This window comes from Lysobacter sp. KACC 24251 (genome assembly GCF_057747755.1).
In genome coordinates this window covers 1,354,759-1,410,441 of record NZ_CM173222.1, presented here as the reverse complement: position 1 = coordinate 1,410,441, position 55,683 = coordinate 1,354,759, and the positions used below count along the sequence as shown (strand labels likewise).

At 66.7% G+C, this 55,683-nt stretch carries 52 protein-coding genes, 5 tRNA genes and 1 pseudogene (2 of these 58 cut by a window edge); 20 read left to right on the top strand and 38 right to left on the bottom strand.

Going from position 1 to position 55,683, the window contains the following annotated elements; translation table 11 throughout:
- The 3 genes in view from AC3ARF_RS06720 to pdeM are tightly spaced (each overlapping or abutting the next) and all read left to right on the top strand, a layout consistent with a single transcriptional unit that may run on beyond the window.
- Positions 1-1,217 carry the 3' portion of an ATP-dependent DNA ligase gene (locus AC3ARF_RS06720; protein WP_498931449.1) on the top strand. The gene continues 388 nt to the left of window position 1, outside the view, so the window shows 1,217 of its 1,605 coding nt (coding positions 389-1,605); its start codon lies beyond the left edge, outside the window; the stop codon is at positions 1,215-1,217.
- Entirely contained in the window at positions 1,214-3,694 is a 2,481-nt protein-coding gene (locus AC3ARF_RS06715; RefSeq protein ID WP_498931447.1) for a ligase-associated DNA damage response DEXH box helicase, read from the top strand. The genes AC3ARF_RS06720 and AC3ARF_RS06715 overlap by 4 nt, the downstream gene beginning before the upstream one ends.
- Positions 3,687-4,328: a ligase-associated DNA damage response endonuclease PdeM gene (pdeM, locus tag AC3ARF_RS06710; RefSeq protein ID WP_498931445.1), complete on the top strand. Its 642-nt coding sequence runs from the start codon at positions 3,687-3,689 to the stop codon at positions 4,326-4,328. Before AC3ARF_RS06715 ends, pdeM begins: the two co-directional genes overlap by 8 nt.
- Here the strand turns inward: pdeM and AC3ARF_RS06705 are convergent.
- From AC3ARF_RS06705 to AC3ARF_RS06695, 3 genes are all read right to left on the bottom strand, one after another.
- Positions 4,317-5,150 (bottom strand): tyrosine-protein phosphatase, encoded by an 834-nt coding sequence (locus AC3ARF_RS06705; protein WP_498931443.1) that lies wholly within the window; start codon positions 5,148-5,150, stop codon positions 4,317-4,319. The genes pdeM and AC3ARF_RS06705 overlap by 12 nt on opposite strands.
- A 50-nt stretch (positions 5,151-5,200) precedes the next feature.
- A complete protein-coding gene (arsC, locus tag AC3ARF_RS06700; protein WP_498931441.1) occupies positions 5,201-5,557 on the bottom strand; it encodes an arsenate reductase (glutaredoxin) in 357 nt (118 codons plus the stop codon).
- 204 nt (positions 5,558-5,761) lie between these two features.
- On the bottom strand, positions 5,762-6,766 hold the full coding sequence (locus AC3ARF_RS06695) for an LLM class flavin-dependent oxidoreductase (protein ID WP_498931439.1): 1,005 nt from the start codon (positions 6,764-6,766) through the stop codon (positions 5,762-5,764).
- 182 nt (positions 6,767-6,948) lie between these two features.
- Here AC3ARF_RS06695 and AC3ARF_RS06690 point away from each other — a divergent pair, with 182 nt between their 5' ends.
- The 3 genes from AC3ARF_RS06690 (at position 6,949) to folE (ending at position 9,392) form a co-directional block, all read left to right on the top strand.
- Entirely contained in the window at positions 6,949-7,650 is a 702-nt protein-coding gene (locus AC3ARF_RS06690; protein WP_498931437.1) for a type 1 glutamine amidotransferase domain-containing protein, read from the top strand.
- 157 nt (positions 7,651-7,807) lie between these two features.
- Entirely contained in the window at positions 7,808-8,572 is a 765-nt protein-coding gene (locus tag AC3ARF_RS06685) for a TspO-related membrane protein (RefSeq protein ID WP_498931435.1), read from the top strand.
- 163 nt (positions 8,573-8,735) lie between these two features.
- Positions 8,736-9,392, top strand: a complete 657-nt coding sequence (folE, locus tag AC3ARF_RS06680) for a GTP cyclohydrolase I (RefSeq protein WP_498931432.1) — start codon at positions 8,736-8,738, stop codon at positions 9,390-9,392.
- A gap of 54 nt (positions 9,393-9,446) precedes the next feature.
- On the opposite strand, the gene AC3ARF_RS06675 is transcribed toward folE, so the two are convergent.
- Together AC3ARF_RS06675 and AC3ARF_RS06670 are read right to left on the bottom strand one after the other, a co-directional pair.
- Complete coding sequence (locus tag AC3ARF_RS06675) at positions 9,447-10,115, bottom strand: ChrR family anti-sigma-E factor (RefSeq protein ID WP_498931431.1); 669 nt, start codon at positions 10,113-10,115, stop codon at positions 9,447-9,449.
- Positions 10,112-10,738, bottom strand: coding sequence for a sigma-70 family RNA polymerase sigma factor (locus AC3ARF_RS06670; RefSeq protein WP_498931429.1), 627 nt, complete (start codon positions 10,736-10,738; stop codon positions 10,112-10,114). The genes AC3ARF_RS06675 and AC3ARF_RS06670 overlap by 4 nt, the downstream gene beginning before the upstream one ends.
- A 133-nt stretch (positions 10,739-10,871) precedes the next feature.
- Here AC3ARF_RS06670 and AC3ARF_RS06665 point away from each other — a divergent pair, with 133 nt between their 5' ends.
- The 3 genes from AC3ARF_RS06665 to AC3ARF_RS06655 are packed head-to-tail and all read left to right on the top strand — an operon-like array spanning position 10,872 to position 13,258.
- Positions 10,872-11,465 carry a DUF2878 domain-containing protein gene (locus AC3ARF_RS06665; RefSeq protein WP_498931428.1) on the top strand — a complete coding sequence of 198 codons (594 nt, stop codon included), beginning with the start codon at positions 10,872-10,874 and terminating at the stop codon, positions 11,463-11,465.
- A gap of 39 nt (positions 11,466-11,504) precedes the next feature.
- Complete coding sequence (locus AC3ARF_RS06660) at positions 11,505-12,074, top strand: DUF1190 domain-containing protein (RefSeq protein ID WP_498931426.1); 570 nt, start codon at positions 11,505-11,507, stop codon at positions 12,072-12,074.
- Entirely contained in the window at positions 12,074-13,258 is a 1,185-nt protein-coding gene (locus AC3ARF_RS06655) for a glutathionylspermidine synthase family protein (protein ID WP_498931424.1), read from the top strand. The genes AC3ARF_RS06660 and AC3ARF_RS06655 overlap by 1 nt, the downstream gene beginning before the upstream one ends.
- A gap of 321 nt (positions 13,259-13,579) precedes the next feature.
- Here AC3ARF_RS06655 and AC3ARF_RS06650 read toward each other — a convergent pair whose 3' ends face one another.
- Positions 13,580-16,336 (bottom strand): PAS domain S-box protein, encoded by a 2,757-nt coding sequence (locus AC3ARF_RS06650; protein ID WP_498931422.1) that lies wholly within the window; start codon positions 16,334-16,336, stop codon positions 13,580-13,582.
- A gap of 375 nt (positions 16,337-16,711) precedes the next feature.
- Between AC3ARF_RS06650 and AC3ARF_RS06645 the strand changes: the two genes are divergently transcribed.
- Positions 16,712-17,257: a biliverdin-producing heme oxygenase gene (locus tag AC3ARF_RS06645; protein ID WP_498931420.1), complete on the top strand. Its 546-nt coding sequence runs from the start codon at positions 16,712-16,714 to the stop codon at positions 17,255-17,257.
- On the top strand, positions 17,254-18,804 hold the full coding sequence (locus AC3ARF_RS06640; RefSeq protein ID WP_498931418.1) for a GAF domain-containing protein: 1,551 nt from the start codon (positions 17,254-17,256) through the stop codon (positions 18,802-18,804). Before AC3ARF_RS06645 ends, AC3ARF_RS06640 begins: the two co-directional genes overlap by 4 nt.
- A gap of 418 nt (positions 18,805-19,222) precedes the next feature.
- On the opposite strand, the gene AC3ARF_RS06635 is transcribed toward AC3ARF_RS06640, so the two are convergent.
- From AC3ARF_RS06635 to AC3ARF_RS06515, 25 genes and pseudogenes are all read right to left on the bottom strand, one after another.
- Positions 19,223-19,297, bottom strand: a tRNA-Val gene (locus AC3ARF_RS06635).
- Between the two features lie 64 nt (positions 19,298-19,361).
- A complete protein-coding gene (locus AC3ARF_RS06630) occupies positions 19,362-20,987 on the bottom strand; it encodes an FMN-binding glutamate synthase family protein (protein WP_498931416.1) in 1,626 nt (541 codons plus the stop codon).
- A gap of 60 nt (positions 20,988-21,047) precedes the next feature.
- A complete protein-coding gene (locus AC3ARF_RS06625) occupies positions 21,048-22,283 on the bottom strand; it encodes a lytic murein transglycosylase (protein ID WP_498931788.1) in 1,236 nt (411 codons plus the stop codon).
- A gap of 236 nt (positions 22,284-22,519) precedes the next feature.
- Positions 22,520-22,603 (bottom strand) — tRNA-Leu (locus AC3ARF_RS06620).
- Between the two features lie 57 nt (positions 22,604-22,660).
- Positions 22,661-22,736 (bottom strand) — tRNA-Gly (locus AC3ARF_RS06615).
- An 87-nt stretch (positions 22,737-22,823) separates the two neighbouring features.
- Positions 22,824-22,897, bottom strand: a tRNA-Cys gene (locus AC3ARF_RS06610).
- Positions 22,898-23,030: 133 nt separating this feature from the next.
- A tRNA-Gly gene (locus AC3ARF_RS06605) sits at positions 23,031-23,106 on the bottom strand.
- A 36-nt stretch (positions 23,107-23,142) separates the two neighbouring features.
- A complete protein-coding gene (pgsA, locus tag AC3ARF_RS06600) occupies positions 23,143-23,724 on the bottom strand; it encodes a CDP-diacylglycerol--glycerol-3-phosphate 3-phosphatidyltransferase (RefSeq protein ID WP_498931414.1) in 582 nt (193 codons plus the stop codon).
- Positions 23,724-25,694, bottom strand: a complete 1,971-nt coding sequence (gene uvrC / locus AC3ARF_RS06595; RefSeq protein WP_498931412.1) for an excinuclease ABC subunit UvrC — start codon at positions 25,692-25,694, stop codon at positions 23,724-23,726. The genes pgsA and uvrC overlap by 1 nt, the downstream gene beginning before the upstream one ends.
- Entirely contained in the window at positions 25,691-26,170 is a 480-nt protein-coding gene (locus tag AC3ARF_RS06590; protein ID WP_498931786.1) for a low molecular weight protein-tyrosine-phosphatase, read from the bottom strand. The genes uvrC and AC3ARF_RS06590 overlap by 4 nt, the downstream gene beginning before the upstream one ends.
- Positions 26,171-26,184: 14 nt before the next feature.
- Positions 26,185-26,952, bottom strand: coding sequence for a 3-deoxy-manno-octulosonate cytidylyltransferase (gene kdsB, locus AC3ARF_RS06585; RefSeq protein WP_498931410.1), 768 nt, complete (start codon positions 26,950-26,952; stop codon positions 26,185-26,187).
- The gene (lpxK, locus tag AC3ARF_RS06580; protein WP_498931407.1) at positions 26,949-27,998 is read right to left on the bottom strand and encodes a tetraacyldisaccharide 4'-kinase; all 1,050 of its coding nucleotides are present in this window, start codon (positions 27,996-27,998) and stop codon (positions 26,949-26,951) included. Before lpxK ends, kdsB begins: the two co-directional genes overlap by 4 nt.
- Positions 27,995-29,743 (bottom strand): lipid A export permease/ATP-binding protein MsbA, encoded by a 1,749-nt coding sequence (gene msbA / locus AC3ARF_RS06575; protein ID WP_498931405.1) that lies wholly within the window; start codon positions 29,741-29,743, stop codon positions 27,995-27,997. The genes lpxK and msbA overlap by 4 nt, the downstream gene beginning before the upstream one ends.
- Positions 29,740-30,177 (bottom strand): ExbD/TolR family protein, encoded by a 438-nt coding sequence (locus AC3ARF_RS06570; protein WP_498931402.1) that lies wholly within the window; start codon positions 30,175-30,177, stop codon positions 29,740-29,742. The genes msbA and AC3ARF_RS06570 overlap by 4 nt, the downstream gene beginning before the upstream one ends.
- A 3-nt stretch (positions 30,178-30,180) precedes the next feature.
- A complete protein-coding gene (locus AC3ARF_RS06565; RefSeq protein ID WP_498931401.1) occupies positions 30,181-30,843 on the bottom strand; it encodes a MotA/TolQ/ExbB proton channel family protein in 663 nt (220 codons plus the stop codon).
- A pseudogene (locus AC3ARF_RS06560) lies at positions 30,737-33,224 on the bottom strand (DNA internalization-related competence protein ComEC/Rec2); the annotation flags it as partial. The pseudogene AC3ARF_RS06560 and the gene AC3ARF_RS06565, both read right to left, overlap by 107 nt.
- A gap of 5 nt (positions 33,225-33,229) precedes the next feature.
- The gene (lolD, locus tag AC3ARF_RS06555) at positions 33,230-33,967 is read right to left on the bottom strand and encodes a lipoprotein-releasing ABC transporter ATP-binding protein LolD (protein ID WP_498931399.1); all 738 of its coding nucleotides are present in this window, start codon (positions 33,965-33,967) and stop codon (positions 33,230-33,232) included.
- Complete coding sequence (locus AC3ARF_RS06550; RefSeq protein WP_498931397.1) at positions 33,960-35,204, bottom strand: lipoprotein-releasing ABC transporter permease subunit; 1,245 nt, start codon at positions 35,202-35,204, stop codon at positions 33,960-33,962. Before AC3ARF_RS06550 ends, lolD begins: the two co-directional genes overlap by 8 nt.
- 432 nt (positions 35,205-35,636) lie before the next feature.
- The gene (locus AC3ARF_RS06545) at positions 35,637-35,885 is read right to left on the bottom strand and encodes an FAD assembly factor SdhE (RefSeq protein WP_498931783.1); all 249 of its coding nucleotides are present in this window, start codon (positions 35,883-35,885) and stop codon (positions 35,637-35,639) included.
- Positions 35,886-35,911: 26 nt separating this feature from the next.
- Entirely contained in the window at positions 35,912-36,334 is a 423-nt protein-coding gene (locus AC3ARF_RS06540; RefSeq protein WP_498931395.1) for an MAPEG family protein, read from the bottom strand.
- Between the two features lie 100 nt (positions 36,335-36,434).
- On the bottom strand, positions 36,435-37,217 hold the full coding sequence (locus AC3ARF_RS06535; protein ID WP_498931393.1) for a succinate dehydrogenase iron-sulfur subunit: 783 nt from the start codon (positions 37,215-37,217) through the stop codon (positions 36,435-36,437).
- Between the two features lie 16 nt (positions 37,218-37,233).
- Positions 37,234-39,027, bottom strand: coding sequence for a succinate dehydrogenase flavoprotein subunit (sdhA, locus tag AC3ARF_RS06530; protein WP_498931391.1), 1,794 nt, complete (start codon positions 39,025-39,027; stop codon positions 37,234-37,236).
- A 34-nt stretch (positions 39,028-39,061) separates the two neighbouring features.
- The gene (sdhD, locus tag AC3ARF_RS06525; protein ID WP_498931389.1) at positions 39,062-39,460 is read right to left on the bottom strand and encodes a succinate dehydrogenase, hydrophobic membrane anchor protein; all 399 of its coding nucleotides are present in this window, start codon (positions 39,458-39,460) and stop codon (positions 39,062-39,064) included.
- On the bottom strand, positions 39,457-39,864 hold the full coding sequence (sdhC, locus tag AC3ARF_RS06520) for a succinate dehydrogenase, cytochrome b556 subunit (RefSeq protein ID WP_498931387.1): 408 nt from the start codon (positions 39,862-39,864) through the stop codon (positions 39,457-39,459). Before sdhC ends, sdhD begins: the two co-directional genes overlap by 4 nt.
- A gap of 84 nt (positions 39,865-39,948) precedes the next feature.
- Complete coding sequence (locus AC3ARF_RS06515) at positions 39,949-40,125, bottom strand: DUF1674 domain-containing protein (protein WP_498931385.1); 177 nt, start codon at positions 40,123-40,125, stop codon at positions 39,949-39,951.
- 29 nt (positions 40,126-40,154) lie between these two features.
- Here AC3ARF_RS06515 and ygfZ point away from each other — a divergent pair, with 29 nt between their 5' ends.
- Positions 40,155-41,024 carry a CAF17-like 4Fe-4S cluster assembly/insertion protein YgfZ gene (gene ygfZ, locus AC3ARF_RS06510; RefSeq protein ID WP_498931383.1) on the top strand — a complete coding sequence of 290 codons (870 nt, stop codon included), beginning with the start codon at positions 40,155-40,157 and terminating at the stop codon, positions 41,022-41,024.
- A 107-nt stretch (positions 41,025-41,131) separates the two neighbouring features.
- Here the strand turns inward: ygfZ and AC3ARF_RS06505 are convergent, their stop codons facing one another.
- The 3 genes from AC3ARF_RS06505 to AC3ARF_RS06495 form a co-directional block, all read right to left on the bottom strand.
- On the bottom strand, positions 41,132-43,414 hold the full coding sequence (locus AC3ARF_RS06505) for a thiamine pyrophosphate-dependent enzyme (protein ID WP_498931381.1): 2,283 nt from the start codon (positions 43,412-43,414) through the stop codon (positions 41,132-41,134).
- A 103-nt stretch (positions 43,415-43,517) separates the two neighbouring features.
- Positions 43,518-44,681 (bottom strand): acyl-CoA dehydrogenase family protein, encoded by a 1,164-nt coding sequence (locus tag AC3ARF_RS06500; RefSeq protein ID WP_498931379.1) that lies wholly within the window; start codon positions 44,679-44,681, stop codon positions 43,518-43,520.
- Positions 44,682-44,825: 144 nt separating this feature from the next.
- A complete protein-coding gene (locus AC3ARF_RS06495) occupies positions 44,826-45,644 on the bottom strand; it encodes a glycine zipper 2TM domain-containing protein (protein ID WP_498931377.1) in 819 nt (272 codons plus the stop codon).
- 162 nt (positions 45,645-45,806) lie between these two features.
- Between AC3ARF_RS06495 and AC3ARF_RS06490 the strand changes: the two genes are divergently transcribed.
- Together AC3ARF_RS06490 and AC3ARF_RS06485 are read left to right on the top strand one after the other, a co-directional pair.
- Entirely contained in the window at positions 45,807-46,028 is a 222-nt protein-coding gene (locus AC3ARF_RS06490; RefSeq protein ID WP_498931375.1) for a DUF6116 family protein, read from the top strand.
- A gap of 1 nt (position 46,029) precedes the next feature.
- The gene (locus tag AC3ARF_RS06485) at positions 46,030-46,806 is read left to right on the top strand and encodes a TatD family hydrolase (RefSeq protein WP_498931781.1); all 777 of its coding nucleotides are present in this window, start codon (positions 46,030-46,032) and stop codon (positions 46,804-46,806) included.
- A 17-nt stretch (positions 46,807-46,823) separates the two neighbouring features.
- Here AC3ARF_RS06485 and AC3ARF_RS06480 read toward each other — a convergent pair whose 3' ends face one another.
- Complete coding sequence (locus AC3ARF_RS06480) at positions 46,824-47,639, bottom strand: tRNA threonylcarbamoyladenosine dehydratase (RefSeq protein ID WP_498931373.1); 816 nt, start codon at positions 47,637-47,639, stop codon at positions 46,824-46,826.
- An 85-nt stretch (positions 47,640-47,724) separates the two neighbouring features.
- Here AC3ARF_RS06480 and AC3ARF_RS06475 point away from each other — a divergent pair, with 85 nt between their 5' ends.
- The 3 genes from AC3ARF_RS06475 to AC3ARF_RS06465 all read left to right on the top strand — a co-directional run bounded on the left by AC3ARF_RS06475 (position 47,725) and on the right by AC3ARF_RS06465 (position 50,107).
- Positions 47,725-48,177: a hypothetical protein gene (locus tag AC3ARF_RS06475; RefSeq protein WP_498931371.1), complete on the top strand. Its 453-nt coding sequence runs from the start codon at positions 47,725-47,727 to the stop codon at positions 48,175-48,177.
- 135 nt (positions 48,178-48,312) lie between these two features.
- Positions 48,313-48,777 carry a glycine zipper 2TM domain-containing protein gene (locus AC3ARF_RS06470; protein WP_498931369.1) on the top strand — a complete coding sequence of 155 codons (465 nt, stop codon included), beginning with the start codon at positions 48,313-48,315 and terminating at the stop codon, positions 48,775-48,777.
- Between the two features lie 217 nt (positions 48,778-48,994).
- Positions 48,995-50,107, top strand: coding sequence for a M35 family metalloendopeptidase (locus AC3ARF_RS06465; protein WP_498931367.1), 1,113 nt, complete (start codon positions 48,995-48,997; stop codon positions 50,105-50,107).
- A 151-nt stretch (positions 50,108-50,258) separates the two neighbouring features.
- On the opposite strand, the gene AC3ARF_RS06460 is transcribed toward AC3ARF_RS06465, so the two are convergent.
- Positions 50,259-50,468: a cold-shock protein gene (locus AC3ARF_RS06460; RefSeq protein ID WP_498931364.1), complete on the bottom strand. Its 210-nt coding sequence runs from the start codon at positions 50,466-50,468 to the stop codon at positions 50,259-50,261.
- Between the two features lie 241 nt (positions 50,469-50,709).
- On the opposite strand from AC3ARF_RS06460, the gene AC3ARF_RS06455 reads away from it, so the two are divergent.
- Together AC3ARF_RS06455 and AC3ARF_RS06450 are read left to right on the top strand one after the other, a co-directional pair.
- Complete coding sequence (locus AC3ARF_RS06455; RefSeq protein WP_498931362.1) at positions 50,710-51,195, top strand: DUF456 domain-containing protein; 486 nt, start codon at positions 50,710-50,712, stop codon at positions 51,193-51,195.
- 87 nt (positions 51,196-51,282) lie between these two features.
- Entirely contained in the window at positions 51,283-52,428 is a 1,146-nt protein-coding gene (locus AC3ARF_RS06450; protein ID WP_498931779.1) for a phospholipase A, read from the top strand.
- A 67-nt stretch (positions 52,429-52,495) separates the two neighbouring features.
- Here the strand turns inward: AC3ARF_RS06450 and AC3ARF_RS06445 are convergent, their stop codons facing one another.
- Together AC3ARF_RS06445 and AC3ARF_RS06440 are read right to left on the bottom strand one after the other, a co-directional pair.
- The gene (locus tag AC3ARF_RS06445; RefSeq protein WP_498931360.1) at positions 52,496-54,058 is read right to left on the bottom strand and encodes a fumarate hydratase; all 1,563 of its coding nucleotides are present in this window, start codon (positions 54,056-54,058) and stop codon (positions 52,496-52,498) included.
- A 189-nt stretch (positions 54,059-54,247) separates the two neighbouring features.
- Complete coding sequence (locus AC3ARF_RS06440) at positions 54,248-54,490, bottom strand: hypothetical protein (protein WP_498931358.1); 243 nt, start codon at positions 54,488-54,490, stop codon at positions 54,248-54,250.
- A gap of 331 nt (positions 54,491-54,821) precedes the next feature.
- On the opposite strand from AC3ARF_RS06440, the gene AC3ARF_RS06435 reads away from it, so the two are divergent.
- Positions 54,822-55,683, top strand: partial view of a PQQ-dependent sugar dehydrogenase gene (locus AC3ARF_RS06435; RefSeq protein ID WP_498931356.1) — the 5' portion only. Its footprint extends 182 nt past the window's final position; the window shows 862 of its 1,044 coding nt (coding positions 1-862); the start codon lies at positions 54,822-54,824; its stop codon lies off the right edge, out of view.

The following is a 55,683-nucleotide window of genomic DNA, read 5'->3' as shown; positions in this document are numbered from 1 at the left end:
TGAGCGCGTGGCGCACCCTGCCCTTCGCGCAGCGGCTGGTCTTCAACAAGCTGCTGACGGGCGCATTGCGGGTGGGCGTGTCACAAGGCCTGGTGCAGAAGGCGCTGGCGCAGTGGTCGGGCGTCGATATCGCGATGATTGCCCAGCGCATGATCGGGACGTGGTCGCCTACGGCCGAATTCCTCGCACGCCTGGTGTCGCCCGACGCGCAACCGGGCGACGCCGCGTCGCCCTACCCGTTCTTCCTGGCCTCGCCGCTGGAGGGCGAGCCGGAGGCACTGGGGGCGATCGACGACTGGCTGCTGGAGTGGAAATGGGATGGCATCCGCGTGCAGTTGATCCGGCGCGGCAGCGACGTCGCGCTGTGGTCGCGTGGAGAGGAGCGCATGGACGGACGCTTCCCTGAAATCGAGCAGGCCCTGGCGGAGTTGCCGTCCGACGCGGTCATCGACGGCGAACTGCTGGCCTGGCACGCCGGGTCGCCCGCGCCACAGCCGTTTACTGCGCTGCAGACGCGCATCCAGCGGCGCAAGCCTTCGCCCAAGATCCTGCGCGAGACGCCCGTGCGCGTGCAGGCCTACGACCTCTTGGAACTGGCCGGCGAGGACCTGCGCGAGCGCCCGCTGGCCGAGCGCCGCTCGCACCTGGCTGCGCTGCTCGACGCCCATGCCTCGCCGCTGCTGGCGTTGTCGCCGCACGTGGAGGCGCCGGGTTGGGCGCACGCCGCCGAACTGCGCGCCCAAGCCCGCGACCGGGGCGTTGAGGGTTTGATGCTCAAACGGCTGGCCTCACCCTACCGCCACGGGCGCAAGCGAGGAGACTGGTGGAAGTGGAAGATCGATCCGCTGACCATCGATGCGGTGCTGATCTATGCCCAGGCCGGCCACGGCCGCCGGAGCACGCTGCACACCGACTACACCTTCGCGTTGTGGGACGGGGAGGCGCTGGTCCCGGTGGCCAAGGCCTATTCGGGGCTGTCGGATGCGGAGATCCTTCGGCTCGACCGCTGGATCCGCGCCCACACCACCGAGCGCTTCGGGCCGGTGCGCGCGGTCACGCCCCACCACGTGTTCGAACTGGGTTTCGAAGGCGTCAACCGCTCCAGCCGCCACAAGTCGGGGGTGGCCGTGCGCTTCCCGCGGATCCTGCGCTGGCGCGAGGACAAGCCGCCCACGGAGGCCGACCGTCTGGACGCGCTCAAGGCGCTGGCGCAATGACGCCGCCACGCGCTTCCTGGGACGCGCCCCTGCAGGCGTGGTTTGCCGCGCAGGGCTGGAGGCCCGCACCGTTCCAGCCCCGGGCATGGCAGCACTACCTGGCTGGCGAGTCGGGACTGCTGGTCACGCCCACGGGCAGTGGCAAGACCTTGGCGGCTTTCGGCGGCCCCCTGCTGGAAGCCCTCCGGCTGGGCGAAGCCGGGCCCGCCCCGGCCGCACGCCGCAAGCGCGGACAGGCGCTCGTGGCCCGCACCCGCATCCTGTGGATCACGCCGTTGCGCGCGTTGGCCAGCGACACCGTGCGCGCGCTGCAGTCCATGGTCGATTCGTTGGGACTGGCGTGGACGATCGCCGTGCGTACGGGCGACGCCAGTGCCCGCGACAAGCGGCTGGTCCGGGAGGCCCAGGCCGAGGTGGTGGTGATCACGCCCGAATCGCTGGCCCTGCTGTTGACCTACCCGGAGACCGCCGAACGCTTCGCCGGCCTGCGGGCCATCATCGTGGACGAGTGGCATGAGCTGCTCGGCAACAAGCGTGGCGTGCTGCTGCAACTGGGGTTGGCAAGGCTGCGCGCGTTGGCGCCCGCGGTCCGCATGTGGGGTCTGTCCGCCACCTTGGGTAACCTGGAGCAGGCCCGCGACGTGCTGCTGCCGCATGTGCCGGATGCGCCCATCCTCGCGGCCGCCAAGCCCCGCCGCACCGTGATCCAGACCCTGTTGCCAGAGCCGGGGGAGCGCTTCCCGTGGGCCGGCCACCTGGGCCTTTCGCAACTCGAGCGCGTCTCCCAGGCACTGATGCAGGCCGGCACCAGCCTGCTGTTCGCCAACACCCGGGCGCAGGCGGAGTTGTGGCACAAGGCGCTGGCGGCGGTATGGCCGGAAGACCCGGCCACGCTGGCGCTGCACCACGGCTCCCTGGATCCCTCGTTGCGCCGTCAGGTCGAGCAGGGTCTACGCGAAGGACAGGTGCGATGCGTGGTGGCCACGTCCAGCCTGGACCTGGGCGTGGACTTCCCGGCCGTCGACCAGGTCATCCAGGTCGGCAGCCCCAAGGGCTTGGCCCGGCTGCTGCAACGCGCGGGCCGGGCGCGCCATCGACCCGGCGAGTCCGGGCAGATCCTGTGCGTGCCCACGCACGCACTCGAACTGGCCGAATACGCCGCGGCGCGCATCGCCCTTGCCGAGGGCCGCATCGAGGCACGGCCGCCGCCCCGGCTGTCACTGGATGTACTTGCCCAGCACTGCGTGACGCTGGCGCTGGGTGGCGGGTTCGATCCCGGCGCGCTGCTGGCCGAAGTCCGCGGCACGCACGCCTTCGCCGGTTTGGACGCGCTTACCTGGCAGGCCGTGCTGGATTTCATCGTCCAAGGGGGCCAGGCCCTTCAGCACTACCCCGACTATCGGCGCGTGGTGCGCGACGAAGACGGTCACTACCGCGTGCACGACCGGCGTGTCGCATTCCGCCACCGACTGTCCATCGGCACGATCACCAGCGATGGGACCATGCAGGTGAAGCTGATGCGCGGTGGCTACCTGGGCTCGGTGGAGGAAGGCTTCCTGGCGCGGCTGCGTCCGCGCGACCGCTTCCAGTTTGCCGGTCGCACCCTGGAGCTGGTGCAACTCAAGGACATGACCGCCTATGTCCGGCTGGCCACGAAGCCCGATGGGATCGTGCCGCGCTGGCAAGGTGGGCGCATGCCGCTGTCGAGCGAACTGGGCGCACAGGTGGAAGCCGTGCTCGCCAATCCGGGGTCGGGACCGGAGATGCGCGCCTTGGCCCCGCTGCTGCACCTGCAGGACCGGTTGTCCGCCCGCCCTTCTCCCACGACGCTGCTCAGCGAATTCGTGCACACCCGCGAAGGCTGGCACCTGTTCGTCTATCCCTTCGGCGGGCGCGCCGTGCACGAGGGCCTGGGGGCCCTGATGGCACTGCGGTGGACGCGCATGGCGCCCAACACGGTGACCTTCGCGGTCAATGACTATGGCGTGATGCTCACCGCCCAGGCCGCGACCGACATGGATGAGATCACCCTTGAGCAACTGCTGGCCGGGGACGGCCTGCTGGAGGACCTGGAGGCGGGCCTCAACATGACCGAACTGGCGCGCCGGCAGTTCCGGGAGATCGCCCGCGTCGCCGGTCTGCTGCCGCCCTCGCTGCCCGGCAAGGCCATCCGCAGCCTGCGACAATTGCAGGCTTCCAGTGGACTTCTGTTCGACGTGTTGAGCCAGCACGACCCGCACCACCTGCTGCTGCACCAGGCCCGCCGCGAGGTGCTGGAGGCGCAATTGGACGTGCGCGCGCTGCGCGAACTACTGGCGCGCTGCCGGCAGCGACGCATCGACCTGCGCCGTCCCACCAGCCTTACCCCGTTGGGCTTTCCGCTATGGGCCGAGTCGGTTCGCGGCGCATTGAGCAGCGAGGACTGGAAGACGCGGGTGCAGCGCATGGCCCAACGCCTGGAGCGCCGCCATGGTTGAGCGTTTCCCGGTCCGGATCGCGGGGGAGCCGATGGAGCTGCTGGGCGACCGGGCGCTGTATTGGCCCGCCCGCCAGCGGTTGCTGGTGGCCGACCTGCACCTGGGCAAGGGCAACATCTTCCGGGCGGCCGGCATCCCGGTGCCCACCGGCGGCACCGCCCACGACCTGCAGCGCCTGCAGCATCTGCTGGCCGAGACCGGCGCCCACGCGCTGTGGGTGCTGGGCGATTTCCTGCATGGCCGGCGGCACATCAGCGTGGACCAGGCGTGGGCAACGTTCCGCGAGGCCCATTCCGCGGTGGACATGGCGGTGGTGGTCGGCAACCACGATCGGTCGCTCGACGCGGAAGCCGGCGGCGTGGAAGTGCTGCGCGACGGCATTTGCGATGGGCCTTTCGAGTTCCGCCATGACCCCGCCGAGTCTTCGCGCGGGCACGTGGTGTGCGGCCACGTGCATCCGGTCATCCGCCTGGAAGGCATGGGCCGCTGGCCGCTGTTCTGGCTGGGTGAGCGGCAGACGGTGCTGCCCGCGTTTTCCGCATTCACCGGCGGCCACGCCCTGACGCGCAGCCAGGCCGCGGGAAGCGTGGCCTGCAACGGCCAGTTGATGGTGCGGCTGCCCTTACGAGAGTGAGCCGCGAATACGCCGGAGCATGCCCATCAGGCCGGCCGTGGCTTGGGTGTCGCCCGTCCGGTTGGCGAGTTCCGGCCGTGAGATCCGCAGCGAAGGAGGAAGCGCCTCCGGGGCGAGGTTGTCGACGATGCCACGCGGACGGGTCAGCACCAGGTGGGTGGCTTCTTCCTCCCCGACCAGGGTGGCGGCGGCGACACGCGCCTCGGCCAGCAAGGGCGGGCGACGCTCCGGGTGGTGGGCATCGGTGGCTAGCAGCATCGCGTGCCCCTCGCCCACGAACCGCTCTCCCCAGTATTTGACGCGCCGGCCGAAGCGACCGGTCAGCGCACCGGCCGTGATCTGCATCCACGCCCCGCGTTCGCTCAAGCGGGTGAACAAGGGGTAGTGCGTGTCCACCCAGGTCAGCCGCTCCGGATGGGTGATGACGGGGATATAGCCCGCCGTCATCAACTCGAACACCGCCTCCTCGAAGCGTGGCGGCGCCACGTGGTGTGGGGGCTCCAGCAGCAGGTAGCGTGAGCCCGCCAGCGTCGGGATGCGGTCGCCACGGATATCGGCGACCAGCCCCGGGTCCAGATGGACGTCCGCGCCCTCCACCAGCCGCAAGGGGATGCCATGGCGATCAAGCTCGGCCTGGAACGCGGCGACGGCCTGGCGGATGGCGGCCGCGGTGTTTTCGTATACGCCGGGATAAATGTGCGGTGTGCACGCGACGGTGGTGATGCCGTCCGCCGCGGCCATGCGGGCCATCTCCAGCGCCATCGGCAGATCCGTGGCGCCGTCGTCGATACCCGGCAGGATGTGGCAGTGCAGATCGAACATGGGAAGGCCGCGTTGGGGAGCGTCAGTCTACCTTCCGGGCGCGGGTTCCCTCACAGCAGCGTGAGCACCTGCTCGGGCGGGCGACCGAGCGCCGCCCGCCCCCCGTGGACGAAGATGGGGCGTTCAATCAGGCGGGGATGCTGGACCATCGCCTCGATCAGCGTGTCCTCGTCGAGGGCGGGATTCGACAGTCCCAGCTTGTCGTACTCCTCCTCCCCAGTGCGCAGCAGTTGCCGAGCGGACATGCCCAGCATCCGCAACAGCTCGCGAAATTCCTCGGCGCTGGGCGGCGTGTCCAGGTAGGCGACGATCTGCGGTTCGATGCCCCTCTCGCGCAGGAGCTCAAGTGCGCCACGCGACTTGGAGCAGCGGGGGTTGTGGTACAGACGGGAGACGTCGGAAGGCATGGGGGGACCTGGAGAACCGGGATGAACATCTTAAGTGCATCTGCAGCCCGCCATCCCCCCCGTCGGGAGACGGGGCTCGTGCGCCAGCCTTGATTCGACTGCACTCGCGGGCCATCACGACGTCACGCGTAATACGAAACGCTTTTTGTTGCGAGTTTCCTGCCAGTCGCAACGCGGCGGGCTGCGAACACCCTCGTATTCCGCTCAGCCGGATCCGGATCCCGCCCACGCTTCCATCACCCGCTGGAAAGACCGGACGCGCTGTGCGTGGTCGAAGATGTTGGCGGTGATGATCAACTCGTCCGGCCGGTGTTGCTCGACAAACGCCGCCATCGCCGAGCGCACGGTTTCCGGCGCGCCCACTGCCCGACAGGCCAATGTGCGGTCGAGCATGCGCAACTCTTCGGCCCTGCAATACGCCTCGATCGCCGCGCCGCTTTCCAGCGGCGGGGGCACCAGGCCGGGCCGGCCGCGACGGAGATTGACGAAGGCCTGCTGTTGGGTCGTGAAGAGCCGCCACGCCTCTTCGTCCGTTTCCGCAGCCACGGCATTGAGCGCCAGCATGACGTGGGGCCGGGCGAGACGACGCGAGGGCTTGAACTCGGCGCGGTACAGCGCCAACGCCTGCTCCAGCGCGTCGGGCGCGAAATGCGAGGCAAAGGCGTACGGCAGGCCCAGCGCCGCGGCCAACCGCGCCCCGAACAGGCTCGACCCCAGGATCCACGTTTCCACGTCCAGCCCGGCTCCGGGCACGGCCTGCACGGCTTGGCCGGGCCGCACGGGATCGAAGTAGCCCAGCAGCTCAACCACATCGGCCGGGAACTCTTCGGCACTGGCGTAGTAGCGCCGCAAGGCCTGGGCGGCCGCTTGGTCGGTGCCCGGCGCGCGCCCCAGGCCCAGGTCGATGCGACCGGGATACAAGCTCTCCAGCGTGCCGAAGGCTTCTGCCACCTGCAGCGGCGCGAAATTGGGCAGCATGATGCCGCCGGCGCCCACGCGGATGCGGGCGGTGTGCCCGGCGACATGCCCGATGAGCACGGCGGTCGCGGCGCTGGCGATGCCCGGCATGTTGTGGTGTTCGGCCAGCCAGTAGCGGCTATACCCGGAGCGTTCCGCGATCTGGGCCAGGTCGACGGCATTGGCGAAGGTCTGTGCCGGACGGCTGCCCAGCGTCACCGGAGCGAGATCAAGGACGGAAAGCGGGACCATGGAGGAGCACCAGAACGGACACGGTCTTCAACATGGGGCGAGCGGCCCCTGACCGCAACCGGACGCATGGAACACTCCGTGTCCGGTCTGGCGACCCGCTGACTCCGGCGAAGGCACCGGTCTCACATCCTTTTTCCAGATCACGGCCCAACATCCGTTCTCCCCCCTTGGAGTGCACGGCGATGGCCCCCCGGATCCTGATGATTGTCACGTCCAACGCGAAAATGGGCGACAGCGGAAAGACCACGGGGCTGTGGGCTGAGGAACTCGCCGTGCCCTATTACGCCCTCTCCGACGCCGGCGCCCAGGTCACCCTCGCTTCGCCCGCCGGAGGCCCCGCCCCCATTGACCCGCGCAGCCTCAAGCCCTCGGGGGAGAACGAACCGGTAGTGGAACGGCTGCTGGCCGACACGGCGTTGCAGGCCCTGTTGGCCGACACGCCCAAGGCTTCGGATTTCGACGGCGCCGAGTTTGACGCGGTGTTCTTCCCGGGTGGGCACGGCACGATGTGGGACCTCCCGGACGATCCCGGCGTCACCCGCGCCGTGGAGCACGCCTACGCGTCGGGCAAACTCGTGGCCTCCGTCTGCCATGGTGCCGCCGGGCTGGTCAGCGCCAGGCGCCCCGACGGGGAGTCCATCGTCAAGGATCGCAAGGTCAATGCCTTCACCAACGAAGAGGAAGTGGCGGTCGGGCTGGAGACGGTGGTGCCGTTCCTGCTCGAATCCCGGCTGCGCGAACTGGGCGGGGAGTTCGTGGGCATGGACAACTGGCAGCCCTTCGCGGTCCAGGACGGCCAGTTGATCACCGGCCAGAACCCGCAGTCCTCTCAGCGTGTGGCGGACATGGTGCTGGCGGCGCTCAAGGCATCAGCCGGCGACTGAAACAGCCGACAACTGAACCTTCCCAGGATTGCATCCAACCCTGGCAGATCCGCGTATCGCACCGGACAGGTAACAAGCGCCGCTCTCATGACCAGCCGGCCGCTGGACCGCGGCCCGCACGATCGCGCCAGCCGACGACCCGAGGAGAAACACCCGCATGAAGTATCTCGTCGCCATTCTTGCGCTCGCCATGCCCCTGATCGGGTGGCTGTCGAACTCCGGCCTCATCGGCCCGAGCAATGGCGAGATCTCGGACCGTTACCCCACCCTGATCGTCGCAGCCGGTTACGCCTTTGCGATCTGGGGACCGATCTTCCTGCTGGACGTGGTGTTCGGTCTGCGCCAAGCGATGGTGGAGGGCGACGCTCGCCTGCGCGTGATCCGCGTCATGTCCGCCGCGGGCTTCGCGCTGACCTCGGCATGGATGCTGGTGTTTCCGGCCCAGTGGTTCGGGTTGGCGCTGGCGATCATCTGGGCGAGCCTGGCGAGCATGCTGGGCGCCGCCTGGCTGGCATCTCACACGGACGGTCACGCGCGTGGTCCGTGGTGGCAATGGGTCCCCTTGTCGCTGCATGCCGGCTGGGTGTCGTTGGCGGCCTTCCTCAACACCGCCCAGGTCATCGTCGCCCACGGTCTGCTGTCGACCTCGCAAATGCTGCCGTGGACGCTGGTGCTATTCGCGGGTGCGGCGCTGTTGGTACTGACGGTGGTCGTCCGCCTCAAGGGCAACCCGTGGTACGCGGCCGCGGCGGTGTGGGGACTGGTGGGTGTGTACGCGAAGCAATCCGAATCCGCGCTCGCGGGGGCCAGTGTGGCGGCGTATGTCGCCCTGGCCCAGGCGGGGCTCGTGGCGGCGGTTGCGCTAGCCGCCTGGATGCGGGCGCGCCGCTCGTCGGTGCCTGTCTGGCTCAGCGCGGGGTAATGCCTCCCGCGAGCCCTGCATCCACTGGCTGGCCTGTGCCGTAGCTGAAGGGTGGGCGCGTCAGACGCCCACCCCCGTTCCTGCACAGGCCATGCCCATGCTCCAGCCCTTGCGCGACCCCGATTCCCTGCCCCATTTCCCCCATACGCCGACCTCGCGTCGAGTGACCGAACGCCTTCAGGCGGCGGGGGTGCGCTTCCACGCCAACGACAACATCGTCCACTACCTGCAACCGGGGGAACTGGAACAGATCGAGCAGGAGGTCGCCATGCACGCGCAGGACCTGCTCCGCGCCCTGGTCATCGACGTGGATCATGACCACAACACGCGCGAAACGGGCAAGCGGCTGGCCAAGATGTTCGTGCGCGAATTATTCGCCGGCCGCTACCACGCGGCACCGGACGTGACTGAATTTCCAAACGCCGAGCGGTTGAACGAGCTGATGATCGTCGGTCCGCTGCGGGTGCGCAGCGCGTGCTCGCACCACCTGTGCCCCATCATGGGGCGGATCTGGATCGGCGTGCTGCCCGACGCGGACTCCCACCTGATCGGGTTGTCGAAGTACGCACGCATGGTGGACTGGATCATGAGCCGCCCGCAGATCCAGGAGGAAGCGGTCAGCCAGATCGCAAACCTTCTGCAGGCGCACATCAAACCCGACGGGCTGGCGGTGGTGATGGAGGCCGACCACTACTGCATGCACTGGCGCGGGGTGAAGGACGACGAGTCCAAGATGGTCAACAGCGTGATGCGTGGGCGCTTCCTGGCCGATGCAGCGCTGCGCAAGGAATTCCTGTCCCTGCTGCACAGGCCACGGTAAAGGGTCTGATCCTCAAGCTTGCCCCGCCGGCGCCAGGCCGGCGGACACCCGCTGTCAGAGTCCTACCATCGGCTGCAGCTTGCGCGCGAACCAGCCGCGGAACTGCAGCGGCCCGTTGAGTGCGGCCACGCAGATGCACGGCACGCCCGGGGAGGTCACCGGCCGGTGCTCGACCTCGTTGTCCAGGTCGGCGATGTCGCCCGGCGCGAAGTGCCCCAACTCGTCATCGTAGGCCCCCTTCAGGATCTGCGTGAGTTCCGCGCTCTGGTGGCTGTGCACGGGCATGCTCTTGCCCGGCGCGATCTTCAACAGGATCAGGTTATCGCCCCCGGTGTGGGGCGCGCGGATCATGTGTACGCCCGGCGCCACCCAGCGCCAGCGCAGCGTTGACCATGAGTCACCGAAGTACCGCCGCAAGGGTCGGGGCAGACGATCGGGGGCATGACGCGGCTCAAGAGGTGCGACGCTGGCTTGGGGGGGCAGGTTGTCGGCCAACCGCTCAAGCATCTGCCGGCGCAACTGCTCTACCCGAGCGGCGTCGGCATCCAGTGGCTGCTGCTGCATCAACAGCGTGCCACCTACCCCCTCGGCCTGCGCGAGCAACCCCCTGCAGTGCGCGCAGCCGTCCAGGTGGGTGTCCACGACCGCCGCCATCTCCTCCGACAGCGCACCAGCGGCGCGGCTGACCAGGGTTGCCTCGTCAAGGTGGTGGCGCGGGTTCATGCGGTCTCCTGCAGGCCGGCCTGCAAACGCTGGAAGGCGCGACGGATATGCGACTTGACCGTGCCCAGCGGCATGCCCAACTCGGTGGAAATTTGCAGATGAGATTTGGCTTCGAAGTAGGACATGCGCAGTAGGCGAGCCTGGATGGCGGGCAAGCGTTCGATTCGTTCGTTCAGGTCGACGTGGGCGACGTAACTCTCGGCAGTGGAGAAGTCCGCGCGATGGGGCTCCTCCTGGATGTCGAGGGGCGTCTCCACCGTGGTCCAGTGGGTCTCGCGTCGCAGCCGGTCGATGTGCAGGTTGCGCGCGATTCGGAACAGCCATGTCGCAATGCTGCTACGGCTTGCGTCGTAGGAGTCTGCCCGCTGCCACAGGCGCAGCATCGCCTCCTGGGCCAGGTCCTCGGCCACCGCTTCGCCTACGCCCAAGCCGCGCAGGTACAAGCGCACGCGCGGGGCGAAGTGGTCGTAGATGCGCATGAAACAGTCCTGGTCACGCCGTTGGGCGACAGACAGCATCAGGCCCGACCAGTAGCCGGGATCACCGGGCTTAGCGTCCGTGGTCAACATGGCTCTGGCCACCTCGAAGGGCGACAGGTCTCCATGGGCGGGGGTGGCTTGCATGTTAGTCAGGTTTCACGCGAGTCGGGGTGTCTGGAAGTGAATACGGCGCGGACCGTCTTTCGGATGCAGTCCTGCATCCGCGGTGGGTCCAAGGCCGTATCCGGGGTATGCATCCCCTCCGGGAATACTCTTCATGAACTTCTGGGTGACGCTTCTGGCCCACCAGGCGACGTGGTTTGCCGCCGTAATGGGGGCTGGCCACGGGCATTGGTGGCCTGGTGTCTTGGCGGTGGGGCTCTTTGCGGCGTGGCGCCTGACCGTTTCGCCTTGGCGGGGCCTCGAACTCCACCTCGTGGCCTTGGCGCTAGTGCTCGGCCTGTCTCTGGAAAGCCTCTGGGTGGGTGGGGGGTTGCTGCATTACGAGGCCTCCGGGCCAGTGGGGGGGGTGCCCCCCTGGATCCTGGCTCTGTGGGTAGGCTTTGCCCTGACCATCGTTCCCCTGCTCGGTGCGTTGCACGCCCGCCCTACCCTAGCGGCCTTGCTGGGGGCGGTGGGTGGGCCTGCGGCGTACTGGGGGGCAGGACAAGGCTGGGGGTCGGTGCGGTTCGCCGAGCCGCCCGAGGCTGCCTTGATCGCCCTGGCGTTGGGTTGGGCGGTTGCGATGCCGCTGCTGGCTTCCTACGCCGGGCGCGGCCTGCGGGCAGCGTCCGCGGGCGCGGCGCAAGCGCCCACACGGCATCGCGATGACGCCCGACCACCAACCAGGCGCCGCCCTACGGCCCCATGACGTATCCTGATGTCCACGACACAACGCCTCCCGGTTCCCATGAAACGCTCCCGCAAAACCGCTCTGGTGCTGATGGGCTCGGCTCCCCTTCTTCTCATTGCCTGCTCCCAGGAGCCGGACGTACAGACCGCGGAAGGCTTGTTCACTTCGGTCGAAGCCTGCGTGGACAAGACCCAGAACCCGTACATGTGCAAACAGGCTTTCGACCAGGCCAAGTTGCAGGCGGCCGAAGCGGCTCCCAAGTTTGCGTCCGTGGCCGAGTGCGAATCCCAGTTCGGGCAGGGCCAATGCGGCACCCAGCAGGCAACGGGCGGCCACTCGTTTATCGGCCCGTTGATGACCGGCTTCTTTCTGTCGCAGATGCTCAACGGGCGCAACGCCGGCCTGGCCCCCGGCCCTGCGGGCGCACCGCCGCCCGCAGGCACCACCAAGGGCCAGCCCGCCTTCCGCACCGCGCACAATGACTGGCTCAAGCCGGGCCCCTCGGCCGCTGGCGGTGCGGCGACCGCCCTCACCCGCGTGGACGCCCAGCCCGATCGCGCGATGACGGTGCGACGGGGCGGTTTCGGCGCCACATCGGCCAGCCGCTCCGGCAGCTTCGGCGGCTGATGCGCCGCCTCGCCATTGCCCCGCGTCCGGACTGGCGTCGGCGCGCGGAGGACTGCGGCTTCCAGTTCCACACCATCAACGGCGCGCCCTACTGGGACGAGAGCGCGTACTACGCGTTCACCCTGGAGCAGATCGAGCGCGATCTGGAAGATCCGACCGCCGAGTTGCACCAGATGGCGCTTGCGCTGGTGGACGAGGTGGTGGGCAGCGAAGCACTCATGCAGCGGCTGTCCATTCCCGAGCCATTCCGTGATTACGTGGCGCAAAGTTGGCGCCGCCGCGACCCGCATCTCTACGGACGCATGGACCTGGCCTACGACGGCCACGGGCCGGCGAAGCTGTATGAGTTGAACTACGACACGCCAACGTCGCTGTACGAAGCCGCGTTCTTCCAATGGGAGTGGCTGGAGAACCAGCGGGATCGTGGCGCCCTCCCCTCCCATGCGGACCAGTTCAACGCCATCCACGAAGCGCTTGTTGAACGGTTCGGCGAGCTCGCGTCCCGCCTCAAGCCGCCGATGTATTTCGCGGCCGTGGGCAACAGCGTCGAGGACCAGGGCACGGTGTCCTACCTGCACGACTGCGCAGCGCAGGCCGGCTTCCCGGCCGGGATGATTGCGCTGGAGGACATCGGCGTCGCGGAGGATGGCCGATTCACCGACCTGGACGATGTCGCCATCGGCAGCCTGTTCAAGCTGTATCCGCTGGAGGATCTGTTCAACGACCCGTTTGGCGTGGAGCTGCTGCGGTCAGACCTCCAATTGCTGGAGCCAGCGTGGAAGCTGGTGCTGAGCAACAAGGGCGTACTGCCGCTGCTATGGGAGCGCCACCGCGGCCATCCCAACCTGCTGGAAGCGCACTTTGACGAGGGAGGTGAACTCCAGCGCGGATGGGTACGCAAGCCGCTCTTCTCGCGCGAAGGCGCCAACGTGGCCATGCGTTACCCGGACGGGCGATTGCTGAGCGAATCCGGTCCCTACGATGGACCGGCAATCCGCCAGGCGCTGCATCCCCTGCCGGCATTCGACGGCCGCTACCCGATGGTGGGCAGCTGGGTGGTCGGTGACCGCGCCTGTGGCATCGGAGTCCGGGAGGACGACAGCCCCATCACCCATGACAGCGCGCGGTTCGTGCCGCATGCGATCGTTGACACGTCTCCGGAGCGGGTTGTCATCGAGGTCTGATCGGACGAGCGGCCTCGATGCGGCGATGACACCTGGCAGGGGGCGGTCATCCACAACCGGCCAGAAGCGGACGTTCCACGCCTGTTCGGCTGATCGGCGGTGTCGCACTTGGTGGTCGAATCCAGCTTTCCACTGCGGCTGCATATCCACGACCCATTGCCGCGCGAACTCTTCCAACGTCGGGATCGCGGCATCCTTGGTCGGCAGGCTGATCAACGCTATGCGAGGTTCCTTGTTTGAGGGAACCTCCACGACAACACGCGAAGCTCGTTTCAAAAGTTAGCGAGCGGGCCACCGATCCCACCCGCACGGTGAGCGCGCTCAGGCGGAATGGGCATCCAATTGGCCGTCAACGGGCTCGGCCCTTGGGAGCGTCCTGAGCAGTGCGTGGACTGCATCGACGCTGGCAGGCTTGACGAGGTGGTGGTCGAACCCTGCCGCCATCGCCCGACGCCGGTCCTCTTCCTGTCCGTAGCCGGTCAGTGCCACAAGAACAGGGCGCGCGCCCAGGGTGGCGCGGATCTGCCTGGCGACTTCATAACCATCCATGCCGGGCATGGCGATGTCCACGAAGGCAACCTGCGGCGCAAACTCCTGCATCGCGCGTGTCGCCGCCTCACCGCTATACACAGCGAGCGCCTCCTGTCCGAGGCCTTCCAGCAGCAAGGCAAACGTGTTCGCGGAAGCCTCGACATCATCGACGACGAGCACGCGGCGCGGCAAGAGAGGTTGGAGGGACACGTGCGGCGGCGCGGAAGCCGGAACCACGTCAACGACTCCTGGTGCAAGAGGGAGACGAACCACGAACTCGCTGCCCCGGCCCATGCCTTCGCTTCTGGCCTCCACCTGGCCGCCATGCAGTTCGACCAAGTTCTTCACCAAGGTGAGACCGATGCCCAGCCCTCCGTGGGTCCGCCCCAGGGACTGGTCCACCTGGGTGAATATCTCGAAGATCGACGTGAGCATTTCTCCGGGTATGCCCGCGCCGTTGTCGGCGACGGAAACCAGCACCTGCTCGCCGGCACGCTGCGCGGTCAACCGGATCTTCCCGCCGGTCGGGGTGTACTTGATGGCGTTGTGGAGCACGTTCCCGAAGATCTGCACCAGCCGGCCCAGGTCCGCATCCACCAGCAGCGGGTCGCAGGAGACATCCATGGTCAGTTGGTGGCGGTGCGACTCCAGGAACGGGCGCTGCGCCTCCAGCGCGGCCTCCAGCGCTGCCCGCAGGTCGAGCCGCTCCGGTCTCAGTTCGATCCGCCCCCGGGTGATGCGGGACACATCGAGCAGGTCATCAATGAGATGGACCATCTGCTTCACCTGCCGCCCCATCATCGCCCGCAGCTTCTTCTCTTCCTCCGGCTGGTGATCCAGCAGGGGCCACAGCTGCAATGCGTTGGAAATCGGCGCCAGCGGGTTTCGCAGCTCGTGGGCCAGCGTCGCCAGGAACTGGTCCTTGCGCTGGCTGGCCTCGGCGAGTGCCTGCTCGGCCCGCTTGCGTGCGTCGATGTCGAACACCACGCCCACCATTCCGGCGTACTGCCCGTCTTCGGAGAACCAGGGGCGTCCCAAATCGATCGCCCAATGATAGGTCCCGTCGCTCGTACGCAGTCGGAATTCGCTCTGGTAGAAGGTCCTTGCAGCATTGGCCTGAAGGAATGCAGCGGCCGCGCGCTCCTGCTCCTCGGGATGAAGCGCCTTCGTCCATCCGATGCCCAGGGCTTCCTGCTCGGTCTGGCCCGTCGTCTCGTACCACTGGCGCGAAAGGAAGGTGCAATGCCCCCGGGGATCGGTGAGCCAAAGCGCGGCAGGCGACGCGTCGGCCATCAGCCGGAACCGCGCCTCATTTTCCCGCAGCACTTCCTCCGCCACACGTCGCTCCGTCACATCGCCCACGGTACCCACGAAAGACGAGACAACGCGTTGGGCCCCTCGCCCTTCAAACGAGGCGATGCCACGTGCTTCGAGCCAACGGACTGCCCCATCAGGGCGACGGATCCGATACTCCACCGCGTAGGGAACCGGGTCGACCGGCCGAGCGGCCGCCTCCACCGCAGCCCAAAGGCGCGGCGCATCCTCCGGATGCAGGAGCTGCTTGATCTCATCTACATGGCGAGGGCCCGCTCCCGGGATGCCGTAGATCTCCGCGTATCGCGCGTCGTGGCTCACAACACCCGTCGCGGGTTCGTATTGCCACCAGCCCAGCCGGGCAGCGTCCAGTGCCAGTTGGCGTTGGGCTGCAAGGGCGGATTGTCGCTCCTTGGCGCCTCGCAGATCCGAGATATCCGCCACCATGGCGGTGATGAAACGCACGTCCCCATTGGACCCGCGGACTGCAGAAACGGAGTTTTGTGCCCATACCTCCGAACCGTCGGGTCGCAGGTAGCGTTTCTCGATGGTGACACTGGACCTGTGGCCGTGCACCAGCTCCGCGAACAAGGAAAGATTGACGTCAAGATCCTCTGGATGCGTCAGATCCTGCATCTTCAGCGTCAGCAACTCCTCGCGGCTGCGACCTACAATCGCGCAGTAGCGGTCGTTCACCAGAACGTACCGACCGTCCAGGTCCACCTGCGCAATCCCGCCGGTCGACTGCTCAAACACTGCCCGGAAACGCTGCTCACTCTCCTGCAGCGTTGCCTGCGCTCGCTTGGCCTCGGTGATGTCCCGTGCCAGGCCGAACCACTCGATGATGTCGCCGTCTTCGTCCAGAACGGGTACAGCGCGCGAGTACGTCCACCCATCGGCGTCTTCCGGCCGGAGGACGCGGTGCTCGAGTTCGAACAAGTCCTTGTCGGCGATGGCCCGGGCGATGGCGGCCCGTACGCGTGCGTGTTCGTCCGCTGGAAGATTGCGTTCCATCCAATCGCGCACGGGGGCATCGTTGCTCGCCACTAAACCCCGTCCGTCGAGCGGCTGCATTTCCGACCAGTCGGCGCTCATGCGGTACACCACATCCGACGTCGCCGCGGTGAGCGCCTCAAGGCGCTTCTGTGCCAGCACCTGCGCCGCAAAGCCGGAGCCTGGCTGGGCCCCGCCGGACGCGGGGTGTGGGGTCGATCGCGTCGAGTCGTCGTTCATCAAAACAGTCCCGGATGCGTCGACGCATGTGCGACGCCTAGCGGGGACTATACCGGGCGACCGAGGTCCGGCTTGGCCGCTCCCGCGGGGAGGGAACCGCGGCAATCCTCTTGATGGAACGCGTGCGGTCGCGAGCTCCTCTTCACCGCTGCGTGAAAGAGTGACGTCCAACACTTTTTCACCGTAACGCTCTTCAGCAACACATTCAGCAAAGCAGGGCCCCCACTGCCCTCCGCCCGCATGCGTTACGCCCGATTCATGCGAATCTTGCTCACATGGCCTGCGCCCCCAGTGTGCTAAAACACTCGCCGTCCGGCCGCGCATAGGGTTTGGAACACAGTCGCGAATCGGTCGGTCAGTATGTGGGGGCAATGCATGGGCAACTCGCCCCTACGCGAGGAATTGCGGGTCGCCACCCAGTCAGGGCACGCAGCGCTTGAACTGCTCGTTGGCGACGAGTGGCGACTGGCGGACTACGCCCGCTATCTGCGCAGCATGCATGCCTTTTCCAAGTGCCTGTCGGCATCGCTGGCGCTGCACGGGCATGCGCCCTGCTTCCTCGCCGAGCGGCTGCAGCGCATGGAATCCGATCTGCGCGCGCTCGACCTCACCCCGCTTCCAGCGCCCCCTCCCATCCCGATTTCCGCGGATGGCTACTGGGGTGCCCGCTATGTGGTCGAAGGCGCCTCGCTGGGAGCACGCGTGCTGGCCCGACGCCTGCTGCCGCTGGGGTTGTCGCCTGAACGTGGCGCGCGGTTCGTGGTCGACGAATCCCTGGACCGGGCGCACTGGCCTGCCTTCCTTGCCGCTTTGGAAGGCGTACCCCCTGCCGCGCATCCTGCCGCGATCGGGTCAGCGATCGCCACCTTCGACCTCGCCCACCGCTGCTTCCGCCTCCACGACCAAGACTGTTCACGATGACCGCACAAGCACGTTTGGACCATTGCGCCGAAGAGCAGATCCACCTCTGCGGCGCCATTCAACCCCATGGCGTGCTGTTGAGCGTCGCCCTCGCCGATTGGACCGTCGCCCACGCCAGTGCCAACGCCGGCACGATGTTCGGCCTGTCGATTTCCGAGCTGGTGGGAACCGAACTGCAGGCATTGGTCGGCGTCGCGATCGTGGACACGCTGCGTCGTGCGGCGGCAAGCATGTCGGTGAACCAGCCGCCCGTGCCTGTCACCTCAACCAACCTCGGACCGAACGGGACGATTCACGAATTGGGAATGCACGTCTCCCAAGGCCTGGCGCATATCGAGATCGAGGAAATTGGGAACGACCGGGGTTCTGCACAGGAGCTCTCGCAGCAGATGGTGTTGTCGGTGACATCCACCGTTGCGGAGTCACTGCTCACGGTAGTGGCTGACGAGGTGAGGCAGCTGACGGGCTATGACCGGGTGATGGTCTATCGCTTCCTGGAGGACCAGTCCGGCGAGGTCGTGGCCGAGGCGCGTGCGCCCGAGGTGCCGTCGTATCTGGGCCTGCGCTTCCCGGCCAGCGACATCCCCCCGCAGGCCCGGAGCCTGTACGTCAGCAACCGGGTGCGGATCATTCCGGACATCCACTACGAGCCTCAACCACTGGTGCCCCAGCGCATGAAGGATGGCGCTGAAGTCGACCTGGGCCAGGCGTACCTGCGCAGCGTCTCACCGGTACACGTGCAATACCTCGCCAACATGGGCGTGGCCGCGTCGATGTCCATCTCCATCGTGTGCGAGGGACGCTTGTGGGGGCTGATCGCCTGCCACCACCTTGAGCCCCGTGCCGTCAGTCCCATCGCACGGCGGGCGGCCTACCTCTTTGGCTTGTTCGTCTCCATGCGCGTGGAATCCGAGCACCTGCGCCGAAGCAGCCAACAGGTGGCGATCCTGCGGGAGAAGCTGCCGTTCCTGGCCAATTGCGCCTATCAGGAGACATTGCGCGTCGGGGTGCCCGAACTGACGACCATGCGCAGGGCCTTCCGCGCGCATGCAGCGTGCCTGGTGGACACGACTGCCGAAGCCGCAGAGGGCCGGCTGCTGCCCATCCAGGCAATGCGCGACGTTTCCGTGCGGCTGGGCGGCCTCCGTACGGCGGTGCATTGGTCCCATGCTCGCGAGGAGTGGACGACGGACACCTCCTGTCCCTACGCCGGTCTGCTCGCCATCCGGGTCGGGCAACACCGGTGGCTGGTGTTGCTGCGGCGGGAACGCATCACTGAAGTTACGTGGGCTGGCCGCCCCGAGGGGCCATTTCAGCGCGCGGGAAGCATGAAGATTGGCCCACGCGAAAGCTTCCAGGCCTGGACCCAGATGGTCGCGGGCCGCAGCACCCCTTGGATGGAGGCAGAGATCGACGTCGCGTCGGAACTTCAGCGCAGGCTGCGGCAGTGGCTTCCGGCGTCGGGCATTCCCGAATCGCTGGAGGACAACCTGGCCAGCAACGAAGACAGCTTCGACACCCAAGAAGACGCGACCGGGGCAACCTGACCGGGTCCTGGCGGTGTCGTTGCATTTGAGTACCCCGCCCACGAGAGCGCGCGGGCGCGAATCATCGCCGATTGCTTGATGCCCGGCGCCGCCGAGGTTGCCGCACCAATCCGTCGCTACGAAGGCGAATAGTCACCCACCTGCGCACGCGCATTGCGCGTGTGCCCCGCACGCGGTGCGCGTGTTCGGCCCAGGGCGTGCGCAGGGGTTTCTCCACGGTCCGTCTCGGTTGCGCGGTCGGCTGTACATGCAGGAAAAGGGCTGTATGAACACCCCGCACGCACCGCGTGCGCACACGCGCCGCGCGTCGCGCCCTGCGTGCGAGGCCACGCGCACGGCGTGCGGAGCTGCCACAGTAGAATCAAATAGTTACGACGAAAAAAAGCCGGCTTTCGCCGGCTCTTTTTCTTACGCGTAATGGTGGGCGGTACAGGGATCGAACCTGTGACCCTTGCCGTGTGAAGGCAATGCTCTACCGCTGAGCTAACCGCCCCGAAGGGCTGCGCAGTATACAGCATCCTCCCCTGCCCTTGCCAAGGGGTCATGCGCAATTTCTTTCACACCAACTTTGACTTGCGCAGTGACTGCACGCTGGCTGGCGCGGAGAAACTCTCGCTGCTCGCGCATGCCCAGAATTGCTGGAACACCGCGTGCGGGGGAATGCGCCCCAGCAGGTCCCCCGGCTTGAGGAACGCGTACAAAGCACCCAGCGAACGCACCTCCACCGCGGACACGCGGCGCAGGATGTGCTCCGGCCCAAGCTGGTCCGGGTGTTCCAGTCCCGCCGCGCACAACAGGTCGCGCAATGCCTTCAACGTGTTCTGGTGGAAGTTGAAAACCCGCTGCCCTTTGTCGGTGACATCCAGATGCTTCCAGCGCGCACTGTCCTGCGTGGCGATGCCCGTGGGGCAATGGTCGGTGTGGCAACTCAGCGACTGGATGCAGCCCAAGGCGAACATGAAGGCACGACCGGCATTGCACCAGTCAGCCCCCATCGCCAGGGTGCGGGCAATATCGAACGCACTGCTGATCCGCCCTGCCGCGCCAATCCGGATCCGGTCACGCAGTTCGAGTCCCACCAGCGTGTTGTGCACCAGCATCAGCGCCTCGTGCATCGGCACGCCGACGTGGTCGATGAACTCGGCGGGCGCCGCGCCGGTGCCGCCTTCGGCGCCATCGACCACAATGAAGTCCGGCAACACGCCGGTCTCGGCCATGGCCTTCGCAATGCCGAACCATTCCCACGGATGGCCAATGGCCAGCTTGAAGCCGGTGGGCTTGCCCCCCGATAGCTCGCGCAGGCGCGCAACGAATGCCAGCAACTCGCGCGGCGTGGCGAACGCGCTGTGTCGCGCGGGCGAGACGCAGTCCACGCCCTGTGGCACGCCGCGCGTGACCGCGATCTCCGCATTGACCTTGGCCGCGGGCAGTACGCCACCGTGGCCCGGCTTGGCGCCTTGCGACAGTTTCACCTCGATCATCTTGACCTGCGGATCACGCGCGTTGGCGATGAAGCGTTCCTCGCTGAAGCTGCCATCGTCGTTGCGACAGCCGAAGTAGCCCGAACCGATCTCCCACACCAGGTCGCCGCCGTTCTCGCGGTGATAGGGCGAGATCGAGCCTTCGCCCGTGTCATGGTAGAAGTTGCCCAGCTTGGCGCCCTTGTTGAGCGCGCGGATGGCATTGGCAGACACCGCACCAAAGCTCATGGCCGAGATGTTGAACACACTCGCCGAATACGGCTGCGCACTCTGCGCGCCAATCGTGATGCGGAAATCATGGCTGCGGTGCGGGGTGGGCGCCATGGAGTGGTTGATCCACTCGTAATCCACCGCATACGTGTCCTGCTGGCTGCCGAAGGGCAACACGTCGTTGATCGACTTGGAGCGCTGGTAGATCAGTGCCCGTTGCTGGCGCGAGTACGGCACTTCCATGGTGTCGGACTGGAAAAAATACTGCCGCAGTTCCGGGCCAATCGATTCCAGGCTGTAGCGGAAATGCGCCAGCAACGGGTAGTTGCGGCGCAGCGTGCTGCGGGTCTGCAGCAGATCGGCCGTGCCCAGCGCGGCCAACGCACCAAACACGACCACGGCGATCCACCAACCGCCTCCCGCGCTGAACCACGCCAGCAACGAAAGCAGCATCAGCAGGACGCTCAGCGCGTAAGGGGCGTACCGGGCCATGGACGGTCCATATCGGCAATCTGCGGGTCAGGATAACGTGTCGCGGGAACGTCCTGTCGACTAGCGTGATTCACCGGGCTCGCTTTCCTGCATGCCACGCAGCGCCTGCAGGATGCGCAGGCCCGCGCGCCCATCCTGCGGCACCAGGCCCAATCGTTGCTGCTCCGCCACGATGGCCCGCCGCGTCGCCGTCCCGATAATCCCATCCGCTTCCCCGATGGCGTGGCCACGCGCCAGCAGCAGCCTCTGCAGTTCCCGGCGCTCCATGCGCGACAGCCCGGCGTCGTCGGTCGGCCATGGGGTCTTCAGCCCCGCCCGGCCCCTCAGCCGATCGGAGAGCAGCGCAATGGCCAGTGCGTAGCTCTCCGAGGCGTTGTACGAGTACATCGCATGGAAGTTGCGGAAGACCAGGAACGCAGGTCCACGGCGTCCCACAGGGAGGAGAAGCGCGGCAGGTGTGTTGCCATCCAGCGCAAAGGCTTGGCCATCCGCACGGACGATCCCTCTTGCCAGCCAGTAGCGCAGCGGCTCGCGATGCGTGCGCCCTATCGGCCCCAGGTAGGTGCCCTCTGGCACGCTTACTTCATGGCCCCACGGCTCACCGCTCCGCCAACCTGCCCGCCTGAGGAAGTGGGCGGTCGACGCCAGTGCATCGGCCACGTTGCCTGCCAGGTCGCGGCGACCGTCGCCATCGAAGTCGACCGCGATACGGCGGAACGTGGACGGCATGAACTGCGTGTGCCCGAATGCACCGGCCCAGGACCCCACCAGCGCCTCGGGAGCGACGTCACCGGACTGGATGATGTGCAGCGTGTCGATCAGTTCGCCGCGGAAAAATGCCTGCCGGCGCCCCTGGCAGGCCAAGGTGGCAAGCGAAACGAGCAGCGGGCGCTTGCCAAAAGTCCGCCCGAAGTTGCTTTCCACGCCCCATACCGCAACCACAGTCTCCGCATCGACGCCGTAGCGTTGCGCGACCCGAGCGAGGAGTTCGGCATGGACCCGCAACTGTTCGCGTCCATCGGCGACTCGCTCGTCGTCAACGAGCCCGGCGAGGTAATCCCACAACGGCGTGGTGAATTCGGGCTGCGCGTCGAGAAACCTCAGTACGGTCGGATCTGGCCCGACGGTGGCCACGTGGCGGTCGAACAGATCCGCATCGATGCCGGCACTCATGGCCGTTGTACGCAGCCGCGCCCTGCAGGCCGCCACGCCGGGAGGGAGGCCGGGCGCAGCCGGTGAGCTAGGCTCGGGATCCGCTACCGGAGGCGATGAGTTTACCCGGGGCACTGCTCCCAGCGGCGGTGAGCTGGGCTGGGGCGTCGCTTTCGGGGGCAGTGGGTCGGACACGGGCCGCGTCGCCTGCGAAGGCTCCTGCGCGCCGGCGCACGCTGCGAGCAGCCCAGCGATCAACAGGGCCCGTATCGGGAAAGTGGGGGTCCAGGAAGCCATGCCCCGACGTTACCCACACGTGCGGCTCCCGCCTCTCACGCGACGGCGACAAACCCGAATGGAAATGCGCGCCGTACAGGGTGTGCCCGGTGTCGGGATCGAACCGACATGACCTTGCGGTCGAGGGATTTTAAGTCCCTTGCGTCTACCAGTTTCGCCAACCGGGCCCTGAAACAACAAAGCCCCGCAGATGCGGGGCTTTGCGTGGGGCGAACCCCTGAATCTGGAGCGGGAAACGAGACTCGAACTCGCGACCCCGACCTTGGCAAGGTCGTGCTCTACCAACTGAGCTATTCCCGCGGGGAGCGTCATTCTACAGCAAAAAACACGTTTGTGAATAGCACTCTCTACAAAAAAAGGGCCCCGCCGAAGCGGAGCCCTAAAGTTTGGAGGCCGAGGTCGGAATTGAACCGGCGTACGCGGATTTGCAGTCCGCTGCATAACCACTCTGCCACCCGGCCGGATGACGATCGCTTGCGCGACAAGCCACAGCATACTGCCTGCAGCCACGATTGCACCATTCACGCCAGGCAATCGCTGAAAAAACAAAACCCCGATTCCGGGGCCTTGTCTCGGGGCAAAACCCCTTGAAACTGGAGCGGGAAACGAGACTCGAACTCGCGACCCCGACCTTGGCAAGGTCGTGCTCTACCAACTGAGCTATTCCCGCAGAGGAAGCGCCATTTTAGGCATGGAACGCGGGCTGTCAACTGGTTTTCACATCCTCGCGCAGACTCGGCCACGCGGCGCGCAGGTATGCCATGCCAGACCACAAGGTCAGCAAAGCCGCCACGGCCAACATCCAGTCACCAATCTTGAACAGCAGGGTAAGCGGGCTACCCAGTTTGTCTGGCGCCGAGTACAGCAGCACGGTGAGCGCCACCATCTGCACCACCGTCTTGAGCTTGCCAATCGCGGCGACCTTGACCGTGGCGCGCTGGCCAATCTCGGCCATCCATTCCCGCAGGGCGGACACGGCGATTTCGCGGCCGATGATCACGGCCGCCCACAGGGCCATCCACGGCGTCGGGTGCTTCTGCACGATCAACAGCAGCGCGGTGGCCACCATCAGCTTGTCCGCTACCGGGTCAAGAAAGGCGCCGAAGGCGGAATGCTGGTTGTAGCGACGGGCAATCCAGCCATCGAGCCAGTCGGTGGCCGAGGCGAAGGCGAAAATGAAGGCGGCGGCGAAATTGGTCCACTTGTAGGGCAGGTAGAACACCGCGACCAGTACCGGGATCAAGACGATCCGCAGCAGGGTCAGGAGGGTGGGTACCGTCAACTTCATCATTCGCTCCGCGCGTCCAGTCCGTGCAGGGTCGCATAGATCCGCTCGGCGAGGGCTTCGTTGATGCCCTCCACCCGGGAAATTTCCTCGACCCCCGCGGCCTTGAGTCCCCCCAGGCCGCCAAAATGCTTCAACAGATTAGCGCGTCTGCGGGGACCAATGCCGGGAATGTCCTCCAGCCGGCTGACATTGCGCGCTTTCTGCCGGCGCCCGCGATGGCCGGTGATGGCAAACCGGTGGGCCTCGTCGCGCACCTGCTGGATGAGCTGCAGGGCGGGCGACTCGGCCCCAGGGCGGACGTTGCGGCCGTCAGGCAACAGAAGTTCCTCGTCGCCGGGGCGCCGCTCGGGGCCCTTGGCCACGCCCACCAGCAGGACGCCTTCCACTCCCAGCTCGTCGAGCACGGCGCGGGCCTGGGCCACCTGCCCCGCCCCGCCGTCGATCAGCAGGACGTCAGGGAGAACGCCCAGTTCGGATGAGGCCCGGGGGTGTTTCCGCGCTTGGGCAGGCGCCCCGTGAAGCTCAGCGCTTGACGCGGCTGGAGATGCGGGGGCCTCGCCGCGGGCCAGCGGGGCCTCCTCCGCGGACGCCGCGGTCGCGCCCCGCTCCTCCATCGCCCGTCGGAAACGGCGGTAGATGGCCTGGTGCATGGCGGCGTAATCGTCCCCGGGCTGGATCCCGGTGATGTTGAAACGGCGGTATTGGCCGCGCACCGGGCCTTCGGCGTCGAACACCACGCACGAGGCGACGGTGGCCTCGCCCATGGTGTGACTGATGTCGAAGCATTCAATGCGCTTGGGCAACTCGGGCATGTCCAGCAGTTCGCGCAGGCCTTGGGCACGGGCGTGCTGCGCCGCGTGGCTGGTGCGCTCGGCCGCCAGCGACATCTCGGCGTTGCGCCGGGCCAAGTCGACGTAACCGGCGCGTTCGCCGCGCACGTTGTGGCGGATCTGCACCCGGCGATCGCTGGAAGCGGACAGCGCCTGTTCAATCAGGTCGCGGTCGGGGATATCGCGGTCGAGGATGATTTCGCGCGGCGGGTTCTGTTCGCCGTAGTACTGGGAGACGAAGGCGGCCAGCACTTCCTCGGGGTTGTCGCTGCCGTTGGTCTTCGGGTAGAACGCCCGGGTGCCGAGGTTGCGCCCGTCGCGGAACGCCAGCAGCAGCACGCAGGCCTGCACACCGTGCATGGCGATGGCGAGCACGTCCAGGTCGGCAGCGCGGCCATCCACGTACTGCCGCGCCTGCAGGGTACGGATCGAGGCAATGAGATCGCGAAGGCGCGCGGCAGTCTCGAAGTCCAGGCGCTCCGCCGCGTCTTCCATTGCGTTGGTGAGCTCACCGGTCAGCTCGTCACTGCGACCTTCGAGAAGCAGGGTGGCACGGCGGACGCTTTCAGCGTAGTCGCGGGCCTGCACCAAGCCCACGCACGGTGCGCTGCACCGACCGATCTGGTGTTGCAGGCACGGTCGCGAGCGGTTGCGGAAGACGCTGTCCTCGCAGTTGCGCAGACGGAACAGCTTGTGGATCAGGTTCAGCGTGTCACGCACCGCCATCACGCTGGGGTACGGCCCGAAATAGCGCCCCGGAACGGAACGCGGCCCACGATGCATGGCGATCCGCGGCCACGTCTCGTTGGTCATCAGCACGTATGGATAGCTTTTGTCGTCGCGCAGCAGCACGTTGTAGCGCGGCTTGAGCGACTTGATGAGCTCGTTCTCGAGGATCAGCGCCTCGGCCTCGGTCCTGGTGACCGTGACTTCCATGCGCGCGACCTGCGACAGCATCGCCATGATCCGGGCCGACTTGGGGGTGGCGTTGAAGTAGCTGGAAACCCGGTTCTTCAGCGCGCCGGCCTTGCCGACGTAAAGCACCGTTTCATCCGCCGCGACCATCCGGTAGACGCCCGGCGCGGTGCTGAGGGTGCGGACGAAATCCTTGCCGTCGAATGGGGGCGCGCTGGCGGTCATCCTCGCCCACCGGGGGCGGAAAGCAGGCGTGCGACCACGCCATCCGCCGCTTGCTCCAGCAACCGCCAGCTGTGCTCGAAGCCGTCCAGTTCGCCGTAATACGGATCGGGAACGTCCAGCGCCCGCCCCACCCCGCTCCACTCCAGCAACAGGGCCGCGCGCGGGTGGGCATCGGGCTGGAGGCGGGCCTGCACATCCGCCAGGTTGTCGCGGTCGGCGCAGAGCAACCAGTCGAACTGCTCGGCGTCCGCACGCCGGAACTGGCGCGCGCGCAGCCCCGCGATGTCGACGCCATGGCGCGCGGCGGTGGCAATGGCGCGAGGGTCCGGCGGCCGTCCCACGTGCCAATCACCGGTGCCAGCGGAATCGACCAGCGCGCGGCCCCTCAGCGGCGACGCCTCGATGCGAGCGCGAAGAATGCCTTCTGCCATGGGCGAACGGCAGATGTTGCCCAGGCACACCACCAGCAGCCGCACCGGTTCGGCCATGTTCAGTGGCTCCGGCTGGCGACCCGCGCCTCGGCCCGCGCGAGGTCCTCGGGCGTGTCCACGCCCGCTGGGAATGGCTCGGGGGTAAGCGCCACGGCAATGCGGTGCCCGGCTTCGAGCACGCGCAGCTGCTCCAGCGACTCCACCATTTCCAACCGACCCTGCGGCATGGCCGCGAACCGCCGAAGGAAGCCGGCGCGGTAGCCGTAGATGCCGATGTGGCGCATCCATACGTCGTCGTCGGGCAGGAAGGTGCGATCCTTGGCGAACGCATCGCGCGGCCAAGGCAACGGGGCACGGCTGAAGTACAGTGCGTCGCCACTCTGCGCGGTGACCAACTTGACCGCGTTGGGGTCGAACAGCACTTCGACATCAGTGATCGGCGCGGCCAGCGTACTCATTGGCGCACCGCTGTCGCGCACCAACTCTGCCACCAGGCGAATTCCGGAGGCCGGTGCGAACGGCTCGTCCCCCTGGAGATTCACGACGATCGTGTCGTCGGACCAGCCGGCGATCGTGGCGCATTCGGCCAAGCGGTCGGTGCCGGAGGCATGGTCAACCGAGGTCATGGCCACGCGCACGCCACAGCCGTCGAGCGCGGTGGCGATGCGCTCGTCGTCGGCCGCAACCCAGACTTCGCGGGCGCCGGCCGCCAGCGCTCGACGCGCAACGTGCAGCACCAGCGGCTCGCCGCCCAACAAGCGCAGCGGCTTGCCGGGCAGGCGCGAGGCGGCATAGCGGGCGGGAATGGCGACAACAAAATCAATCATGGCGAGGCGTGCTGGTAGGCGGTGCGGGTCTGGGACAGTCGGGTCAGCAGCGCCACCCAGAACGCCTCCGGCAATTCGGCGTCGATGGGCACGCTGTAGAAAAGTTCGGAATCGAACTCGGCGCACTTGACCGCGTCTTTCTCGGTCATCAGCACCGGCAGGCGGCTGCCGAACTCGAAGTCCTCGCGGGTGTAGCGATGGTGGTCGGCGAAGGCATGCGGCACCACGGCGATGTCGAAACCACGCAGCATGGTGAAAAAGCGCTCCGGATCGCCGATACCGGCCACGGCATGCACGCGCTGGCCGGCAAAGTCGGACAACGGGCGTGGGCGCCCCCCGGCCATTGGCAGCGCGTGTTCGGCACGCAGGCGCATCGGCCATTCGCCAAAACCGGTTTCACCATTGAGCGTGGCCGTGCCGGGCCCACCGAGATTGACCACGCGGAAGTCACACTGGCGGCCGCGCTCGGGCAGCTCGCGCAGGGGGCCGGCTGGAAGCAGTTGCCCATTGCCGTAGCGTCGGCGCGCATCGATGACTTCGATCTCGACGTCGCGATGCAGCGCGTAGTGCTGCAGGCCGTCATCGCAGACCACGATGTCGCAGCCGGCCTGCGCGAGCGCCAGGGCCGCATCAGCACGACGCACGTCCGCCCGCAAGCGGACACCCGTACGGCGCACGATCAGCGTCGGCTCGTCCCCGCCCTCGAGGGGTGTAGTCCCCTCTTCCACCCACAGCGCGCGCTTGGCGTTGTCGCGGCCGTAGCCCCTACTGGCCACGCCCGGGTTCCAGCCCGCCGCGCGCAGGCGCTCAACCAACGCGATGGTGAGCGGCGTCTTGCCCGCCCCACCGGCGGTGATGTTGCCAACCACCACCACGGGGATGCCGGGATGGTGGCGGCGCAACAATCCGATGCGATAAAAACGCCTGCGCAGTGCACCCACTGCGCCATACAGGCCCGCGAGCACGCGGGCGTGCAGGGGAACGGAGGTATCTCCGTACCACCACGCCGGATGATGATCGCGGGGCGCGCCTTGCGATCCGCTCATTGAGCCTCTCGGAACTGCATGCGGTGAAGATGAGCATAAAGCCCGTCACGCGCCAGCAACTCGGCGTGCGTGCCGCGCTCGACGATGCGGCCTTCGTCCATTACCAGCACCTGGTCAGCGTGCTCGATGGTGGACAGGCGATGGGCAATGACCAGCGTTGTGCGGTTGGGCATCAGGTGTTCGAGCGCATCCTGCACGAGGCGCTCGGATTCCGTATCCAGGGCAGCGGTGGCCTCGTCCAGGATCAGGATGGGCGCGTCCTTGAGCATCGCGCGGGCAATTGCGAGGCGCTGGCGTTGGCCCCCGGACAGGCGACCGCCCTTGATCCCGATGGACGTCCGGACGCCGTCGGGCATGCGCTCGACGAATTCCATCGCGTTCGCACCCCTGATCGCGCGCTCCAGCCCCTCGGGCGGGGCCTGCTCCATCTCGCCATAGGCCACGTTGGCGGCAACGGTGCCATCGAACAGCATCACCTGCTGTCCCACCAAGGCGATCTGCCGCCTGAGGTCAGCCAGTCGGTAGGTGTCGACCGGCACGCCATCGACCAGGATCTGGCCGGATTCCGCCTCGTAGAAGCGGGGGATCAGCTTGATCAGGCTGGACTTGCCGCTGCCGGACCGACCGACGATGGCGGTGACGGTGCCCGGGCGGGCGATGAAGCTGACGTCGGCCAAGGCAGGCTGCGCCTGATCCGGGTAGCGCGCCGTCACTTCACGGAACTCGACCAGGCCCTGTGCCCGCTCGATCGTACGGGTACCGTGGTCCGGCTCGTCCGGGGCATCGAGTACCGAGAACAGCCGCTGCGCCGACGCGACGCCCCTCTGCAGCATGCCCTGGACGTTGGTCAGCTGTTTGATGGCGGGGATGATGGCCATCATCGAGGTCATCAGGACCACGAAGCCACCCGCACTGAGCTGCCCGGCCAAGGCCTCGCGCCCCGCCATGAACAGCAGCGCGGCGAGCCCCACGGACCCCATGAGCTGCACCATCGCCGAGGAGATGCTGCGGGTGGATTCCACCTTCATGCTCAGGCGGAGGTGGGTGTTGGCCTGCTCGGTATAACGCCTGAGTTCGGCGTCCTGCGCGCCATAAACCTTCACTTCCTGCTGGTTGGACAGCGACTGGTCCGCAAGCTGCAGCAACTGCCCGCTGCTTTCCTGGATGCGATGGCTGATGCGGCGGTAACGTCGGCCGACCTTGTCCATGATCCACGCCAACGGCGGCGCGAGCACCAGCACGGCCAACGTGACCTTCCAACTGGCGTGTAGCATCACGCCCAGCATGACCAGGACCTGCAGCGCCTGCTGCAGCATGACCTTCATCGCGTCGATGGCGGCGGCGGCCATCTGGTCGCTGTCGGAGCCCAGGCGCGTCAGCATCGACGGCACCGGCTCGCTGTCGAAGCGCAGCCCCGGCAGCCGGAGGTACTTGCCCAACACCTGCACCCGCAGGTCGCGGGCAATACCACGGCTGGAACGCGCCATGGACATGTCGGTAACGTAGCCCGCGATGCCACGCAGCACGAACAGAGCGACGATCTGCAGCGGCAGCAGCAGGCTCATTTCGGCGTTCTTGCTGATGAACGTCTCGTCGATGATCGGCTTCATCAGCATGGTGAAGCCACCGGCGGCAGCCGCCTCGATCAATGCCGCCACCAGCCCAGCGAGCAGCAGCGGGCGGTATGGCCGGGCAAATGCGATCAGTCGCCGGTAGGTCTCCCACGGCGAAGAAGCGCCACTCATTCGCGCCCCTCGGTAGTCGCCTTCGGCGCCGGGGCAGTAGCGATCATGATCCGCTGGAAACCAAGCTGACCCAGGGCGTCGTAAGCAGTGACCACGGCCTGGTGCGGCGTGCGGGCATCGGCGCGCAACAGCACGGGGCGTTCGCGATCGTTGCCGGCCACTTCGGCAATGGTTGCCTTCAACGAATCCAGGTCGTCACGCAGCACTTCACGGTCGTGCACGAAATATCGGCCGTTGGCATTGACCAGGATGGACAGCGCCTGGTTCGACTCGCTGGCCTTGCCGCTGGCGCGCGGCAACTCCAGCTTCAGCACGCTACGTGCGTCAAACGTGGCGGTGACCACGAAGAAGATGATCAACACCAGGATCACGTCGATCATCGGGACCAGGTTGATCTCCGGCTCATCGTCGGCGCGGTGGTCGCGGATGCGCATGCGTCAGCTCGCGCTCACCGGCGGGGTGATGCCATGGGCGCCTGCCGCGACCTTCGCCGAAGCCGCGCGCGGCTCGATGGTGTCCAGCAGCAGGATGGCCTCGGACTCCATGTCAACGATGTACTCGGCGATGCGGCCACGGAACCACCGATGCGCCATCAACGCGGGGATGGCCACGATCATGCCGGTGGCGGTGCACACCAGCGCCTTGCCGATACCACCGGCCAGCTGGTTCACGTCGCCGATGCCGTGGTCGAGGATGCCCAGGAACATCTGGATCATGCCCACCACGGTACCGAACAGGCCCAGCAGTGGACCCGCGGCGGCAATGGTGCCCAGCGTGTTGAGGTAGCGCTCCATCCGGTGGACCAGATGGCGGCCCACGTCCTCGATCCGCTCGCGGATCTGGTCCCGCGGGCGGTTGCGAACGTCCAGCGCGGCGGCCAGCAGTGTGCCCAGCGGCGAAGTGCTGCGGAGGGTGTCGATGTGGGCGGGGTCCAGCTTGCCGCCCGCGGCCCACTCGCGCACTTCCTTGCCCAGCCCGGGCGGGATCACCGCCTTGCGCCGCAGGGTCCAAGCACGCTCCACGATCAGGGCCAGCGCGAGCGCCGACAGGATCAATAGCGGAATCATCGGCCAGCCGCCTGCCTTGACCAGTTCCAGCACTCGTAAACCTCCGGCACGCAGCCGTCTCAATCCGACCGATAGGATAGCCCAGCGCGGCCCTGCTCCACCCGCTGCTCCGCATCCCACAAACGCCGGTGTGTTGCCCGTCGCGTTTCGGGCTCCAGGGCGCCCTGGCCCAATCTGAACGTGATGGCCCCGGCCCGCGCGGTATCCCAGACGGTGGCCCCGGCGTCGCGCCAGCGCTGGACGATGCTGGGGCGCGGGTGCCGGAACAGGTTGCCATGACCGGTGGACATGATGGCGTGGCGTGCCCGGGTCGCCGTGACGAAAGCCGGATCCGAGGAGGTCTCGCTGCCGTGGTGGGCGACCACGACGACGTCGGCCACCAGTGCCACTGGGTCGCGGCGGACCAGTTCGCGCTCGATGATCTCGCCGATGTCGCCGGTGAGCAGCAATACGCCTTGCCGCGTCTCCACCCTCAGCACGCAACTGGAGTCGTTGGCCAGATAGGGGAAGTACGGAGTCGGGTGAAGGAAACGGAACTTCACCCCATCCCACGACCAGCCTTGTCCGGCCACGCACATGCGCGCGCCCTCCAGTCCAGCCCCTTCGGGGGCCTCCAGTAGCGGCAGCTGATACGCCGCGCGCACCGCCTCGAGACCACCTGCGTGATCGTTGTCGGCGTGGCTGACCACGACCCGGTCGATCCGGCGCACCCCTCGCGCCCGCAGCGTCGGCAGCACTGCCCGCTCGCCGGCGTTGAACCCGTCCCGCATAGCGGGGCCGGTGTCGTACAGCAGGGTGTGGCGGGCGGTCCGCACCAGCACCGACAGCCCCTGCCCGACGTCGATGACCGTGACCTCCGCCGAGCCGTGTGCGGGCAACTGGCGATCCGGCCACAGCAGCGGCAGCCAGAGCAGCACCGCGAGCGGCTTCCCGGCGACACCGCGCGGCAGCAACAACCAGAACGCGCCCAGCAGTGCCAATGGCATGGCGAACCACCGGGACTCCGCCACCCACCACAGCGCCAGGGGGCTGCTGCCAAGCCATTCGAACAAGGGCCAACTGAGGTCGAAGCACCACGCCGCCGCGCGCAGGGGCCAAGCGCCCAGCCCTGGACTCAGCGACTCCAGCGCGGCACCCAGCAGCGAGAGCGGCACGACCACCAGGCTCCACCAGGGCACGGCGACCAGGTTGGCGAGCGGGCCCGCCATCGACACCTGCCCGAACAGCAGAACCGCCATCGGCAACAGCCCCACCGTGGCCACGCCCTGCGCGGACAGGAACTCCCGCACGGGCTGGCGTCCTCCCTGCGGCAGGCACCACATGAGCCAGGCCACGCCCATGAAGCTCAGCCAGAAGCCGGCACCCAGCACGGACAGCGGGTCGTAGAGCAGCACCACGATCACCGCCAAGGCCAACGTGTCGAATGGCGATACGCGGCGGCGCGCGCCCAGCGCCAGTGACACGGCGGCAATCATGAGGGCGGTGCGTACGGTCGGCACCGCGAAGCCAGCGCCCGCCGTGTATGCCACGGCCCCGAGCGTCGCCCCCAGCGCCGCTGCCACCTGTCGCGGCACCCATTTGGCCAGCGCGGGCAGCACCCACCACAGCGCATACACCAGCATCGCGAAGAACCCCGCGACCAGCCCCACGTGCGAGCCCGATATGGCGATGAGATGGGTCAGGCCGTTGGCGCGCAGCAGCGTCCAATCCTCGTCACTGATCGCGCGGGTGTCACCGATTGCCAGTGCGCGGATGAAGCGCGAAGTGTCGCCTGGAATGGCGCTGGCGATTCGCGCCGAAACCGACTCGCGCCACGACTGCAAGCCACGCGCCTCGGCGAGGCGATGGGCCGTGCGCGGCTGGCGCACCTGGGCATTGGCGGCAATCCGCCAGGCGAACGCATGCTTTTCCGCGTCGGACCCGCCGGCGTTCCGCAGCCCTCGCGGTGCCTTGAGCCGAACCTTGAGCCGCCACCGCTGGCCTGCCTGCACACCACCGCGCATCGACGCATCCGTGTCGGACCACGAGACGCGCACGCGATGGCCGCGCAAGGGCTCAGGTTGCGACAGTTCATCGTCCACCTTGAACAGGAAGCGCGTCTGCCGAGGTTCGTGCTCAGGCAGATCCACCACCGTGCCGCTGATAGTCACGACCCGCTTTTCCCATGCCGCGGGCAACTGCATCGCCAATGTGTGGCCCGCGTGGAGCCCGGACAAACCGAAACCCACCAGCAAGGCGCCAGCCCATCGCCAGTGGCCTGCCTTGAGCCACAGCAATCCGCCTGCCAGCAGAGCCATCAGGCACCAGAGTCGAGCCGGCGGCAGCATCGGCCATAACAACAGGGCGGCCACACCACAAAGCAATGCCGCCGCGGTGGCGATTCCGAAGGGCGGCGTCCCTGCCGCGCTGTCCATGAGGCCTAGACCTCGTCAGGCATCAACTGCCGGAGCTTGCCCTCGTGCAACTCCATCACCCGGTCCAGCCGCCTGGCCAGGCGACGATCATGGGTCACCAGTACCAGGCTGGTCCCTTGCTCGCGGTTGAGCCCCAGCATCAGGTCGAAGACGGTGGCGGCGGTCTTTTCGTCGAGATTGCCCGTGGGTTCGTCGCCAAGCACGCACGCCGGGTTGTTGACCAGCGCCCGCGCGACGGCGGCCCGCTGGCGCTCGCCGCCGGACAGTTCGCCGGGCTTGTGCTGCAGACGGTGCGACAGACCGACCGCCTCAAGCAGCATGGTCGCGCGCTTGCGCCCCTCGGCCACGTCCGCGCCGCTGAGCAGCACGGGCAACATGACGTTCTCCACTGCGGTGAACTCGGGCAGCAGGTGGTGGAACTGGTAGACGAAGCCCAGTGCGCGATTGCGCAGTGCGCCGCGCGCCTTGTCCGACAGCGCATTCATCCGTTGGCCTGCCACGAAGACTTCACCCGCGGTCGGCGTATCCAGGCCGCCGAGCAGGTGCAGCAGCGTGCTCTTGCCTGCCCCGGATGCGCCCAGGATGGCCACCGTCTCACCCTTGCGAACGGACAGGTCCAGCCCGTCGAACACTGGCGTGCGCAGCTTGCCCTCGGCATAGGTCATGCCCAAGCCCTGGCACCTCAGGACGGCATCCGCCGCGTTCGTGTCGGTCACGGATTGGATCACTACCGGGTCACTCATAGCGAAGCGCCTCTGCCGGTGCGGTGCGTGCCGCTCGCCATGCCGGATAGATTGTCGCGAGGAACGCCATTACCAGCGCGATGACCGCGATCATGGTGACGTCACTCCCCTGCAGATCGGTGGGAAGGCCGGTGACGTAATACACGTCGGCCGGCAGCAACTGGTAGCCGGTGAGCTTCTCGATTCCGAACAGGATGCCCTCCAGGTTGAGGGTCAACAGCACACCGCCCACAACGCCGAGCACCGTGCCAATCACTCCGATCAGCGAGCCCTGCACCATGAACACCTGCATCACGCCGCCAGGCGACAGGCCCAACGTGCGCAGGATGGCGATGTCCGCCTGCTTGTCCGTCACCAGCATCACCTGCGAGGACACCAGGTTGAACGCGCCCATGGCAATGATCAGCGACAGCAGCACCGCCATGATGGTCTTCTCCATCTTCAGCGCCCGGAACATGTTCGCGTTCTCGCTGGTCCAGTCGCTGACCCGGTAGACCTCGCCCAGGTTGAGCGCAAGGTCGCGCGCCACGTTCCAGGCCTGGTCCATGTCATGCAGCTTGAGGCGCACGCCGGTCACGCCCTCGCCCATGCGCAGCACGCGCTGCAGGTCCTGCATGTGCACGAAGGCCATGCCCTTGTCGTATTCGTTGTAGCCGGCCTCGAAGATGCCGCTGACGGTGAAGCGCTTGAGCTGCGGCAACGCGCCCATCGGCGTGCTGCGGAAGTCGGAGGTCATCATCGTGACCTTGTCACCGACACCCACGCCCAGCCACAACGCCAACTCCTTCCCGAGGATGATGTTGAACGATCCGGGCTGCAGCGACCCGAACTTGCCCTGCACCATCCGGTCGGCAATGACCGAGACCTTGGGCTCCTCGGCGGGTACAACGCCGCGGACCATGGCCGGCTGGTTGCGGGCGCCGGTGAGCAGGGTCTCCTTCTCCACATACGGTGCCGCGCCGGCGACGCGCTTGTCGGCTGCCGCCAGCTTCACCGCCTGCGGCCAATCGCGTACCGGCTCGCCGTAACCGCTTACCGTGGCGTGGGCAACCATCTGCAGCATGCGGTCGCGGATCTCGCGCTGGAAGCCGCTCATCACCGCCAGCGTGGTGATCAGCGCGGCCACCCCCAGCGCAATACCGAGGATGGACGCAAGCGAGATGAAGGAAATGAAGCCATTGCGGCGCTTGGCCCGAAGGTAGCGCAGGCCGATGGCCACTGGGATGGGTTTGAACATGGCGGCTATGGTGCCATTGAACTCCGTGATGGCGAAGTCGCGCGTTCGCGCAGGGCCAGCCGGAGTTCACGCCGGGCCGGCGCGGTGATGACATCCGGCCAGAACACCGTCCGGACCAGACGTCCCCCAGGCCCCCGGCCGCGGAGGAAGCCCACCCGGCCACGCCAGACAACCTCAAGGGGGGCCAGCGGGATGCCATCAAACAGCGCGGGAGCTGGCTCGTCAGGGGAATCCTCAGGCGCCAGCGGAGGCAACACCAGCGAGCACCTGGGTCTCTGCCATTCCCGAAGGGCTGCCCGCGCGGCATACGCCAGGACCAGCGGGGTACCCATCCAGGCCCACTCCCGCGGCACGTCGCTGGCGAACAATGCTGCCGTCGCCACCACCCCGAGCAGCCCGAGGATCAGGGCCAACTGGCGCGATCGCCCCCACTCAAGGTGGCAACTGGCGTATCCGCTGGACGAGCGCGTCGAGCTCCGTGTCACTGGCGGCCTCATGCCCCATGAACCAGTGCCAGAGTTTATCGTCCTCGACTTGCAGTAGCCGTAGGAAGACCTCCCGATCGCGTGTAGGCGATTGCCGCCAGGCGCGATCCAGGTACCGGTCGAACATCTGGTCGAGCTCGCGCATGCCGCGGCGGCACTTCCAGCGCAGCCGCCGCAACTCGGCCTCGTCGTCCACAAGGGGGGTATCGGTCATGAGTACATTCATCCAGTCAGCAGGCCAACCGCGAGGTACGCCCACAACAGCCATAGCGCCATTCCGCCCGAAACATACGCCGCGAAACGATGCATGACCTTGTTGTAGGTCACCTGGATCGCGCTGTGGACCACGCGCAGGGCGACAAATGCCCAGGCCAGCCCCAGGCTGATGCCATCCACCATTCCGATACGGTCGGCCACGACCAGGGCGACATAGAACAGGACCGGCAGTTCGAACAGATTGCGGAAGTTGTCCGCGGCCCGGCTGTCGGTCAGTAGCGCCGCGGCTTGGGCGGACGTCGCCACCTTCTGCGGATGGATGCGCTCGCGCCTCATCTGGCCCACGCGCATGAAGCACATGCTCCACCAGACCACGAAAGTCAGGACGGCCATGGCCAGTGCGGGCAGGAATATCGCTCGGTCGTCCACTGCGGCGTCTCCAGGGATTCGGCCCGAATGGGCACGGTGGTGGGACTATAAACAACCGGGCCCGCGCATGGCGGGCCCGGAAATCCACATCACCAGTGGGTCAGACGCGTCGCGCCAGCATCAGCTTCTTGATCTCGCCAATGGCCTGCGCCGGGTTCAGCCCCTTCGGGCAGGTGCGGGCGCAGTTCATGATGGTGTGGCAGCGGTAAAGCTTGAACGGGTCTTCAAGGTCGTCCAGGCGCGCACCGGTGTCCTCGTCGCGGCTGTCGATGATCCAGCGGTAGGCCTGCAGCAGGATCGCCGGGCCCAGGTAACGGTCACCGTTCCACCAGTAGCTCGGGCAGCTGGTCGAGCAGCATGCGCACAGGATGCACTCGTACAGTCCGTCGAGCTTCTTGCGGTCTTCCGGCGACTGCAGGCGCTCGCGGTCGGATGGCGTCGCGCTCTGCGTGCGCAGCCAAGGACGGATCGACGCGTACTGCGCGTAGAAGTGGGTCAGGTCCGGCACCAGGTCCTTGACCACTTCCATGTGCGGCAATGGGTAAATCGGAACGTCGCCCTTGCCACAGTCATCGATGGCCTTGGTGCAGGCCAGCGTATTGGTGCCGTCGATGTTCATCGCGCACGAACCGCAGATGCCCTCGCGGCACGAACGCCGGAAGGTCAGGGTCGGGTCGATCTCGTTCTTGATCTTGATCAGCGCGTCCAGGACCATCGGGCCGCAAGTCGCCATGTCCACCTCATAGGTGTCCACGCGCGGGTTCATGCCGTCGTCGGGGTTCCAGCGGTAGACCTTGAAGGTGCGCGGCTGCTTGGCGCCAGCCGTCGGCCAATGACGGCCCTTCTGGATCTGCGAGTTCTTCGGGAGATTGAATTCAGCCACGTGTGCTCGCTCCAGATCAGTAAACGCGCTTCTTCGGCGGGATGACGTCGACGTCGCCGCTGAGCGTGTACATGTGCACCGGGCGGTAGTCGATCTTCGTGTTGCCGGCGTCGTCCACCCAGCACAGGGTGTGCTTCTGCCAGTTGGCGTCGTCGCGCTCCGGATAATCCTCGCGGGCATGGGCGCCGCGGGACTCGGTGCGGTTCTCGGCCGACACGATGGTCGCCAGCGCCTGGTCCAACAGGTTGGACAACTCGAAGGTCTCGATCAGGTCCGAGTTCCAGATCAGCGAACGGTCGGTGACCTTGACGTCGGCGAAGGAGGCGTGGATGTCGCGGATCTTCTTCACGCCGTCGGCCAGCGTCTCGCCGGTGCGGAACACCGCGGCGTCGGCCTGCATGGTGCGCTGCATCTTGTCGCGAATGACCGCGGTCGGCGTGCCGCCCGTGGCATTGCGCAGCTTGTCCAGGCGATCGAGTGCCTTGTCGCAGGCATCGCTGGCCAGCTTGGCCTGCTTGCCGTCGCGCTTCACGGTCTCGGCCGCGCGGTTGGCGACGGCACGCCCGAACACCACCAGGTCGAGCAGCGAGTTGGAGCCCAGTCGGTTGGCGCCGTGCACCGAAACGCACGCGGCTTCGCCAATGGCATACAGACCCGGCACCACTTCATCCGGATTGCCGTTCTTCAGCTGCACCACTTCGCCGTGATAGTTGGTGGGGATGCCACCCATGTTGTAGTGCACGGTCGGGATCACCGGGATCGGCTGTTTCTCCACGTCGACGCCGGCAAAGATGCGCGCCGACTCGGCGATGCCCGGGAGCTTCTCGTGGATGACCTCGGGGCCGAGGTGGGTCAGGTCGAGCAGGATGTGGTCCTTGTGCTCGCCGACGCCACGGCCTTCGCGGATCTCGATCGTCATCGAGCGGCTGACCATGTCGCGCGGGGCGAGGTCCTTCACGCTCGGGGCGTAGCGCTCCATGAAGCGCTCGCCATTGCTGTTGCGGAGGATCCCGCCTTCGCCGCGCACGCCTTCGGTGATCAGGCAGCCCGCCCCGTAGATGCCGGTCGGGTGGAACTGCACGAACTCCATGTCCTGCATGCCCAGGCCGGCGCGCAGCGCCATGCCGCCGCCATCGCCGGTGCAGGTGTGCGCGGAGGTCGCGGAGAAGTAGGCGCGGCCATAACCGCCGGTGGCCAGCACCGTGCCCTGCGCCTTGAACAGGTGCAGCGTGCCTTCGGCCATGTCGAGGGCGAGCACGCCACGGCAGGCGCCGTGCTCGTCCATGATCAGGTCGAGCGCGAAATATTCGATGAAGAACTGCGCGTCATGCGCCAGCGATTGCTGGTACAGGGTGTGCAGGATCGCGTGGCCGGTGCGGTCGGCCGCGGCGCAGGTGCGCTGGGCCGGCGGACCTTCGCCGAAGCGGGTGGTCATGCCACCGAACGGACGCTGGTAGATCCTGCCGTCTTCGGTGCGCGAGAACGGCACGCCCTGGTGTTCAAGCTCGATGATCGCGGGGATGGCCTCCCGGCACATGTACTCGATGGCGTCCTGGTCGCCCAGCCAGTCCGACCCCTTGATGGTGTCGAAGAAGTGGTAACGCCAGTCGTCCTCACCCATGTTGCCCAGCGCCGCGGCAACGCCGCCCTGTGCTGCCACGGTGTGCGAACGGGTCGGGAAGACCTTGGTGATGCACGCGGTCTTCAGGCCCTTCTGGGCGAGGCCGAAGGTGGCGCGCAGGCCGGCGCCACCGGCGCCGACGACCACCATGTCGAAAGTGTGTTCCTGGATCTTGTAGGCCGATGCCATTGATCAGAGTCCTCTAGGCTGGGCGGGCGGTGGCTTACAGGCCGCCCAGCGCGATACGGATGACGGCCAGCACGCTGGCGATCGCAGCGAGGGCGCAGATGAAGCGGATCACCAGTTGCGATGCCACGGCCAGGCCCGGCGTGTGCACGTAGTCCTCGACGATGACCTGCAGGCCAAGCTGCGCGTGCCAGAACATCGCCACGAGGGACGCGACCAGCACGGTGGCGTTGAACGGGTTGGCGACGGCGGCGCGCACGGTGGCGTAATCGGCACCGGCGTTGAACACCACCAGCCCCAGCACGTACAGGCCGAGGAAGACCAGCGCGATCGCCGTGATGCGCTGGACGATGAAATGGTGCGTGCCTTCCTTCGCCGAACCGAGGCCGCGGGCGGTCTTCAGCGGGTTGCGGAGACGGGAGTTGTTAGTGCTCATGCACCACCTCGCTGCATCATGGCGACGATCCAGATCAGCGCGGTGACAGCGAGGCTGCCGAATATGCTGACCCAGCTGCTGCGCACGAAGGCTTCAACCTTGAAGCCGTAGCCGGCGTCCTGCAGCAGATGACGGATTCCGTTGATCAGGTGGTAGGCCAGGGCCCAGCTCCACCCGAACAGGACCAGGAAGCCCAGCGGGGAACGGGCGCAGGCAGCCACTTCGGCCCACTGCTCGGGACCCGCTGCCAGCTTGAGCAGCGCCGCCGCGATCAGCAGGCTGCCAACGGCGAGGATGACACCGGTCGTGCGGTGCAGGATGGACGTCACCATTTGAACCTGCCAGCGGTAAACCTGCAGGTGTGGCGACAAGGGACGTTCGCGAACGCGTGGGTTATCGGCCATGAGCGTGCGTTGTCTCTCGGCTGGGCGGCGGGGCCGCGTGGCGGGACTATGAAGCGGCGGGAAGTGCGGGATGCGGGTCGGGCGTCAGAAGTCGATGCAGCGGCCGTTCTTTTCCCAGTCGCCGTAGCGAACAGGGTCCAGTCCCTCGCGCCCGCCGTGTTCTTTCGGCGTGTCCTGGGTCGTGTCGGGTTGGGTAACCGGCTCGGCCGCGGGCTGGAGCGAGGGGTCGGAAGCTGCGTCTTGAGCGCGTTGACCTATCATCTGAACCCTGAATGTTAAGCCCCGCACCCATGACAGACAAGTCGCACGCCACGCTCGACGGGCTTTTTGCCCTCTCCAACCATCGTCTTATGGCCCTCACGGGACGCGATGCGGTGGCCTTTGCGCAGGCGCAGTTCATGAACGACGTCAGCCTGCTCGGCAACGGGCAGTGGCAGTGGAACGGCTGGTTGACGCCCAAGGGTCGGGTGATTGCGCTGTTTGCGCTGCTTCGCCTGGACGACGAGACGCTCTGGCTGATGCTGCCGGATGCGGACCCGGCGACAGTGGTCGACGCTCTGAAACGGTTCGTGTTTCGCAGCAAAGTGGCCATCGCCGTTCGCAATGACCTGCATGTCGCAGGGCGATTTGCCACGCCACTTTGCGCGAGCGGGGCGACCTTGTCTGGGGATGCCGGGGGCGGGCTGGAACTGGATATGAGTGGATCAGCCCCCCGAACATTGTGGATCTCGCCCTCGCCCGCCCTGCCCGCGCCGGCGCTTGAGGCCGCGTGGACCGCCGCCGACCTTCGCCACGGGGTGCCGCGCCTGCCGGCGAGCCAGGCGGAACACTGGACGCCACAACAGCTGTCGCTGGAGCGCCTGAAGGCCTTCAGCGTCAAGAAGGGCTGCTACCCCGGTCAGGAAATCGTGGCCCGCACCCATTTCCTGGGCAAGGCGAAGCGCGGGCTGATGCTGATTTCCGCGGCCAAACCGATTGAGGCCGGCAGCGAAGTGCGTGCCGATGATGCGGTCCTGGGCCCCGTTGTATCGGCAAGCGCTGACGGGACGCACTGGAGCGGTCTGGCCGTGGTGCCGCTTGAGCGGGATGCAGCCGCCTCGCTGATGGTGCATGGCCACCCGGTTACCGAAGAGCCACTGGCGGAAGGTCTCGCCCGCTGAGGCCATCGGGCGCCCACGGGCGCCCGTTGCGATCGAAGTGCCCGAGGAGCGCCGCTGAGAGCAGACGGCGCCGTGCAAAAAGGCTGTTTGTCGCTGGGGCCAGAGCCCTAGGCCAACCTGTCTGCTGCCGCGACGATGTCATCGTCAGACGGAATCACCAGGAAGGCCGCCCCTGCCAGCGGTGTATAAGTGTCGGCACCTACCACCCGCTGGAACGGACGGGCGCTGTAGCCGCCCTCGGCGATCGCGGTGACAACGCCCTCGCCCACCCCGGCACTGTGGCGGCCTTCGTCGACCACCAGGATCCGCTTGGCGCTCCTGGCCTGCTCGCGGATGTACTGCTCGTTGAGCGGCACCAGCCAGCGCAGGTCCACTACCCTCGCCTTCCAGCCGTGCTTCTGCTCGATGCGACGCGCAGCACGCAGGCTCATCGGCACGCCATTGCCATAGGTGAAGATCACCAGATCATCCCCGTCGCCACCGCTCTCGGGCGCGTAAACGCGGCCCTCGCCCAACGTCATCGCCTCACCCGGGGCCGGATAGGTGGTCAACCACTTGCCGTCGCCCGGCTCGTACAGATCCTTGGTCATGTACAGAGCGATCGGCTCGAGGAACACGCTGACGCGGCCATCGACCTTGGACAGCGCGGTCAGCGTGCGCAGCATTGTTGCCGCATCATCGCCACGCGACGGGCAGCCCACCACCAGCCCGGGGATGTCACGCAGCGCGGTGATCGAGTTGTCGTTGTGGAAATGGCCACCGAAGCCGCGCTGATAGCCCAGGCCGGCGATGCGCACCACCATCGGGTTGGCGTACTGGTTGTTGCTGAAGAACTGCAGGCTGGCCGCTTCGCCGCGGATCTGGTCGCAGGCGTTGTGGAAGTACGCGAGGTACTGGATCTCGGGGATGGGCAGCATGCCCATGTTGGCGAAGCCCTGCGCCATGCCCAGGATCATCGTCTCGTCCAGCAGCGTGTTGAACACGCGACGCGGTCCGAAGGCCTTCTGCAGGCCCTTGGTGACGGTGTAGACGCCGCCCTTCTGCGCCACGTCCTCGCCGAACAGCAGCGTGTCGGGGTACTTGGCGAAGGTGTCGTGCAAGGCCTGGTTGATCTGGATGGCCAGATGGCGCGGCGGCTGGTTCTCCGGCAGCTTGGCCTCGCTGCCGAAGGCGGCGAGGCGGCGCTCGGCGTAGTCGGCGCGCTCGGCCTCGGCCATGACCTTGTCGGGGGTGTACGGCGCCAGCGGCGCGACCACGTCGGCCAGCGAATCCAGCTTCGGCCGGCGATCGGCCTCGTCGGCCGCGGCGAAGCACTTGCGACGCGTGGCCTCGTACAGTTCCAGCACCTCGTCCTTGCTCATCAGCCCGGATTCAATGGCGATGGCGGCCGAACGCAGCAGCGGATCGGAAGCCTCCACCGCGCAGAGCTCTTCGACGCTGCGCCATTCGATCTCGAAGTCCGTACCGGCGTGACCCATGATGCGCGTCGTGCGCAGGTGCAGGAACGTCGGCCGGCGCGTGCGGCGGCAGTGTTCCACCGCCGCCTGCACCTGGCCATAGCCCGCTGCCAGATCAAGGCCATCGGCGAAGAAGTAGTCCAGGTCCGGCCGGTTGCGCATGCTTTCGGCGATCCAGCCGGTCGGCGTCTTGACGGAAATGCCGATGCCGTTGTCCTCGCAGACGAACAGCACGGGCGCCGGAAGCTTCTGGTACGCGGTCCAGGAGGCCGCGTTGAACGCGGTCTGCGCGGTGGCATGGTTAGCCGATGCGTCGCCAAACGAGCAGATGGCGATGCTGTCATCCGGGATGGGTAGTTGCACGCCCAATCGCTTGCCGGCCTCGATGGCGACCGCGGTGCCCAGCGCCTTGGGCAGGTGCGAGGCAATGGTCGAGGTCTGCGGCAACACCCACAACGGCTTGCTGCCCCACACTTTGTGGCGGCCGCCGCTGGCCGGGTCGTCCTTGCTGGCCGCGAACGACAGCGCCGAATCCATGATCGGGTCCATGCCCGGCAGCTTGCGGAAGCGTTCCGCCATGAAGCCGCCGGAGCGGTAATGCAGGAACGCCGGATCGGTGTGGCGCGCCGCCCGCGCCACCATCGCGTTGCCCTCGTGCCCCGAGGAACCAATGGTATAGAAGACCTTGTTCTGCACACGCAGCACACGCGCCATCAGGTCGAGGTGGCGGCTGACCAACTGCGACTCGAACAGGTCGCGGAAACCCTGCGCGTCCAGCGCACTACCGTCGAGGATCGGCTCGCCCGGCGCCGGCCGAGCCTGGCGCTGGCCGTCCCATCCCTTCACGAACTCGGTGAAGTTGACGTCGCAGATCTCGGCGCGGTTGAGGCCCTTCATGCGGGCCGGAATGGGGTTCGGAACGTTGGCGAACATGCGGAAGGGGCTCGGTAAAGGCGCCCCCGCCCGCACGTCGCTTTGGGCCGTGCCGGCGCGGGGCGCAGGTTCGTACCCGCGCCACGCCGGCGCGGGCCGGGAATCAGAACGCGTTGATGCCGGTCAGCTCGCGACCGATCACCAGCTGGTGCACCGTCTCGGTGCCCTCGTAGGTGATGACCGATTCCAGGTTGAGCGCGTGGCGGATCGCCGAATGCTCGGTGGTGATGCCGGCGCCGCCCAGCAGGTCGCGGCACTCGCGCGCGATATCGATTGCCATGCGGCAGTTGTTCCACTTGGCCAGTGACACCTGCGCGGGCTGCATGGTGCCGGCGTCCTTCAGGCGGCCCAGTTGCAGCACCAGCAGCTGCGCCAGCGTGATGCGGCGGGCCATTTCGGCCATCTTGATCTGCGCGCTCTGGGTGGCCGCCACCGGGCGATCGAAAAGGATGCGCTCCTTGGTGTAGGCCAGTACTTCCTCAAGGCACGCAATGGCCGCGCCGATCGGGCCCCAGGTGATGCCGTAGCGAGCCTGGGTGAGGCAGCCCAGCGGGCCCTTCAGACCCTTGACGTTTGGCAGGCGGTTGGCTTCCGGCACGCGCACGTTGTCGAAGAACAGCGCGCTTGTGACCGAGGCGCGCAGGCTCATCTTGTGCTTGATTTCCTGCGCGGTGAAGCCCGGCATGCCCTTCTCGACCACGAAGCCCTGGATGCCATCCTCGGTCTGCGCCCAGACGATGGCGATGTCGGCCACGTTGCCGTTGGTGATCCACATCTTGGAGCCGTTGAGTACCCAGTCACCGCCATCACGCTTGGCGTTGGTCTTCATATTGGCCGGGTCGGAACCGCCGTGCGGCTCGGTCAGGCCGAAGCAGCCGATGACCTTGCCCGCCGCCATGTCCGGCAGCCAGCGCATGCGCTGTTCTTCGGAGCCATAGGCATAGATGGGGTACATGCACAGCGAGCTCTGCACGCTGACAAAACTGCGGATGCCGCTGTCGCCGCGTTCCAGCTCCTGGCAGATCAGGCCGTAGCTGACCCCATTGAGGCCTGCACAACCGTACTTCTCCGGCAGCGAGGAACCCAGCAGGCCCAGCTCGGCGATCTCCGGCACCAGTTCCTTCGGGAAGCGGCCCTGGTCGAAGGCGTCGCCGATGATCGGCAGCACGCGCTCGTTGGTGAAACGCGCCACGGTGTCCTGTACGGCGCGCTCTTCTTCGGTGAGCAGGGAGCGGACGTCGAACAGGTCAAACGGGTTCAGGGCCATGGACGCACTCGGCAGCGGGCAAAGGAAAGTCGCCATTGTAGCGGTGCCTGATCGCGCGGGGCACCCCGCAATGCCCTGCAAAAACAGAACGGGGCCGGATGGTCCGGCCCCGTCTGGGATGACACGTCCTGATTGTCAGCGCTGTCAGCCGTTGCTGCTGGTACCGGCCGCAGCCGCGGTCTGGGTAACCACTTCACCGTTGACAACCGGCAGGCGCTCGCCCACTGGACGCTCTTCCATGCGCACCGTGCGCTCCTGACCCTGGTAGCGATAGGTCACGTCATAGCCAACCACCGCGTTCTCGCTGCCCAGGGAGATGCGGCTGCCGGGCTTGCTGCTGGTACGCATCGTGCCGGTGGTGCCGTCCGGGTTGCGGAAGGTCACGTTGTAGCCCACGACCTTGGACGACTGCGATGTGTCGGTGACGGTGCGGCACTGGCGCTCCGTGCGGCTGGTAACCTTGCCGCCGACATGGTTGCGGTCGACGCGGTTGCCGATGTAACCACCCGCGACCGCGCCGGCAACCGTTGCGGCCTTGCGACCGTCGCCACCGCCGACCTGGTTGCCCACGGCCGCACCGATGAGCGCACCGGCCACGGTGCCGCCCACGTTGCCGTCGCGCTCCGGGGCACGTTCCTGCACGGCCACGTCTTCGCAGACTTCACGCGGCGTGTTGGTGGTGCTGGTCTCGCGGATCGCTTCCGTGCCGAGCACCGTTGCGTACTGCGCCTGCTTCTCGTTGACCGCCTTGACGTTCAAGACATCGGCGTACTCAAGCTGGTTCGGGTCGATGGCGCTGTTGGCACCCGCGTCCATACCAATCGACGGTGCCGGCTGGCCGTTCGTCGCGGTGGTGAACTGGGCGTCCTGGGCATCATCGCCCTGGAAACTGTTGTAGGCCGCCACCGCCACACCGCCGACCACCAGCGAAGCGAGTGCAACAGCAAGCATGTTCTTGTTCATGGAGCCTCCTGCGGCGGGACAGTCCCGCGGATGTGTTGGGGGCATTGCAGCACCCCCAACCTGAATAAGTACATAGCCAACGCCGCGAGACTGTCGCAAATGTGAACGGGGCACGGATCGCGTGATAGCGTGCGCACAGTCCCACCCGCAATCGAGCTCGCCATGGCCAACCCGCTGCTCCTTCCGCTGCTCAACTGGGCCCGCAAGCTTCGTTATCCCACGCTGTTCAAGCTGACGGCCGTCGCATTTGCGATCAGCGTGCTGTGGCCGTTTGATCCCATTCCATTCATCGACGAGATCGTGCTTGGCCTGGGCACCCTCCTCTTGGCCAACTGGAAGAGCCGCAAGCCACCGTCAGACCTTGCCGACACGTCCCGCCGATGAGCTGGCCATGCTGGTCGATACCCACAGCCATCTAGATGCACCCGAATTCGACGCCGACCGCGATGCGGTAATCGCACGTGCCCGCGCCGCCGGTGTCACGCGCCAGGTACTCCCCGCCGTGGAGGCGGAATCGTGGCCCAAGCTGCGTGAAATATGCCGCACCCACGCAGGCCTCTTTCCCGCCTACGGCCTGCACCCGATGTACCTGGCGGCACACCGCCCCGCGCACCTTGTTGAATTGCGCGATTGGATAGAACGCGAGCGTCCGGTAGCGGTGGGCGAATGCGGCCTGGATTTCTTCGTGGAAGGTCTGGACCCGCGCGCGCAGGCCACCTACTTCGAGCAGCAACTGCGGCTTGCCCGCGACTTCGACCTGCCCGTGATCGTGCATGCGCGAAGGGCCGTCGATCAGGTGATCGCGGCGATTCGTCGATTCAGCCCGCTGCGCGGCGTGGTGCACAGTTTTCCGGGCAGCCGGGAGCAGGCTGACCGACTGCATGCGCTCGGATTTCTTGTCAGCCTCGGCGGACCGGTTACCTACGAACGCGCGAACCGACTGCGGAAGCTGGTCGCGGGGCTGCCCATCGAGATGTTGATGCTGGAGACGGATTCTCCCGACCAGCCCGATGCCGGCATCCGCGGACAGCGCAATGAACCGGCGCGGATCACCGCGATCCTCGACGTGGTCGCGCAGCTTCGCGGCGAGACGGCGGACGCAGTTGCCTCAGCCACCAGCCTCAACGCAGAGCGTCTGTTCCGGCTGCCGACGGCTCCATAGGGATTCGGCAAGCGTCGTCAGGCGGTTTTGGACCGACCCTTGAGCAGTAGTTCCAGCGCGCGCCCAACCGCCGCGAAAGCGAACGCACCCGTGATGTGCGTGGCCGCGCCCAGCCCCGCCCCACAATCCAGCTTGAGGGCTGCATCACCCGCCACCTGCGGACGCAGGCCACACACCGAGCCGTCGGCCTGCGGATAGCGAACGTTCTCCAGCGAGTAGATCGCGGACACGCCAAAATATCGATCGCGGTTCTTGGGGAAATTGAACTCTGCGCGCAGCTTCTTGCGGATCAACGCCAGCATGGCGTCGTGCTCGGTGCGCGAAAGGTCGCGAACGCGCACCAGCGTGGGGTCGGTACGCCCACCGGCCGCCCCGACGACAATCACGGGCAACTTGCGCCGGCGACACCACGCAATCAGCTCCACCTTGCTGCGGAAGCTGTCGCAGGCGTCGATGACCAGGTCGAAGCCCTGGTCCAGCAACTCAACCTGGTTGGCCGCCGTGAGGAAACTTGCCACCGGGACCACGTCGAGATGCGGGTTGATGGCACGGCAGCGCTCGGCCATGGCGTCGACCTTGGCGCGGCCGAACTGCCCCGCATGCGCAGGCAGCTGGCGGTTGGTGTTGGAGACGCAGATGTCATCGGCGTCGATCAGGGTCAGATGACCGATGCCCGTGCGAGCCAGGGCCTCGACCACCCAGGAGCCGACACCGCCCATGCCCACGACCGCCACCCGGCAAGAGGCAAAGCGCGCCAGCGAGCCGACACCGTACAGGCGGTCGACTCCGGAAAAACGATCGGTCCAGACGGGGTCGAGGGGGGGAATGGTCATACCGCATATTGTAGTCGCCACGTAGGCCGGCGCCGGCGGGCCCCGTGCTATCGTCCCGGCAACTTCGACCAAGGAGAGACGACGGATGAGTACCCCCGAACCCATGCCCAGTGCGCCTGCCAAGGGCGGTCACGGCTCGCGCTACCTGTTCCTCTTCCTGGTCGGCCTGGTGGTCGGCGTCGTGGGCGCGGTGATGGCGCTCAGGGCGTTGAATGCGCGCAAGGACCACTTCCCCGAATCCGTCATGCATGTGCAGCAGTGGCACATGGGCCAATTGAAGGGCAGCCTGGAACAGAACCGCTGTGGTCCTACCGACACGCTGCCGCACGTGCAGTCGCTGCGCAGCCTGGCCAATGACCTTGAACCGGCGTTCCCGGACCTGCGCGACGATGCCCGTTTTGGCGATGCGGCGAGCAAGATGCGCGCCACTCTGGACTCAGCCCTGGCTTCACCGCCGCTCAACTGTGCAGGCGTGCAGGCCCTGATGAAGGATGTCGGGGGCGCCTGCAAGGCATGCCATCAGGACTTCCGAGGCTGAATGGGCGACGCATGGCCGTAGCCTGAACCGCGTACGGCCATGCCATCCGAGTTGAGGAGATGTTCACTCCCCAAGGCCTAGTTTACGGCTGCACGGTTCACGCCGTGACCCGATCCCAAGGCGAAGGAGTCTGCGATGAATACGGTCAATTTCAGGTTGGTGGGTCTGGCGGCGGTTGCCGCTGCAGCGCTTGCGGGCTGCGCCTCATCTCCGGGCTACAGCAACAACTATCCGTCCACCTATGGTGGAAGTACGGCCAGCTGCTATGACTGCGGCACCGTGACCCGCATCGAGACGATTTCCGGCAGCAACGTCCCCAATGCCACGGGCGCGGTCCTGGGCGGCCTGGTGGGCGCAGCCGCGGGGCGTGAGTTGGCTGATGACGAGAGCAAGGGCCGTCAGAACACCGCCACCGTGGCGGGTGCCGTGGCCGGCGCTGTCGCGGGCAACGCAATCCAGAACCGCGTCAGTGGCGGACGCTACAACGTGTACGTGCGCATGAACGATGGCCGCACCACCGTTGTGACCCAGAGCGATATCTCCGGTATCCGCGAGGGCGGCTACGTACGCGTGTACAACGGGCGCGCCTGGGCGCGATGATTCGCGCACTGTCGGCCGGAGCATACATAAGCGCAGAGAGGTGGAACGCAGTGATGAAGGCACCTCCCTACCCCGCTAAGTAAAAGTCTCAGGCCGGCATCACATCGTCGAACCTCCTTGGCGCATCTTGCTGCATTGCAGGGTGCGCCAAGGCCTGCCAGTCGCTATCGTCGGCGACGTCCGCGTCCGCGGATGTCCATACTTCGGGAGAGACTGGATGAAACTTCGTATCGCACCCCTCGTGGCCGGGACGGCCGTGCTTGCCGGTGCCATTGCCGCTGCTACTGCCGCATCACCCAATGCCACCCAGAATCCGCTGCGCGTCAGCATCGCCGCCGCGACCGGTAGCGCCGCGGATTTCCTCGGGTCGGTTGAAGTCACGGTGACCAATACCAGCCGCCACACGGTCCGCGTGCCCAAGTGGCAGCTTCCGTCGGACTTCATCGAAGCCAAGGTGTTTGAAGTCACGCGTGACGGGCAGCCGGTGCAGTACGAAGGCCCGATGATCAAGCGACCCCTGCCGCAATCTGCGGATTTCGCGATCCTGCGCGCCGGCGAGTCCGTGCGCGTGATGGTGGATCTCTCCGCCGCGTATGACCTGTCCAAGACCGGCGACTACACCGTCACCTACAAGGTGCCCCTGCAGTTCGCTTCCTTGTCGACGGGCCAGATGCTGAAGCACCCGAACGGCCACCCGATGATGGCGCAGAGCGTGCCGTTGAAGTTGTGGGTGGACGGTAGCGACCAGTTGGGCGCGATGAAGGCCGGCACCATCAGCCAGAAGGGTAAGCCCGGCGGCGGCGGGAGCGTTGTCAACGGCGTCAGCTATGTCGGCTGCTCCACCACCCAGATCAACACGCTGGGCAGCGCCGTCACGGCTGCTCGCAACTATTCCGAGAACGCCAAGGGCTACCTGAACGCCAACACGGTGGGTCCGCGATATACCACCTGGTTCGGCGCCTACACCAGCTCGCGCTACAACACCGCCGAACAGCATTTCGTCGACATCGACGCGGCGATGGACCAGAACGGCGGGCAGATCACGGTCAACTGCGGCTGCAACCAGAGCTACTACGCCTACGTCTATCCGACCCGGCCGTACGAGATCTTCGTCTGCCGCGCGTTCTGGAACGCCCCGATGACCGGCACCGACTCCAAGGCCGGCACGCTGATCCACGAAATGAGCCACTTCAACGTGGTCGCGGGCACCGACGACGTGGTGTACGGGCAGGCCGGCGCCAAGAACCTCGCGTCCACCAACCCGGATGGCGCGCTCAACAACGCCGACAACCACGAGTACTTCGCCGAGAACACGCCGTCGCAGAACTGACGAGCCACTCCACCTGGAAACAGCCCGCCCTGCGCGGGCTGTTTCTTTTTGGGGTCGCTGCTTTCGGCAGCCTCAACATCATGCCCGCAAACAAAAACCCGGCCGAAGCCGGGTTTGATGCAAGGGGCGCCGCCCCGGAAATGCTTTCCAGTTACAGCGGCTGCACCGCGTCGGCCTGCAGACCCTTCTGGCCCTGGACGACGGTAAAGCTGACCTGCTGGCCTTCCTTGAGGCTCTTGAAGCCCTGGGTCTGGATGGCGCGGAAGTGCACGAACACGTCTTCGCCACTCTCACGGCTGATGAAGCCGAAACCCTTGGCGTCATTGAACCACTTCACGGTACCTTGCTCACGGCTCGACATTCTGGCTTGCTCCTTGAAACGAGTTGGTTGGTCCTTCACCTTCGTAACGTGCTGGTTGCAAGGAGGAGCCAGGTGCAACGATGTAGCGGATCGTACGTACAAGCCGAACGGATCAACCGCATCGGGCCACGGTTCACGGTGACCCTTGACAAACGCAGCGCCCGAACGGTACCCCGCAGCAAGTGAAATTGCAATCGCGCGCCCTTGTGGCATAAACCACGGAAAACAAAGAGGTTTCTGATTGGATACGCAGACGATCCTGTACCTGGTCGCGGCCCTGCTGATGGTGGTGGGAATCGCCGGCACCGTCCTCCCCGCATTGCCGGGCATTCCGCTGGTTTTTGCCGGCATGGTGGTTGCCGCATGGGCAGGCGACTTCCAGTACGTCGGCTGGGGTTGGCTGGTTGCGCTGGGCATCCTGACGGTGCTTTCGCTGGGCATCGACCTCCTCGCCGGTTCGATGGGAGCCAAGCGCGTGGGGGCGAGCAAGCTGGCGCTGGCAGGTGCGGTCCTGGGCAGCATCGTGGGCCTCTTTTTTGGTCCGCTGGGGCTGTTCGCAGGCCCGTTCGTGGGCGCGCTGGTGGGCGAACTGGTCAACCGCCGTGACTTGGGACAAGCGACCAAAGTCGGGGTTGGCACCTGGTTTGGCATCCTGCTGGGCACGGTCCTCAAGCTGGGACTGGCATTCGGGATGTTCGGGCTGTTTGCATTTGCCTGGTGGGTTTGAACGGAAGTGGCGCACCAGTGGCTTCCATTGACGAATGACCTTCTCGTGGCCCGGTCGCGTCGGCGCATCGTCGCTGCGGCCGCCTCGATGGCATTGGCGCCAGCGAGCGTGTCCGGCGCCGAACCGCCGGCGACTCCCCAGACGGCTGCCGCAGCGCCGGCCGCATGTCTGTCCATCGAATCCGATGCCGATCGTCTGAAGTGCTACGACGACGCCATGGGCCGGGGGCGCGTTACACCGACCGCGGCTGACCTTGCGGCTGCCGAAGCCCGAATGACCAAGCAGCGCATTGCGGAGTACGACCGCGCGGAGCGCGAAGCCACCGGCCAGCGTGACGACAGCCGACGCATGCTCAACGAACTGTTCCGCTCGGAACATGACTCCATCTTCGCCCAGCGCATTGCCAATGCTGGCAAGGGATCGATGCTCGACAGCCGCTGGGAGTTGGCGAAGGACTCCAAGTTGGGGCTGTTCAACCTGCGCGCGTACAAACCGGTGTACCTGTTCCCGGTGTTCTGGACCAGCCGTACCAATACCCTGCCCTCTTCATCACGCGCGGACGAGCCGGTCGGCGGCGAACCACTGCCGCTGGATGACATGGAGGCGAAGTTCCAGCTGAGCTTCAAGACCAAGGTGGCCGAGAACCTGTTCGGCGACAACGGCGATCTATGGACGGCCTACACCCAGAGTTCGCGCTGGCAGGTCTACAACGGCGAGGAGTCGCGCCCGTTCCGCGAAACCAATTACGAGCCGGAAGTCATGCTCGTATTCCGCAGCAATTATTCGCTGCTGGGCTGGCGCGGACGGATGCTGGCGATGAGCTTCAATCACCAGTCGAATGGCCGTGCGGATCCAATTTCGCGCAGCTGGAACCGGGTCATGCTCAACGTCGGGCTGGATCGCGACGACTGGGCACTGACGGTGCGTCCCTGGTGGCGAATTCCGGACGGCAAGCGCGAGGATGAGAACCCCGGGATCGAGGACTACGTGGGCCGCGCCGATGCCACGCTGGTGCGGCGTTGGAACGGGCATGAGTTTGCCGTCATGGCACGCCACTCGCTGCGCTCGGCGGAGGATGCCCACGGGGCGTTGCAGTTTGACTGGGGATTCCCGATCAGCCGTTCCTTCCGCGGACATCTGCAGGTGTTCGACGGCTACGGGGAGAGCCTGATCGACTACAACCACCGTGCCACCTACGTGGGCCTCGGCATCTCGCTGCTGGAGTGGTACTGAGTGGGTCAGCAAACAGAAAGGGCCGGCATTGCTGCCGGCCCCTTTGCTTTTCGCGCGTGACCGTGGATCAGGCCACCACCACCGGAATCTTGCCGATGCGTGCCTGCCATTCCTTCGGCCCGGTGTTGTGCACCGATGTGCCCTGCGCGTCGACCGCGACGGTGACCGGCATGTCCTGCACTTCGAACTCGTAGATGGCCTCCATGCCCAGGTCGGCGAAACCGACGACCTTGGCGGCCTTGATCGCCTTCGACACGAGGTAGGCGGCGCCGCCGACGGCCATCAGGTAGGCCGACTGGTGCTTCCTGATCGCCTCGATCGCCGCGGGGCCGCGCTCGGCCTTGCCGACCATGCCCATCAGGCCGGTCTGTGCCAGCACCTGCTCGGTGAACTTGTCCATGCGCGTGGCCGTGGTCGGACCAGCGGGGCCAACCACTTCGTCGCGGACCGGATCAACCGGGCCGACGTAATAGATGAAGCGGCCCTTCAGATCCACCGGCAGCGGCTCGCCCTTGTTGAGCATGTCGACCATGCGCTTGTGCGCGGCGTCGCGTCCGGTGAGCAGCTTGCCGTTGAGCAGCAACACCTCGCCCGGCTTCCAGGAAACAACGTCCTCCTTGGTCAGCGTGTCGAGGTTGACGCGACGGCCCTTGGAGGCGTCGTAGGTCAACTCCGGCCAGTCTGCCAGCGACGGCGGATCCAGCATCACCGGGCCGCTGCCATCGAGGGTGAAATGCGCATGGCGGGTGGCAGCGCAGTTGGGGATCAACGCCACTGGCAGGTTGGCAGCATGGGTCGGGTAATCCTTGACCTTGATGTCCAGCACCGTGGTCAGGCCGCCGAGCCCTTGGGCCCCAATGCCGAGAGCGTTGACCTTCTCGTACAGCTCAAGGCGCAGTTCTTCGGCACGGTTGCTCGCGCCGCGCTGCTGCAGTTCGGTGATGTCGATCGGCTCCATCAGCGCTTCCTTGGCCAGCAGCATCGCCTTCTCGGCGGTGCCGCCAATGCCGATGCCGAGCATGCCCGGCGGGCACCAGCCGGCCCCCATGGTCGGCACGGTCTTGAGCACCCAGTCGACGATGGAATCGGACGGATTGAGCATGGCGAACTTCGACTTCGCCTCCGAGCCGCCACCCTTGGCCGCGACGATCACGTCCACGGTATTGCCCGGTACGATCTTGACGTTCACCACGCCTGGGGTGTTGTCCCTGGTGTTGATGCGCTTGCCCGCCGGGTCCGCCAGCACCGAGGCGCGCAGCTTGTTGTCCGGGTGGTTGTACGCCCGGCGCACGCCCTCGTGAACCATGTCTTCCACGGCCATGGTGGCGTCATCCCAGCGCACGTTCATGCCGACTTCGAGGAAGACCGTGACGATGCCGGTGTCCTGGCAGATCGGCCGATGACCCTCGGCGCACATGCGCGAGTTGATCAGGATCTGGGCGATGGCGTCCTTGGCCGCCGGCGACTCCTCGCGCTCATACGCGGCGGCGAGGCTCTGGATGTAGTCGACCGGGTGGTAGTAGCTGATGTACTGCAGCGCGTCGGCGACGGACTGGATCAGGTCCTCCTGCTTGATGGAAGCGGGCGGGAAGTCGGCGGGGTTGCGGGAGGCGGCGGTAGGAGCGGACACGGCGGGCAAGGGGCTGGCAGTGGGGACCTGCCATTCTACCCTCCCATGCAGCCGCCAGCTCTCGGTTACAACTCCCCGGCAGTCCGGTCCAGCCCACAACGTGCGGCACGGGCGCGCGCCCCGCTGGGCCGGACGCGCTTCCGCTGTACTACCAAGGCCAGCGTTAGGGGATCGCCGTGCGCGCCGTGATCACCCTCCGCAGCCACCGCAGCACGTGCTCCCCTCGCCACTATGCGGCGGAGCCTTCGACGCGAAATGGCCAGCCCCCTGCAACGCATCCAGTATCTGGTGCTCGGTCATCAGGCCTTCGACTCGAACCCGGCGGTTGGCGAGTTGCACGGTGATCTGCGCGGTGGGATCGCGGGCGAGGATGGCCTGGGTGACGGCAGCGGCGCTGGTGTCATCTTTCAGGGTGGCGATATCGAACAACATGGCGGTCTCCTGTCGGGGTGAGCGGCGAATGGCGGGATAGGCTCATGCTCAGTGCCCGGCCCCCGCGCCGCCTTGACCGATGTCATGCCAACCGCATCTGTATGGAACACGGGGTTATGCTGGCCGCCTGCCGCTCGCTGCCCTTCGCTGGGCCCATTGCCAGGAGAGAGACATGCCCCCTGCCCTTTCCCGACTCGCCGTTAGCATCACCCTGCTCATGCCCCTGGCCGCCTGCGGCGCTGGCGACGACGCGCCCAGATCGGCCGCCGCCGCCCCGGCCCCGACGGCGCAGGCAGAGTCGACACTGCAAAGTGCAGCTGGTGCATTCCGAATGACCGAGATAGCGCGCGGGCTCGCACATCCGTGGGCGGTTGCGCCGCTGCCGGAAGGTGGCTTCCTGGTCACCGAACGACCCGGGCAGTTGCGCCGGGTGTCGGACAGCGGCGCGGTATCGGCCCCGATCAAGGGCGTCCCGGCGGTTTACGCGAAAGGCCAGGGGGGCCTTCTCGATGTGGTGTTGGCCCCCGACTATGCCAGCAGCCACCGCATTTACCTGAGTTACGCCGAACCGGGCCCGGAGGATACGGCGGGTACGGCGGTGGCCATGGGCGTGCTGAAAGGCGACACGCTGTCGGATCTGCGCGTGATCTACCGGCAGGTGCCGAAGTTGGTTGGACCGAACCATTTCGGTTCACGCATCGTCTTCGATGACAAGGGGCATGTGTTCATCAGCCAGGGAGAGCGGAACGACCGGCCCACCGCGCAGAAACTGGACATGCTGCAAGGAAAGTTGGTGCGCCTGAACCTGGACGGCAGCGTTCCCGCCGACAACCCCTTCGTTGGGCGCGAAGGCGCGCGCCCCGAAATCTGGAGTTATGGCCATCGCAACATGCAGGGCATGGCAGTGGACCCGCGCTCCGGCAAGGTCTGGCAGAGCGAGCACGGCCCCCGCGGCGGGGACGAGATCAACCTGCCCGAGCCGGGCAAGAACTACGGCTGGCCGATCATCACCCATGGCATCAACTATTCGGGCCTGCAGATTCCGGAGGCCACCGGCAAGGCTGCGCCGGGAATGGAGCAGCCGTACCACGTCTGGGAGAAATCGCCGGCGCTCTCCGGCATGGCCTTCCACGTCAACCATGCGTCTTCGAAGTGGAACAACAGCCTGTTCCTGGGTGCACTGTCCAGTCGGG

What these genes read in the sequence shown, in the direction of transcription:
- AC3ARF_RS06550 (WP_498931397.1), bottom strand. Translation starts at nt 35,204, where the DNA reads ATGTTCAAACCCATCCCAGTGGCCATCGGCCTGCGCTACCTTCGGGCC.
- AC3ARF_RS06490 (WP_498931375.1), top strand. Translation starts at nt 45,807, where the DNA reads ATGGCCAACCCGCTGCTCCTTCCGCTGCTCAACTGGGCCCGCAAGCTT.
- AC3ARF_RS06515 (WP_498931385.1), bottom strand. Translation starts at nt 40,125, where the DNA reads ATGATAGGTCAACGCGCTCAAGACGCAGCTTCCGACCCCTCGCTCCAG.
- AC3ARF_RS06570 (WP_498931402.1), bottom strand. Translation starts at nt 30,177, where the DNA reads ATGCGCATCCGCGACCACCGCGCCGACGATGAGCCGGAGATCAACCTG.
- AC3ARF_RS06660 (WP_498931426.1), top strand. Translation starts at nt 11,505, where the DNA reads ATGAAACGCTCCCGCAAAACCGCTCTGGTGCTGATGGGCTCGGCTCCC.
- AC3ARF_RS06630 (WP_498931416.1), bottom strand. Translation starts at nt 20,987, where the DNA reads ATGGCCCGGTACGCCCCTTACGCGCTGAGCGTCCTGCTGATGCTGCTT.
- ygfZ (WP_498931383.1), top strand. Translation starts at nt 40,155, where the DNA reads ATGACAGACAAGTCGCACGCCACGCTCGACGGGCTTTTTGCCCTCTCC.
- AC3ARF_RS06690 (WP_498931437.1), top strand. Translation starts at nt 6,949, where the DNA reads ATGGCCCCCCGGATCCTGATGATTGTCACGTCCAACGCGAAAATGGGC.
- AC3ARF_RS06640 (WP_498931418.1), top strand. Translation starts at nt 17,254, where the DNA reads ATGACCGCACAAGCACGTTTGGACCATTGCGCCGAAGAGCAGATCCAC.
- AC3ARF_RS06715 (WP_498931447.1), top strand. Translation starts at nt 1,214, where the DNA reads ATGACGCCGCCACGCGCTTCCTGGGACGCGCCCCTGCAGGCGTGGTTT.
- AC3ARF_RS06670 (WP_498931429.1), bottom strand. Translation starts at nt 10,738, where the DNA reads ATGCAAGCCACCCCCGCCCATGGAGACCTGTCGCCCTTCGAGGTGGCC.
- AC3ARF_RS06665 (WP_498931428.1), top strand. Translation starts at nt 10,872, where the DNA reads ATGAACTTCTGGGTGACGCTTCTGGCCCACCAGGCGACGTGGTTTGCC.
- AC3ARF_RS06475 (WP_498931371.1), top strand. Translation starts at nt 47,725, where the DNA reads ATGAGTACCCCCGAACCCATGCCCAGTGCGCCTGCCAAGGGCGGTCAC.
- arsC (WP_498931441.1), bottom strand. Translation starts at nt 5,557, where the DNA reads ATGCCTTCCGACGTCTCCCGTCTGTACCACAACCCCCGCTGCTCCAAG.
- sdhA (WP_498931391.1), bottom strand. Translation starts at nt 39,027, where the DNA reads ATGGCATCGGCCTACAAGATCCAGGAACACACTTTCGACATGGTGGTC.
- AC3ARF_RS06465 (WP_498931367.1), top strand. Translation starts at nt 48,995, where the DNA reads ATGAAACTTCGTATCGCACCCCTCGTGGCCGGGACGGCCGTGCTTGCC.
- uvrC (WP_498931412.1), bottom strand. Translation starts at nt 25,694, where the DNA reads ATGACCGCCAGCGCGCCCCCATTCGACGGCAAGGATTTCGTCCGCACC.
- AC3ARF_RS06450 (WP_498931779.1), top strand. Translation starts at nt 51,283, where the DNA reads ATGGCATTGGCGCCAGCGAGCGTGTCCGGCGCCGAACCGCCGGCGACT.
- AC3ARF_RS06655 (WP_498931424.1), top strand. Translation starts at nt 12,074, where the DNA reads ATGCGCCGCCTCGCCATTGCCCCGCGTCCGGACTGGCGTCGGCGCGCG.
- AC3ARF_RS06470 (WP_498931369.1), top strand. Translation starts at nt 48,313, where the DNA reads ATGAATACGGTCAATTTCAGGTTGGTGGGTCTGGCGGCGGTTGCCGCT.
- AC3ARF_RS06685 (WP_498931435.1), top strand. Translation starts at nt 7,808, where the DNA reads ATGAAGTATCTCGTCGCCATTCTTGCGCTCGCCATGCCCCTGATCGGG.
- lolD (WP_498931399.1), bottom strand. Translation starts at nt 33,967, where the DNA reads ATGAGTGACCCGGTAGTGATCCAATCCGTGACCGACACGAACGCGGCG.
- AC3ARF_RS06675 (WP_498931431.1), bottom strand. Translation starts at nt 10,115, where the DNA reads ATGAACCCGCGCCACCACCTTGACGAGGCAACCCTGGTCAGCCGCGCC.
- AC3ARF_RS06505 (WP_498931381.1), bottom strand. Translation starts at nt 43,414, where the DNA reads ATGTTCGCCAACGTTCCGAACCCCATTCCGGCCCGCATGAAGGGCCTC.
- sdhD (WP_498931389.1), bottom strand. Translation starts at nt 39,460, where the DNA reads ATGAGCACTAACAACTCCCGTCTCCGCAACCCGCTGAAGACCGCCCGC.
- AC3ARF_RS06440 (WP_498931358.1), bottom strand. Translation starts at nt 54,490, where the DNA reads ATGTTGTTCGATATCGCCACCCTGAAAGATGACACCAGCGCCGCTGCC.
- AC3ARF_RS06460 (WP_498931364.1), bottom strand. Translation starts at nt 50,468, where the DNA reads ATGTCGAGCCGTGAGCAAGGTACCGTGAAGTGGTTCAATGACGCCAAG.
- AC3ARF_RS06650 (WP_498931422.1), bottom strand. Translation starts at nt 16,336, where the DNA reads ATGAACGACGACTCGACGCGATCGACCCCACACCCCGCGTCCGGCGGG.
- AC3ARF_RS06495 (WP_498931377.1), bottom strand. Translation starts at nt 45,644, where the DNA reads ATGAACAAGAACATGCTTGCTGTTGCACTCGCTTCGCTGGTGGTCGGC.
- kdsB (WP_498931410.1), bottom strand. Translation starts at nt 26,952, where the DNA reads ATGATTGATTTTGTTGTCGCCATTCCCGCCCGCTATGCCGCCTCGCGC.
- sdhC (WP_498931387.1), bottom strand. Translation starts at nt 39,864, where the DNA reads ATGGCCGATAACCCACGCGTTCGCGAACGTCCCTTGTCGCCACACCTG.
- AC3ARF_RS06705 (WP_498931443.1), bottom strand. Translation starts at nt 5,150, where the DNA reads ATGTTCGATCTGCACTGCCACATCCTGCCGGGTATCGACGACGGCGCC.
- AC3ARF_RS06695 (WP_498931439.1), bottom strand. Translation starts at nt 6,766, where the DNA reads ATGGTCCCGCTTTCCGTCCTTGATCTCGCTCCGGTGACGCTGGGCAGC.
- AC3ARF_RS06645 (WP_498931420.1), top strand. Translation starts at nt 16,712, where the DNA reads ATGGGCAACTCGCCCCTACGCGAGGAATTGCGGGTCGCCACCCAGTCA.
- msbA (WP_498931405.1), bottom strand. Translation starts at nt 29,743, where the DNA reads ATGAGTGGCGCTTCTTCGCCGTGGGAGACCTACCGGCGACTGATCGCA.
- pdeM (WP_498931445.1), top strand. Translation starts at nt 3,687, where the DNA reads ATGGTTGAGCGTTTCCCGGTCCGGATCGCGGGGGAGCCGATGGAGCTG.
- pgsA (WP_498931414.1), bottom strand. Translation starts at nt 23,724, where the DNA reads ATGAAGTTGACGGTACCCACCCTCCTGACCCTGCTGCGGATCGTCTTG.
- AC3ARF_RS06480 (WP_498931373.1), bottom strand. Translation starts at nt 47,639, where the DNA reads ATGACCATTCCCCCCCTCGACCCCGTCTGGACCGATCGTTTTTCCGGA.
- AC3ARF_RS06500 (WP_498931379.1), bottom strand. Translation starts at nt 44,681, where the DNA reads ATGGCCCTGAACCCGTTTGACCTGTTCGACGTCCGCTCCCTGCTCACC.
- lpxK (WP_498931407.1), bottom strand. Translation starts at nt 27,998, where the DNA reads ATGAGCGGATCGCAAGGCGCGCCCCGCGATCATCATCCGGCGTGGTGG.